Here is a 55,939-nt window from a genome sequence, read left to right on the forward strand (position 1 = left end):
CCACCACGAGCAGGAGCGCGTTGACGTGCTCCCCCGGGAAGAGCAGCGTCTCGGTGCGGATCATCGCGTACACGCCCACCTTGGTGAGCAGGCCCGCGAACACCGCGGTCACCGGGGCGGGCGCGGTGGGGTACGAGTCCGGCAGCCAGAAGGACAGCGGGAACACGGCCGCCTTGATGCCGAAGCCCACCAGGAGCAGCACGTGCAGGACCATCTGCACGTCGGTGGGCAGCTCGCCCAGCTTCACGGCCAGGTCCGCCATGTTCACGGTGCCGGTGGCCGCGTAGATCATCGCGATCGCGATCAGGAACACCACCGAGGAGAGCACGGAGACCACCACGTAGGTGATGCCCGCGCGGATGCGCTGGGCGGTGCCCCCCATGGTCAGCAGCACGTAGGAGGACGTCAGGAGGATCTCGAAGCCCACGTAGAGGTTGAACAGGTCGCCGGCGAGGAACGCGTTGGACACGCCCGCCACGAGGATCAGGAACGTGGGGTGGAAGATCGAGACCGGCCCACCCTCGTCCCGGTTGATCAGCCCCTGCGCCGAGGCGTACAGCAGCACCGCCAGGGTGATCAGCGCCGACACCACGAGCATGAGGGCCGAGAGCCGATCCACCACGAGGCTGATGCCCAGCGGGGCCGGCCAGCCGCCGAGGTGGACGGCCGCGACCCCGGTGTCCCAGACCGCGGCCAGCAGCAGCGCGTCCAGCACGAGGGTGAGCACGAGCGCGGAGACCGTGACGGTGATCTGCGCGCGGGGGCGGCGCACGAGCATGAAGGTCACGGCCGCGCCCAGCACGGGCAGCATGACGGCCAGCGGGGCCAGGTCGGTCAGGGGGACGGAACCGATGCTCATGCGCGCTCCCCGCCCTCGGGACGGCGGCCGCGGGACGCTGCCCCGGATCCGGTGGGCGCCTGGGGGGCGGGCGTGGCGTGCTGCACCTGGGGCCGTGCCTCCGTCGCGTGCTCGTAGTGGGCGTTGGGGTCCGCGGCGTCGTCCAGGAACTCGGAGGACTCCTCCACGAGCTCCGCGTCGTCCTCCGCGTCCCAGGCGGGCATCCGGGCGATCTTGACGTCCTCCGCGTCCACCTCGACCTCGTCCTCGCGGACGAGCAGCCACGAGCGGTAGATCATGGCGGTCAGGAACGCGACCACGGCGAAGCCGATCACGATCGCGGTGAGGATCAGCGCCTGCGGCAGCGTGTCCGCGTACTCGTGCGGGTCCCGTCCGCGCACGAACAGCGGGGCCAGGCCCGTGCCGCCCGAGGCGAGGAACAGCAGCATGATGGCGCCGTTGTTGATCAGCACGATGCCGAGCAGGATGCGCGTCAGGCTGCGCTCGAGCACCAGGTAGATCCCCCCGGCGAACATCACGCCCATCGCCAGGAGCAGGGCCAGGTCGACGGTCATCATCGGGCGGCCTCCGGGGCGTCGGGGGTGGACGGGGTGGGCATGCGCGGATGACGACGGCGGGCCGCGGCGCGCAGGCGGGCGCGGCGGGCCTCCTCGCCCCGGCGGTCCACCTCACCGCCGAGCGAGCGCAGCACGTCGATCACGAGCCCGACCACCACGAGGTACACGCCGATGTCGAACGCCGTGGCCGAGACCAGCTTGAGGGCGTCGCCGAACAGCGGCAGGTCGGTGAACTCCACCACATAGGACTGCAGGATCTGCCCGCCGAAGAAGAGCGGGGCGATCCCGGTGAGCGTGGCGATCGCCAGGCCCAGGCCGATCATGGGCCCGGCCGGGATCACGGAGGCCTCCTGCAGCTCGTACCGGCCGCCGGCGAGGAAGCGCAGCGTGAGGGCCAGGCCTGCGAGCAGGCCGCCGGCGAAGCCGCCGCCGGGGGTGTTGTGCCCGGCCAGCAGCAGGTAGACGGAGAGCAGCATCATGATCGGGAACATGAAGCGGGTGACGACCTCGAGGATGATCGAGCGCCGCTCGGGGGCCATCGTGTGGCCGGCCACGAGCCACTGGCCCTTGCGATCGTCCACAGCGAAGCTGCGCACGACGGACAGCTCGCGGGCCCCGAGCGAGGAGTCGGCGCCGAAGTCGCCGACGGAGCCGGGGGCGACGTCGTCGATGCTGCGGGTGCGCCCGTCGCGGTGCTGCAGGAAGATCAGGGAGGCCACGCCGGTGGCCGCGGCGGCCAGCACCGTGATCTCGCCCCACGTGTCCCACGCGCGGATGTCCACGAGGGTGACGTTCACGGCGTTCGTGCCGTAGCCGTCCGTGTAGGCGAGTTCCGGCATGGGCAGCGAGATCCGCTCCGCCGTGCGGGCGGCCAGCGCGGTGGCGGCGATCCACATCATGGTCAGGGCGAAGCCGCCGGCGACCGCCATACGGGCGATCCGCCGCGAGCCGGTGCGGCGGTCGTACCAGTCCGGCGGCAGCACGCGCAGGCCCAGGATGAGGGTGACCAGGATGATGGTCTCCACGAGCACCTGGGTGATCGCGAGGTCCGGGGCGCCGCGCATCGCGAACAGGGCGGCGGCGCCGTAGCCGGTCACGGACACCAGCATGATCGCCTTGAAGCGGCGGCGCGCGCGGACGGCGAACACGGTGGCGACGGCGATCATCAGCACCACGACCAGCTGCGCCGGGGTCTGGAACCAGGCGACGTCCGCGGAGAGGAACGAGGTGGCCAGCGTGCGCTCGCTGCGCCCCACGGGGAAGAGCAGGAACGCGGCCGGCAGCAGGAACGCGGTGGCCAGGATGATGCCCAGGTAGCGGCGCAGGGAGCCGGTCTGGGTGCGCCCCGTGACCCAGATGGCGACCTCGTCGAGGGCGCCGGTGATCTTCCGGTACGTGCGCAGGGCGTCGACCGGGAACTCGACGCGGCGCTGGAACGCCTCGACTCCCGGCCGGCCGAGGGCGAGCAGCGCGCCGAGCACCCAGACCCCCGCGGAGAGGGCGAGGATGGGCGTCCAGCCGTGCCACAGGGCCAGGTAGGCCGGCGCCTCCTCCGGGTCCAGCGGCGGCAGGGAGCCCGTGTGGGCGGTGATGATCCCCTCCACCGGGCCGGGCAGGAAGGCGAGCACCAGGCCGGCGAGCGCGAGCAGCGCGGCCGGGGCCAGCTCGAGGGTGGTGACGCGGGTGTGGAAGCGCGTGACGGGGACCGCGGCCCCCTCCTCGTCCCGCTTGGCGGCGAACGAGCCCCACAGGAACCGCCACGTGTAGGCGAAGGTGAGCACCGAGCCCACGGTCATGAGCACGAGCGGCGTCCAGCCCCACACGTCCGCGTGCGCCACGCCGTGGGCGGCCAGGCCCTCCAGGACGGACTCCTTGGCCACGAAGCCGAACAGCGGAGGCAGGCCGGCCATGGACAGGCCCGCCACCACGGCGACGGCGGCCAGGGCCGGGTGGCGGCGGCCGATCCCGGAGAGCTGGCGCAGATCGCGCGTGCCGGCCTCGTGGTCGATGATGCCGACCACCATGAACAGGGGGGCCTTGAACAGGGCGTGCGCCAGGAGCATGGCGAGGCCGGCCATGGCGGCGTCGCGGGTGCCCAGCCCGTTGGCCACCATGAGGAAGCCGAGCTGGGAGACCGTGCCGTACGCGAGGACGAGCTTGATGTCTGTCTGCCGCAGGGCGCGCCAGCCGCCGAGCAGCAGGGTCCACAGACCCACGCCGATCACGAGGACCTGCCACATGGCGAGGCCGTGGAACTCCGGGGCCAGGCGGGCCACGAGGAAGACGCCGGCCTTCACCATGGCCGCCGCGTGCAGGTACGCGGACACGGGGGTCGGCGCGGCCATCGCGCCCGGCAGCCAGAAGTGGAAGGGGGCCTGGGCGGACTTCGTGAGGGCGCCGATCAGCACCAGGGCGACGGCGACCTCGAGCAGCCCGCGCAGCCCGGCGTCGGCCATGAGGGCGGGGGCGGCCTCGAGGACCCCGGAGATCCGCCAGGACCCGGCGAAGTGGGCCAGCATGATCAGGCCCGCGAGCATGGCCAGGCCGCCGAACGTGGTGACGATCAGGGCGGTGATGGCGGAGCGGCGGGCGAAGATGCGGTGGCCCGAGTAGCCGATCAGCAGGAAGGACAGGACAGACGTGATCTCCCAGAAGGTGTAGAGCACCATCAGGTCGTCCGTGGTGACGAGCCCGAACATCGCGCCGGCGAACGCCAGCAGCTGCCCGCCGAACACCGCGTTGCGCGGCTCGTGCTCCCGGAAGTAGCGGGCGCAGTAGGCCAGGACCAGCGCGCCGACTCCCAGCACGATCAGGGACATGAACGCGGCCAGCACGTCCATGCGGAACGCGAGCTCGATCTCGAGGTACGGCACCCACGGCACGGCGCGGTCCAGGTGCGCCGCCGAGGCCGGGACCGGCCGGCCGGCGTCGAGCGCCTCCTGCAGCGCGAACACGTGCGGCAGCTGGGTGAGCAGCCAGACGAAGCCCGCCGCGGGGGCGGCGGCGAGCAGATAGAACCCCTGACGTCCCGTCCACCGGAAGATCACCGGGGCGGCGAGCGCGACGACGAAGAGCGCGGTCAGGATGACGAGCAAGCGGTCCCTTCGTCAGGCACGGGCGGGGGTACGGTCCAGCCTAGCGGAGGGATGCGCCCCACCCGGGGTCAGCGGACCGATTCCGCGCTCCGCGTGATCGGCTCCGTGACCCGGGCGAACAGCAGCCCACCGGCCACGAGCACGACGGCGATCACGGGGATGACCACCCGGTTGTCCGGGTGCAGGGCGAGCGCGAGCGTCACGAGCGCGGGCGTGATGAACCCGACCGCGCGGCCCGTGGTGGCATACAGCCCGAACACCTCGCCCGCCGTCCGCGGCGTGGTGAGCCGGCCCAGGAACGCGCGCGAGGCCGACTGCACCGGGCCCACGAACAGGCACAGCGCCAGCCCGCCGACCCAGAACGCGAGGGTGCCCGAGGCGAAGAACAGCGCCCCGGCCACGAGGACCATGGCGGCCAGCGAACCGAGGATCACCCGGCGCGGGCCGACTGCGTCGTCGAGCTGCCCGCCCACGAAGGCGCCCAGGGCGGCCACCACGTTGGCCGCGATCGCGAACAGGACCACGTCCGAGGCCGCCAGCCCGTAGACCGTGGTGCCCAGGATGGCGCCGTAGACGAACACCGCGCCCACGCCGTCGCGGAACACCGCCGAGGCCACGAGGAACCACAGCGTGTTCCGGTCCTCGCGCCACATCCGGGCCAGCGTGGCCCCGAGCTCGCGGTAGGAGCCCAGCACCGACTCACGGCGCGGCCCGCCGTCCGCCGCCGGGGCGGGGGCCGGGTCCGGCACGGCCACCAGCACGGGGATCGCGAACACGAGGAACCACGCCGCGGCCACCAGCGCGACCACCCGGATGTTCAGCCCCTCGTCCTCCGTGATCCCGAACCAGTGCGCGTCCCCCGAGACGAAGCCCACGAACACGATCAGCAGCAGCAGGATCCCGCCGAGGTAGCCCGCTCCCCAGCCGATCCCCGAGATCCGGCCGATCGTGGCCGGCGTCGAGATCTGCACGAGGATCGCGTTGACCTGCACCTCCGCGAACTCGAAGAACACGGTGCCCAGGGCGATCAGGGTGACGCCCAGCAGCAGGGAGGACTCCCGGGGCGTGACGAAGAAGCACGCCGCGGTGCACGCGATCACCGCCGCCGTCATCACCCCCAGCCAGAGGCGGCGCCGGCCCGCGCCGTCCGCCCGCCGCCCCAGCACGGGCGCGGTGACCGCGATGACGACGCCGGCCACCGCCATCGCCGTCGAGAGCCACGCCGTGCCCCGCTCGTCCGGCCCGAACGCGTCCGAGGCCAGGTAGGTGCCGAACACGAAGGTGACCATGACCGCGTTGAACGCGGCCGAGCCCCAGTCCCACAGCGCCCACGCGGCCACCTGGCGACGCGGGGCGGCGGAGGCGACCGGCGGGAGCGCGGCGCCGGTCATCGCTCGATGCGGGTGAGGTGGAAGTCGCGGTGCGCCCGGGAGGCCGTGGGCCCGCGCTGACCCTGGTACCGGTTCTGGTTGGCCCCGGTGCCGTACGGCGACTGGGCCGCCGAGGAGAGCCGGAAGAAGCACAGCTGGCCGATCTTCATCCCCGGCCACAGCGTGATGGGCAGCGTGGCCACGTTGGACAGCTCGAGCGTGACGTGCCCGGAGAACCCGGGGTCGATGAACCCGGCGGTCGAGTGCGTCAGCAGGCCCAGCCGCCCCAGCGAGGACTTGCCCTCGAGGCGGGCGGCGAGGTCGTCCGGCAGCGTGACCTGCTCATAGGTGGAGCCGAGCACGAACTCCCCCGGGTGCAGGATGAACGCCTCGTCCGGGTCCACCTCCACCAGCCGGGTCAGCTCGTCCTGCTCCTGGCGCGGGTCGATGTGCGCGTACCGGTGGTTGTCGAAGAGCCGGAAGAACCGGTCCAGGCGCACGTCCACGGACGCGGGCTGGACCATCGCCGGGTCGAGGGGGTCCAGGCCCACGCGGCCGGAGTCGAGCTCGGCGCGGATGTCGCGGTCGGAGAGCAGCACGGCTCAGTCCATTCGCACGACGACGGCCAGCGGGGTGCGCTCGCGGCCCTGGCCCAGCGGGTTGTCCGCGAAGGCGGCCTCGAGGACGGCGGCCGACGCGGCGGTGTCCTTGCCGAGGGCGTTGCGGCCGATGTCGTTGGCGTCCATCACGACGGTGCCGGCGAAGGAGGCCTTCGCCCAGGCCGGGATGTCCGCCGCCCGGATCATCGCCGAGACCTCGGCGGCCACCCGGTCCGGCTCGGCCGGGGGCAGCTTGGCCGAGACGTTGGCCGGGAACGTGGAGTAGGTGGTGGGCCCGTCGATCGCGCGGACGTTGCCGCCCACCACGTTGTAGAACACACCGCGCTTGCCGGCGACCTTGCCGGCGGCGCCGGCGGCCGCGGAGAGCACGATGCGCGGCAGTCCGGCCTCCTGGATGGCCAGCTGCATGGTGGTGGGGTCGCCCAGGCCGATGCCCGCGGGCGTGCGGGTGACCAGGCGGGAGAGGGCGCGGGCGGCCACGGAGGGGCGGACCTCCCAGGTGTAGTAGGAGCGGCCCTGGGTGATGGCCACGATCTTCTCGGACACGGAGAAGTGCCACGGGGCGTCCTGCGGCATCGCGTCCGCGGGCAGGTCGCGGAAGAAGTCCTCGATCTCGCCGCGCAGGTAGGCCTGCAGGTCCGTGTCCCGGTCCACCAGGCCGGTCTGCACCGGGAAGCGGCGGTAGCGGCGGCCGTCCTCGGCGGAGACCAGGTCGAGCTCCTTGCCCGGGTTCGGCTCGTGGTCCGGCTTGGCCGGTGCCGGGGCGGCGGGGGCCTCGTCGACCGCGGCGGCGGGGCCGGCCGGGGCGGCGTCCGCGTCCACCGCGTCGCGCAGCCAGAGCTCGAGGTTGAGCAGGCGCCAGAAGCGCTCGGGGTCGTGCCGGCGCGGGTGGGCGAGGAAGTCCTCGAACAGCGCGCGGACGGTGGGCGCGTCGGCGTACGGGCGGGCGGCGAACGAGTCGGAGGCGAACACCTCGCGGACCGGCTCGCGCAGGGCGAGCAGCAGGCCGGCCGCGGCGTCGTCGTCCGCGGGGCGGGCCGGCGGGAGGACGGCGTCCACCAGGCCGGCGAGCCGCCCGCGCGGCACGCCGCGGTCGGCGGGGCGCTCGTGCGCGCGGGCGTCGACGAACGCGGAGTTCAGCAGCGCCTCGACGGGCACGTCGGCGCGCTCGCGGGAGTCGGCCAGGCGGGCGGCGACGTCGCGGCGGGTCGCGGTCAGGGTGCGCGCGGCACCGCGCAGGCCACGGGACGCGTCGGCAGCCGGAGGCGTCGGGGCGGGGCGGCCGTGCAGGTGCGCGGTCGAGGCCAGGGGGCCGCCGTGGGCGCGGATCGCGGCGCGGACCGGCTCGAGGTCGGCGACCGGGGACGGTGTCGCGGCGGGGGCGGGCGGTGCGGGCCGGGGACCGCCGACGAGGAAGGGGCGGTCCGTCTCCCCGAACGCGAGGTAGCGGTACACCGCCGCGTCGTCGGGGCGGGCGGGGACCTGGGCCGCGTCGGCCGTGGTGTCGCGCATGGGACGTCCTTCCGGGACAGGGGCTGCCGGACGCGTCCGGCCGCGGCCGGGCGCGGTTCGGACTCTACCAGCGGCCCCCGGCGCGCTTTCGTTCGGGAAACGGCGGCCCCTGGTGCGCTTTCGTTCGGGAAACGGCGGCCCCTGGTGCGCTTTCGTTCGGGAAACGGCGTGGCCGGCCGCTGGCGCGCGGGTGCGGCCCTGACCATCCGCGGCGAGTTCTCCATCGTGATCGCCGGGCCGGTGCTCACGCGGTACGCGGACGCGTTCGGTCGCTCGCGCGCCCGGGCGGCGACGCGGCGGGTGCGGGCGCGCGAGGTCGCCGCAGCGGACCCGGTGCACTGACGTACGGGTCCGCGGGGCTCAATGACGACGCGGGGCCGGTCGCACGGCCGGGCTGGTGTATGGTGGTGCCCGCGCCGCAGGCGGAAGCTGAGCGGTTGCGCGGGCGTAGCTCAATGGTAGAGCGCTTGCTTCCCAAGCAAGATACGCGGGTTCGATTCCCGTCGCCCGCTCCACACCACGACGACGGCCCCGGGCCCCTCACGCGAGGGACCCGGGGCCGTATCGGTCCACGTCGCCCCGCCACGGCCGCACCGGGAACGCAAGACGTCGGAATGCGGCCACATTCCGGTGTCATGGCGACCGCTGGCGTTCCAGGTCGACGTGCGGGGTCCCGCTCCCCTCAACCGCCCGCGCGGATCTCGCGCAGCCGGCGTTCCAGGTCGACCGGCAGGTCTGCGGCGAAGCGCGGGTCGAGGTCGGGCCCGGCGTCCGCCAGTCGGTAGACGCCGTCGGCGCGGTCGAGGAACCCGTAGTCCACGAGTTCGCGACGCAGCGTGGCCACGTCCTCGTGGGCGGGGCGCAGCAGGTCGTTGACCTCGGCCTCCGCGTAGGCGCGGCCCGCTCCGAAGCGACGCAGCAGCTCGAGAAGGACGGCCACCCGCGGCTTGCGACGCGCAGGGATGGAGCGCAGCCGGTCCCCGTCGAAGAAGCGGGCGAGCACGGTCGCGTGGTAGCGCTCGGCGGACTGCCACTCGTCGGCGAGGGCCGCCGCCGCGGCGGTGTACCGCTCACCGGTGACGGCCATGCGGGCGCGGATCAGGGTCTTGAGGTCGGACTGACGGGTCATGGTGCATCCTCGCCGGCGCGCTCCCGGCCATGCCGCGCCGCGGGTCGGGGACGACGTCCGTCGCGTGCGGGCGGGCCCGAGGATCCGCTCCCCTTCGCGCCGGGCTGCAGGGCCCTGCCGCGCGGGGCCGGGCCGCGTGGCGCGCTCGGCGGTGGGCGCCGCCGTCGTGATCCAGGCTAGCCGAAGCCCGCGGCGTAGGATCGCGCCATGCCCCTGACCCCGCCGCGGACCGCCCCGCCCCGCCCCGTGGAGGCCCGTCCGTGACCCAGGTGCTCTCCGGCTTCGCGGTCGTGTGGGTGATCATCCTCGTGGGCGTCCTGGTGGGGCGCACGGGGGTGCTCGGCGAGCACGGCCGCACCGTGCTCTCCCGCGCGGCGTTCTTCATCGGCAACCCGGCGCTGCTGTTCGTCACGCTCTCCCGCGCGGACGTGGGCGCCGTGCTGGGCCCCCAGCTGTGGGTGGCCACGCTGTCCGCGTTCGCGGCGGCCGCACTGTACCTCGCGGTGACGGTCCCGCTGCTGAAGGGCAGGTCGGCCTCGGAGCGGATCATGTCCGCGCTCAGCGCCTCGCTCGTGAACTCGGCGAACCTCGGCATCCCCATCGCGGCCTACGTCCTCGGCGACGCCGCCCTGGCCGCCCCGGCGCTCATCTTCCAGCTGGCGATCTACACGCCGCTCTACGTGGCCGCGATGGACGCCGCCACCGCGCGCGAGGCCCGACGACGCACGACGGCGGGCCGGCGCCGGGCGGTGCGCCGCTCCCCCGGGCGCGCCGTGGCCGACCAGGTCCGCCACACGGCCACCAACCCCCTGATCCTGGGCTCGGTGGCCGGCCTGGTCTTCTCCCTCACCGGCTGGTCGTTGCCGGGCCCCCTCATGGAGTCCGTGGAGCTCATCGGCGGGCTGTCCATCCCGGCGATGCTCCTGGCGTTCGGCATGTCGCTGGTCGGCTCGCGGCCGCTCGAGCGGGCCGGCGGGCGACGCGCGGACGTGCTGCTCGCCTCGGCGGTGAAGCTGGTGGTGCATCCGCTGCTGGCCTGGCTGCTCGCGCAGTTCGTGTTCGGCCTGGATGCGCGGCACGTGTTCGTCGCCGTCGTCCTGGCCTCCCTGCCGACCGCGCAGAACGTGTTCGTCACCGCCGTGCGCTACGACACGGGCCTGCGCGTCTCGAAGGACACGATCCTGGTCACCACGATCGTCGCGATCCCGGCGATGATCGCCGTCGCCCTGCTGCTGGCCTGAGGCCGACGACGGCGGCGCCCGGCCCGGTGCCCCGCGCCGGACGCCTCGCCGCGGCTCAGACGTCCCGGCGGATCAGCTCGTCCAGCCCCGTGGGCGAGAGCAGGTACGGGGCGACCTCGAGCACGGTGCGCGCCCCCGTCTCCCCCTGGGCCTTCAGCCGCGCGGCGGCACGGCCGTAGGCGACCTGCGCGGCGGCGGTGAAGTCGGGGTTGGACTCCAGCTCCAGCACGAACTCGACAGCGCTGCGCGAGCCGCCGAGGTCGCCCGAGGTGACGACGTGGCCGCCGTGCGGCATGCCCTGGTGGTCGCGCTCGAACTCCTCCTCGGAGATGAAGTGCACGGTGGTCTCGTACGGGGCGAAGTAGTCGGGCATCGTGGTGATGGCCTCGGTGATGGCCGCGTGGTCGGCCTCGTCGGCCACCACGTAGCACTCACGCACGTGCGCGGAGGCGCCGGTGATCTCGGCGCCCCGTCCGGCGCGGGCCTCGGCGATCGCCTCCTCGCTGGGGATCGTGTACTGCACGCCGCGCCGCACGCCGGGGACCCGCCGGACGGCGTCGGAATGGCCCTGCGAGAGACCCTTGCCCCAGAACGTGTTCTGCTGCGGCTGCGGGAACAGCGCCGCGCCCAGCACCCGGTTCACCGAGAACAGGCCCGGGTCCCAGCCGGTGGAGATCATCGCCACGTGCCCGCCCTCCCGGGCCGCGGCGTCCATCTCGGAGCGGTGCCGCGGGATGAGCTGGTGGTTGTCGTAGGTGTCCACGGTGGTGAAGTGCCGCGCGTAGCCGGCCGCCTGCTCGGGGATGTCCGTGGCGCTGCCGAGGCAGAGGAACAGCACGTCGATCTCCCCGGCGTGCTCGGCGGCCCGCTCCGCCGGGAGCACGGGCGTGTCCGTGTCCAGGCCGGTGCGACGCGAGAAGATGCCCACCAGCTCCATGTCCGGCTGGAGCTTCACGAGCTTCTCCACACTGCGTCCGAGGTTCCCGTATCCGACGATGCCGGCGCGGATGGTCATGTGCGTCCTCCTGGTGGGGTCGTGGTCAGGTCGGTCCCGCCAGCCTAGGCCCGGCGCCGCGGGGCGCCGAGTCCGCCGGCCGGACCGCGCAGCAGGAGCACGACGACGGCGACCAGCCCCGCCAACGCCAGCACGCTGACCACGTAGATCGGCCAGGCCCACGGGCTGTGGTCGCCCCCGCCGACGCCGTAGGTGTCCGCGAGCGCCATGCCCGGCCCGAACGAGGCCATGAAGTAGGCCGGGGACGCGGCGACGAGCGAGGCGAGGCCCAGGGCGAGGACCGCCAGGGGGTCGACCTCCTCGCGACGCCACGTGAGGAACCACAGGATCGCGGCCACACCGAGCCCGGCCGCCAGGATCACGGCCGACAGGACGAAGGGGACGCCGAGCTGGCCCGCCGCGCTCAGGTCCGCGTAGATCCTCCCGAGGCCGCGGTCGCCGGGCGCGGCGGCCAACGGGTTGAGGACGAACACCTGCAGGGCCGCGAGCGCCGCGGCGGCGGCGATGACGCCCGGGACCACCGCGCCCGCGGCGAGCCGCACCCACCCGGGCCGGTCGGGCAGGGCGAGGGGCGCCGTCGTCGGGCGGGGCCGGGCGGGGCGGGAGGACGCGGCGGGGCGACGGGCGGAAGGGGACATGCGGCCAGGCTAACCGCTCGCCTCCGCCGCGGGCACGAGCGCCTCCGGCGCCGTTTCGTCAACGAAAGCGTCTGCGGAGGCTCCTCCGCCTCCACCGTCTCGTCGACGAGCGCGGTGGGTGAGGTCAGCGGACGCCGGCGCCGGAGAGGGTCTTGGCCCAGGCCTCGATGGCGTCCCAGTCGCGGTAGTCGCCGTAGTGCTCGTTGCGGGAGAGCTTGAGCTTGAGCTTCTCCAGCCGGCCCAGGCGCTCCTCGACGAGCGCCCCGCGGAAGTACGCCACCTCGCGCGGACCGTAGGACTCGAGCTTCTCCCGCACCGGCGGGGCCAGCTCGGGCGCGCCGCCGGAGGCCAGGATCACGAGCGGCAGGTCCGCCAGCTCGGCCCGACGGGTGTCGAGGAACGCCCGCGCGTCGGCGGCGAGCGAGCCCGTGTAGACCGGGGCCGCGACGATCACCGCGTCCGCCGTGGCCAGCCACGCGGCGGCGCCCTCGACGTCCTCCACCACGGTCGGGACGGCCTGCGACGTGCGCAGCACCTCCGCGACACGCTCGGCGATCTCTCGCGTGGATCCGTGGGCGGACGAGGTGACGATGAGCGTGGTCATGGTGGGGCGCAGCCTTCGGGGTCGGGGGCGGACGACGCGCTCAGTGTATCCCGCGCAGGTCCAGGTCCAGGCGGGTCTCGGCGCCCTTCGGGGCCCGGTCCGGGGTGTGCACCGTGACCGGGATGCCCCAGTCCTGCTGGTACAGGTGGCAGGCGGCGTGGTCCGGGATGGGCTGCCCCTTCTCCCCGTCGCACGCGGCGGCCCGGGCGGTGATGTGCAGGACGCCCTCCTCGACCTCGGGGTTCAGCCGCAGCGTCCGGTGCAGCCCCGTGGACGTGCCGGCGCCCTCGAGCAGCAGCTCCTCCGGGGACGAGGAGACCTTCAGCTGCGTGGGGTCGCCCCAGCGGTCGTCCAGCTTCTGCCCCGTGGGCGCGGCGAAGCCGATCGTCAGGTCCAGGTCGCCGGCCACCACCGGGGTGCGGGGACGCTGCGTCTGCCGCGCGCCCTCGTCCACGGTGAGGAACTCCTCCGGCACCGCCAGCCGCGTGAGCCGGTGGGCGTTGGACTCGACCACCACGATCGCAGTGTCGTTCCCGTCCGCGTCGTGCTCCACGAGCACGTCCGAGGGCTCGAGCAGTCCGCGCGCCACCGTGGTCACCGTGGCCGGGACCGCCCGGCCCGCGGCGTCCTCGCCGGCCGGGGCGTACCGGCGGATCGCGCCGTTGTACGTGTCGGCGATCAGCACGGAGCCGTCCGGCAGGGCTGTGACGCCCAGCGCGTGCTGCAGGCGCGCGCGGTCCGCCTCCCCGTCCACGTGGCCGAAGTCGAACAGGCCCGCCCCGACGGCGGTCCCGACCTCGCGGCGCCCGTCCTCCCCGGTCCGCACCCAGCGCACCGCGGAGGTCTCCGAGTCCGCGACCCACAGCGTGCCGTCCGCGCCCACGGACAGCCCCGAGGGCTGCGCGAACCAGGCCCGTCCGGCGTCGCCGTCCAGCAGGCCCTCGAGCGCCGTGCCCGCGTGCACCGCGAGCGCGCCCGTGACGGGGTCGAAGTCGAAGAGCTGGTGCGTGCCGGCCATCGCGATCACCACACGCCCCAGGGCGGGGTGCCACACGACGTCCCACGGGGAGGACAGCGAGATCGCGGTCGGCTCCCCGGGCAGGTCCGCGAGGTCGACGGCGACGTCCCCCTCGTCGTCGACGGCGGCGGCCTCCTTGGCGCGCTCGGAGTCGATGAGCTTCTGCACGCCGTTGCCGGCGAGGGTGCTGACGCGCCCGTCCGACAGGCGCAGGCCCCGCAGCCGGTGGTTGACGGAGTCCGCCACGACGACGTCGTAGCCGACGCGCTGGGCGACGTCCTCGGGCAGCAGCGCCAGGCCCTGGGGCTCGTTGAACAGCGCCTCGTCCGGCCCGCCGTCCGCGTGGCCCTTCTCCCCGGGCGTGGGGAATGCGAGCTCGGCCTGGCCCGCGTCCGCCGCGGCGGGGTCCCCGCCGCCGAACGCGCGGAGCACCGTGGTCAGGTCCTCGGCGACCTCCAGGAGGCGGTGGTGGCCGGTGTCCGAGACGAGGAACGAGCCCGGGCGGGAGCCGCGGCCGCCGAGCGACACGGCCTTGCCGGGGAACGACAGGTCCCGGGCCACGGGCGCGGGCGGGACGTAGGGGCCGGAGCCGCGGTGCAGCGTGCCCTTGGCCTCATGCTCGGCCACGAGCTCGCGCACGAGCCCGTAGAGCCCGGCCACGTGCCCCTCGCCGGACAGGTGCGCGGCGATGTAGCCCTCCGGGTCCACCACCACGAGGGTGGGCCACGCGCGCGCCGAGTACGCCTGCCACGTGGTCAGCTCGGGGTCGTCCAGCACGGGGTGCTCGATGGCGTAGCGCTCGACGGCGGCCGCGAGCGCGTCCGGGTCCGCCTCGTGCTCGAACTTGGGCGAGTGCACGCCCACCGTGACGAGCACGTCCGCGAACTCCTCCTCAAGCGGGCGCAGCTCGTCCAGGACGTGCAGGCAGTTGATGCAGCAGAACGTCCAGAAGTCGAGGAGCACGACCTTGCCGCGCAGGTCCTCGAGGGCCACCTGCTCGCCGCCGGTGTTCAGCCAGCCGCGGCCCACGAGCTCGGACGCGCGCACCCGGGTGGCCGCGCGCGGCACGGCGGCGGGGGCGTCAGCGGACGGGGCGGGGTTCGGGGTCTGCGGTGCGGTCATGCCCACCATCATGACGCACGCCCCGGACGCGTCAGCCGTGAGCGGACGCCGGCGGCGTCACAGGGGGAAAGACGACGCCGCCGGGCGGGTCCGGCTCAGTCGGCGGCCAGGGCGGCGGCCAGCATCTCCTCGGCGATGAGGGTGAACTCCTTGCGCCCGGCCTCGGGCCGGCCCACGAAGGAGACCATCACCACGGCGTCGGAGGTGACGGCGGTGAGCACCTGGGCCGTGAGCTGGGGCTCGGACTCCGAGGCCACGGTCCGCTCCCACACGAGGGCGGACTGCGCAGGCGTGCCGTCGGACAGCGGCGCGTCGGAGACCTCGAGGCGGTAGTCGACGGTCGCGTCCCCCTCCTGCACGGTCATGGTCATCTCGCGGCAGTCGGCGCGCAGGGCGTTGACGGTCTGGAGGTGCCGCTCGACGTCCTGGCGGCCCTGGCCCGTGAGCCGGGCGACCTCCACGGTGCCCGTGCCCGTGAAGGTGTCGGCGCCGACGTCCACGCGCGTGGCCTCGGCCTCGTCTAGGGCGATCGGGGAGAAGTCCAGGGCGGTCAGCGGCGCCTTGCACTGCGCCGGCTGCACGGTGGTCCGGTCCGCGTCCGCGCGCCGGTCCCGGGAGTCCTCGCGGGCCGCGTCGATCTCCTCCGCCGTGGCGGCCCGCTGCCGGACGAAGCCGAACGTGGCCGCACGCTCGGCCGCGGCCTGCGCCATGCGCTCGTCCTGACGGTCGCCCAGGCCGAGCCCCTCCGGGGCCGCCGACTCCGTGGGCGCCGCGGTGCCGGCGTCGCCGTGGACTCCGTCCGCGGGCGCGGACGCGGCGGCCGGATCGCCGTCCCCGGCCCTGCAGCCCGTCAGGGCCAGCAGGCCGGCGGCGACGGCGGCCGCGAGGCGCAGCCGACCACGCCGGGGCGCGGCCGGGCGGCCGAGGGGAGGGAGGAGGTCAGCGGACATCACGGGCCTCCTCGGGGCCGGTGGAGGAGTCACGGGCCACGGGCTCGGCGCCGCTCGGGGCGTCGGTGACCGGGGTGCCGTGCATGCGGGCGTACATCTCGTTCCAGCGGCGCAGCTCCGCGTCGCCGTCGCGGTCGGCCTGCCGGTCCAGCCGGACCGCGTTCTTGCGGTCGCTGCGATACCAGAGCACGGCCACCATCACCGCCATCATCACGGTGGGGAACTCGCCGATGCCCCACATCACCGCGCCGCCGATGCGCTGGTCCTCGAGGGCGGTGGGGCCCCAGTCGCGGCCCATGTTGCCGAACCAGGACGCCTGCATCAGGCCGGTGGAGGAGGTCATGGCGACGCCGATGAAGGCGTGGAAGATCATCGTGGCCATCAGCAGCACGAGCCGCAGGGCGTACGGGGGCCGGCGCGGCAGCGGATCCGAGCCGATCATGACCAGGGCGAACAGGAACCCGGTCAGCAGGAAGTGGACGTTCATGAACTCGTGGCCCACGTGGGTCTCCAGCGAGAACCGGAAGAAGTCCGTGTAGTAGAACACCAGGATCGAGCCGGCGAAGTTGACCCCCGCCACGATCGGGTTCGTGATGAACCGACCCCACGGGGAGTGCACGATCCACAGGATCCACTCGCGGGGGCCGCGCGTCCCGTCCGTGCGGGACGGCAGGGCCCGCAGCGCCAGGGTGATCGGCGCGCCCAGGACGAGGAAGACGGGGCTGAGCATCGTCAGCGTCATGTGGCCCACCATGTGCGCGCTGAACAGGACGCGGCCGTACACGGCCGGGGACCCGGAGGTCGCCCACAGCAGCACGGCCAGGCCCGCGAGCCACGCGACGGTGCGCAGCACGGGCCACCGGTCGCCGCGGCGGTGCAGCTGCCACACGGAGCGCAGGTACCACAGGGACAGGAACGCGATGATCGCGACCCACAGCCAGTCGAACCGCCACATCGTGATCCACCGGGCGCCCTCGAGGGCCGGCGGCAGCTCGTAGCCGGTGAGGATGCGGGCCGGGGAGGCGTCCGGCGCGAGCTCCTCCGGCACAGGCGGGGCGGTCCGGGAGAGCACGGAGGAGACGCCCATGACGGCGCCCATGATCACGGCCTCCACGGCGATGAGCTGCCACAGCAGGCGACGCGCGGGGGCGGGGCTGGGACGGTCCGGGCCGGCGTCGAGGCGGGGAATCACCCACCGGCGGTGCAGCAGGCCGATCAGGCCGAGGCCCAGGGCCGCCAGGAACTTGACCGAGACGAGGATGCCGTAGGGGCTCAGCAGCTGGGCCGGATCGTCCATGCGGATCGACGCGTTGACCACGCCGGACAGCGCCACCGTGACCAGGCCCAGCCCGGCGAGCACGGAGTACCGGGTCAGGACCGTGTGCAGCAGGGGCGCCGGGCCCTGCCGACGCAGGCTGCGGCCCCGCCCCTGCGCCCCGTTGGGCCCCACGAGGGTGTCCGAGATCGCGACGAGCACGAGCAGTCCGCCCACCCACACGACGACGCCGAGCAGGTGCAGGCCGATCGAGTTCACGGCGCCGTTGTGGTCGTCACCGCCCGCCGCGTGCCCGATCAGGGCCAGGGGCACGAGGGCGAGCATCGCCAGGATGCCGGTCCAGAACAGGCCGTTGTGGGAGCGGACGGCGATCGCCAACGTGGTCACGACGGCGGCGATCACGGTGACCCAGAACCACGCCTGGCCCACCGAGATGCCGACCACGTAGGCCGCCAGGCCGTCCGTGAAGCCCTGCCCCGCCGTGACGGGGATGCCGGCGAGGTCCGAGTAGGACAGCACGCCGACGGCCAGCGCGGCCACCGTCCACACGCCGGCGCTGACGGCGGCGATCCGCATCACGCGGGTGAACGCGGGGTGCTCGGGCAGCGGTGCGGCGTCCGCGTCCTCGCGCCGCTGCCGGGCGGAGCGGTGCCACCGTTCCGTGCCCGCCGCGTGCGGAGGCAGGACCCCGGCCGCGAAGATCAGCGCGGCGATGGTCAGGGACATCGCCACGTTGGAGACGAGCTCCCCCACGGGCACGCCCCAGCGGGTGACCCACCCCGGGTCGGAGAGCTGGCGCGCGGCGGTGACGCCGGTCAGCCAGCCGGCGGCGGCGAGGCCGGCCGCTCCCGCGGCGGCCACGAGCACCCAGATCCACCGGGGCACACCGACCGGCCCCGACGGACCGGGGCGGGCGGCGTCGTCGTTCTCGGCGGGATGGCTGCCCCGGGCGGGGGCGGTGGCGGCGGACATGGGGTCCATCCTCTCAAAGCATGCGGACGCCCGGCGACGACGGGAGCGGCCCCGCCGTCGTCGGGCCCCTGGGTCAGGCGAACAGGGCGTCGCCCACGAACCCGCCCTCGGCGCAGCCGGGCGGGATCGCGAAGACCGCCGAGCCGACGGGCACGGTCCACAGGTTCAGGTGGTCCGACTCTGCGAGCCGGGCCTGGACGGGGACGAACTGTCGGTCCACATCCGCCTGGTAGGCGGCGAAGATCAGGCCGGAGCCCGCCTCCAGAGCCCCGCGCGGGTCATCGTAGTTGTAGCCGCGACGCAGCATCCCGTACTCGGGCTCCTCCCCGCGGGCCCGCCGCAGGTGCGCGATGTCCGAGATGACCGGGAAGCCCGTGGGGCCGACGGCGTCGAAGTCCGGCTCGTCGTGCTCCTGCTCCCCCGTGAGGGGGGCGCCGGTGCCGAGGCGACGGCCGATGACCTTCTCCTTGGCCGGGCGGTCGAGCTCGTCCCACGTGTCCATGAGCATCTCGATGCGCCGGATCACCACGGACGTGCCGTCCGCGATCCACGGGGTGACGCCCACCTGCTCGGCGCCCACGCCCCACACCACGCGGTCGAGGTGCGGGGTGCCCGCCGCCGGGTTGCCGGTGCCGTCCACCTGCCCGAAGAGGTTGCGCATCGTGGTGCCGGTGGGGTGGGCGCCGCGGGCGGAGCGGAAGCCCTCCTGCACCCAGCGCTCGGTGGCGAACGGCCGGGCCGCCTTGAGGAGCATGCGCCGGGCGTGGGCCACGGACATCCGGTCGTCGCCGCAGATCTGCAGCAGCAGGTCGCCGTCGCTGAACGCGGGGTCCAGGCGGTCGATCTGCTCGAACGCCGGCAGCGGGCGCAGCCAGGCCGGGGCCCGGTCCGGGGCCACGCGGCGGACGAGCTCGGGGCCGAAGCCGAACGTCACGGTGAGCCGCGCGGGGGCGGCGGCGAGCTCCGGCTCGGTGTCGGCGATCGTGGCGCGGCCCTGGGTCAGGCGCGCCGCGTCGTCGGTGAGCAGGCGCAGCATCCGCTCGATGCGCACCCGGTCCGTGTCCTCGTGCAAGTCGAAGGCGAGGAAGACGGCGTGGGCCTGGGCGGGGGTGTCGACGCCGGCCTGGCGCGGCCCGTGGAACGGCACGGTGTCCGTGCCCACGGGCGAGCTGACGGCCACCCGGGCGGCCTGGCCGCCGGGCTCGGCCCAGCCGGACCGGCCGACGTCGCCCTCGATGCCGGTGTCGCCCATGACCTCGGAGGGCGAGGCCCCCGCCCCGGGCGCGGCGGACGGGCCCGGGGCGGTCGAGGCCGACGCGTGGCCGGCGCCGTAGCCGAGTGCCGTGCCCAGCAGGCCGCCGCCCACCGCGCCCGCCCCGAGGAGCAGGCCGCGGCGGGAGGGACCCCCCGGGGCCGGGCGGGCGTCCTCGCGCCCGTCCGGCCCGTGGTGGTCGTCCGGCCGGACGGCGGGGTCAGTGGTCGGCATGGTCCTCCGATTCGTGGGACTCGCCGCCGTGGTACGACTCGTTGGCGCCGGTGAAGGGCCGGACCACGGAGGTGACCTCGAGGGTGGAGCCGTCCTCGAGCTCGAGGTCGTAGGTCACGTCTTCACCCGGCTCGATCGGGTCGGTCAGGCCCATGAACATCACGTGGTTGCCGCCCGGGGCGAGCTCGAAACTCCCGCCCGCGGGCACGGTGAAGCCGTCGGGGCTCTGCTGCATCACCATCTGGCCGTCCTCACCGGAGACCATCTCGTGGAGCTCGACCGTCTCGCCCAGCTCCGAGCGGACGCCGACGATGTGCAGGTCCTGGTCCGAGGAGTTCTCGAGCATGCCGAAGGAGCCGGTCATGCCCTCCTCGGTGGCCTTCGTCCAGGGGTCGGTGATCGTGAGGCCGGCGGCCTGGCCGTCCGCGGTGGACGCGGCCGACGAGGCGCCCGTGGCCGGCGCGACGCTCGAGGCGTCCGACGCGCTCGGGGCGGAGCCGGCGTCGTCTCCGGCGCAGGCCGTCAGGCCGAGGGCGGCGACGGCGAGCACGGCGGCGGCGCCGAGGCGGCGAGGGGCGCGGGGGGAGGTGGTGGTCATGTCTGTGGGGTTCCTTGTCAGGCGGGCGCGCGACGACGCGCGGGGCGTGCGGGCGCGCGAGGGCGGGGCCGGCCCCTTCAGGGGGCCGGCCGGGGATCAGAGGTCAGCGGCCGTCGTCGAGGTGGCCGAGTGCGCGGGCGCGGCGGCCCATCAGGAGGAAGGCCACGACGAGCACGGCCAGGCCGGTGATGCCGGCGACCCACACCCAGGCGGGCAGCGCGTCGGTGTCCGCGGGCTGCGCGGCGTCGGAGGCGTCCGCCTGCGCGGTCGCCTCGGCCGAGGCGGCGTCGCCCTGACCTGCCGTGGCCTCCGGGGAGGCGGCGGTCGAGGCCCCGGCGACGGCGGTGCCGCAGCCCTGGGGCGCGGTGCCGGCGGCCGGTGCGGCCGGGTCGTCCACCGCGAAGTCGAACGAGCGCTCCTCGGAGTGCCCGTCCGAGTAGACGACGCGGTAGGCGACCTCGTAGTCGCCGTTGGGCAGCCCCTCGCACAGCGGCGCGGAGAAGGTGGGGCCGTCCACGGTGCCGGCAGCGGACTGCCACTGGTTGCCGTCGGCGTCGCGGACCTGCAGGAGGTTCTGGATGCCCTCGCCGTCGATCAGCTCTCCGCTGAAGGTCAGTGAGACCTCCGACGGCGCCGTCGTGACGGTCTCGTCGACGGCGGGGGCGGTGCGGATGAGCTCGTCGTGCGCGGCCGCGGGGGCAGCCCCGGCGACGACGAGGGCGGGCAGCAGGGCGAGTCCGGCGGCGGCGCGAGCAGCGCGGCGGACAGGGGTGGTCTGGTGATGCATGGTGGTGTCCTCACGGGTCTGCCGCGGTCCCGGACGGGAGTCGCGGGCGGACCGTTCCGAAGGGTCGTCGGGCGCGGTCGGGCCTCGAGACGCGGACGGAGCCGGCGTCCTCAGGCCGCGAGGGCGAACGGCGGGCCGCGCCGCCCCGGAGAGCTGAGGAGGGCGAGGGACGTCGCCGGACGGAGCGCCGGCGGGACGGGGACCCGGACGCGGGCCGGCGTCGGCAGGGGGCCGTGCGCGGCCGGCGGCGGGCAGACGGCGGCCACCACGCGTTCGGCGATGGTGAGCACGAGGGCCTCGCCGCGCCGCAGCACCAGCACGGTGAGGACCGCGGCGATCACATGGGCCGCGAGCATGCGCAGGTCGGTCAGGTGGCCGGTGGGGGCGCCGGACAGGGCCTCCCCCGACGCCAGGAGGGCCCCGGTGCCGGGACGGGCGTGGCCGAGGTGGGCCGGGTCGACGCCGGCGGCAGGCGCCACGGCGTGCCCGCCGGCGGCGAGCCCGTAGAGCACGTGGAACAGCCCCTGGGCGATCGCGACGGCCGCGGCGGTGCGCCACAGCGAGAGGGCGCGGCCCGCCAGGGCGGTGCAGAGCGGGGCGGCGAGGACGGCCGCGAAGGCGACCACGCCGACCTCGGGGAACCCGTGGCCGGGCTCGGCGGCGGTGTGGAACAGCGCGGCCAGGGCGGTCATCGCCAGGGACCCGGCCCAGCCCCGGGCCAGACGGGCCGGTCCACGCACGACGCGCGGACGGGGGTCCTCGAGGCCGGACGGGGCCCACGGAGCGGCGGCGACGGCGCTGCGCATGCCACGACTCCTCTCCTCACGGCCCCGGTCCACGTCGGCCGGACGATCGTCCGCCCATCCTACGCGGCCGGAGACGACGACGGGCGCCCCACCCGAGGGTGGGACGCCCGTCCTGCGGCGTGCGGCGTGGGTCCGGGGACGCGCACCGCGGCCGGGATCACTCGGAGGCGGCGGCCTTGAGCTTGGAGCCGGCGGTCACCTTCACGGAGTGGCCGGCCGGGATGGTGATCTCCTCGCCGGTGCGCGGGTTGCGGCCGGTGCGCTCCTTGCGCTCGGTGCGCTCCACGGCCAGCCAGCCCGGGATCGAGACCTTCTCGCCCTTCTTGACCTGGGCGGTGAACACCTCGAAGAGGGCGTCCAGCACATCGCTGACGGCGGCCTGGGTGTTGCCGGAGCGCTCGGCGACGGCGGCGACGAGTTCCTTGCGGTTCATGGCCATGGGTCCTCCCTATGGGACGTCGGTTACGGTTCCCGGGCCGTTCGGACCGGGCTGCCAGTTGTGAACGTACCACCTCTCCGCGGGCGAATCGCCCCCTGAACCGCGAGAATCCGCGATTTCCCGTGACCCGGGCGGCCCTGATCCCCGAGGCACGACGACGGCGGCGCCCCTCCTCAGGAGGGACGCCGCCGTCGCGGTGGTGCCGAGCGCCCGGAGACCGGGCCTCAGGTCACCAGGAGGACTTGGTCACGCCGGGCAGCTCGCCACGGTGCGCCATGTCGCGGAAGCGCACGCGGGAGATGCCGAAGCGCTGGAAGGTGCCGCGGGGGCGACCGTCGATGGCGTCGCGGTTGCGCACGCGGACCGGGGAGGCGTCGCGGGGCAGCTTCTGCAGGCCCAGGCGGGCGGCCTCGCGGGCCTCGTCCGACGCGTTCGGGTCCACGAGGGTCTTGCGCAGCTCGAGACGCTTCTCGGCGTAACGGGCCACGATGGCCTTGCGCTGCTCGTTCTTGGCGATCTTGGACTTCTTGGCCATCTCAGCGCTCCTCTCGGAAGTCGACGTGCTTGCGGACCACCGGGTCGTACTTCTTCAGGGTGATGCGGTCCGGGTTGTTCCGGCGGTTCTTGCGGGTCACGTAGGTGAACCCGGTGCCGGCGGTGGACTTCAGCTTGATGATCGGACGAACGTCCTTGTCCTTGGCCATGTCAGAGCTTCACTCCCTTCGCGATCAGGTCCGCCACGACGGCGTCGATCCCGCGCACGTCGATGGTCTTGATGCCCTTGGCGGACAGCGTCAGCGTGACGTTGCGGCGCAGGGAGGGGACCCAGTAGGTCTTCTTCTGGATGTTCGGGTCGAACCGGCGCTTGGTGCGACGGTGCGAGTGGGAGATGCTGTGGCCGAATCCCGGCCCAGCCCCGGTTACCTGGCAGTGAGCTGCCATGATCACTCCTCGTGGCAAGTAGTAGTAAAAGGACGGGCGGAACCCGCATGGCGGCGAGCCGCGGACCTGTCCGCGGACACCTGTTGTGAGCCCCGCCCCGGGTGTGGACACCGCACTCTTACTGCGACTTCTCGAAAAGGGGGACCAGGCTGGGTGAGAGCCAACCGAAGTTCCTTATGGGATCGCTGGTGTGGACGGTGAGCCCCGGTCCGTCCTGAGGACGTCCCGGGATCCGGTCTGCGGGAGCGCGTTGCTTTTCCGACCCGCCGTCCGCCCGGTCACCTGACCGATGGAACGACGAGAACAACGCGGCGTGCGCCGTCCCACCTTACGCGAACCGTGGGCGTCGCTTCAACTCGGCGGGGGGCACCTGTGGTATGCGCACGGTCCTCGGCCCCCAGGGCCGCTCCGCTCGTCACGGCTCGGCGCGGCCACGGGCGCTGGGCAGGCCCACCCCTCCGGCGTGGATCAGGCGACCGACGCCCCCAGCAGCGAGCCCACCGCGAAGGTCAGGCCGAGCGCCAGGGCGCCGCCGAGGACGACGCGCACGGCCGCCCGCAGCGCGGGCGCGTCGCCGAGCCGGGCCCCGACCCAGCCGGTGACGGCGAGGGCCAGGAGGGTGACGCCGAACGTGAACGGGACGCGGAGGCCCACCGGCGCCAGGACGACCGTCAGGAAGGGCAGCAGCGCGCCCACGAGGAACGCGAGGAAGGACGCTCCGGCGGCGGCCCACGGGCTGACGACGTCCTCCTCCGCCATGCCCAGCTCCATGCGCAGATGCGCGGCGAGCGCGTCCTTCTCGGGGAGCTCCCGCGCGGCGGCCTCGGCCGTGGCCCGGCTCAGGCCGTCCGCCTCGTAGAGCTGCACGAGCTCCTCCAGCTCGCCCTCGGGATCCTCCTCGAGCTCACGGCGCTCCTTGGCGATCAGCGACTTCTGCGAGTCGGAGGACGAGGAGACGGACACGTACTCGCCCAGCGCCATGGAGAAGGCGCCGCCGACCACGGCGGCGGCGCCGGCCAGCAGGATCGGGGTGAGCGCCGTCGTCGCGCCGGCGACACCGACGACGGTGGCGGCGACGGACACGATGCCGTCGTTGGCGCCGAGCACACCCGCGCGGAGCCAGTTGAGGCGGGCATGCACGCCGCCGGAGGCGTGCGGCTCGTCGGGACCGCCCGGCGGGAGCTGATCGGCCAGGGGCGAGGACTGTTCAGACGTGTGCGACATGTCTCCATGGTCGCGGCGCGGGGCGGGGCGCGCCAGGCAGGTGAGGCGTTCCTTCGGACGGGGTGCCACGACACTCGCTCTTCCTGTTGCCAGGATTGTTCAACAACAGCTACCGTCTCCCCAGCGCCTCGTGACGCCCGTCACCTCGCCTGGCGCCCTCGACGAAGGTGACCACCGTGTCCCACGCAGACATCCCCCACGCCGGACCGGACGGCTCGACCCCCTCGGGCACCGCACCGAAGACCGACTCCCGTGCCGCGAGCGCCACCCGGCGCACCGCCCTGCTCGGCGCCATGTTCCTCATGGCCACCTCGGCCATCGGCCCCGGCTTCATCACGCAGACCGCCACGTTCACCGTCCAGATGGGTGCCGCGTTCGCGTTCGCCATCCTGGTCTCGATCCTCATCGACATCGCCGTCCAGATGAACGTGTGGCGCGTCATCGGCGTCTCCGGCATGCGCGCCCAGGAGCTGGCGAACAGCGTCCTGCCCGGCCTCGGCTGGGTCCTCGCCGCGCTCGTGTTCCTCGGCGGCATGGTCTTCAACATCGGCAACATCGCCGGCACCGGCCTCGGCGCGAACGCCATGCTCGGCGTCGACCCCCTGATCGGCGGCGCCGTCTCCGCGCTCATCGCGCTGCTGATCTTCCTCTCCAAGCGCGCCGGTGTGGCCCTGGACCGGATCGTGGTGGCGCTCGGCGCCGTCATGATCCTGCTGATGCTGTACGTGGCCATCACCTCCGCCCCGCCCGTGGGCGAGGCCCTGCGCCAGTCCGTGATGCCGGAGGAGGTCGACTTCTTCGTGATCGTCACCCTCGTGGGCGGCACCATCGGCGGCTACATCACCTACGCGGGCGCCCACCGCATGATCGACTCCGGAGTGAAGGGCGTGGACGACGTCCAGGACATCACCCGCAGCTCCGTGGCCTCGATCCTCGTGACCGGCCTGATGCGCGCCCTCCTGTTCCTGGCGATCCTCGGCGTCGTCGCCTCGGGGGCGGTGCTGTCCAAGGACAACCTGGCCGCCTCCGCCTTCCAGGCCGCCGCCGGCGACATCGGCCTGCGCATGTTCGGCATCGTCCTGTGGGCCGCCGCCGTCACCTCCGTGATCGGTGCGTCGTACACCTCGATCAGCTTCGTCACCCGCTCCACCACCAGCGCCCGCACCCGCAACCTGCTGACGGTCGCCTTCATCGTGGTCTGCACCGCCCTCTACCTGGCGCTGCGCCAGGCACCGCAGACGCTGCTCGTGTTCGCCGGCGCGTTCAACGGCATGATCCTGCCGGTCGGCTTCGCCGCCCTCCTGTACGTGGCCTGGCGCCGCCGCGACCTGCTGCACGGCTACCGCTACCCCGGGTGGCTGCTCGTGATCGGCGCGCTCGCGTGGATCGTCTCCGTGTTCATCGCGGTGCGCGGGTTCATCCCCATGGTCGAGATGATCACCGGTGCCTGAGATGACCACGACGAAACCGCTGCCGCCGCTGGACGGCGCCACGACCCCCGCGCAGGCCCGCGAGCGCTTCCGCGCGGGGCTCGTGCGGCCGACCTCGGGGATCGCCGACGGCTACGCGCAGGCGAACCTCGTCTCGATCCCGCAGGACCACGCCTACGACGTCCTGCTCTTCGCCCAGCGCAACCCCCAGGCCGTGCCGCTGCTCGGCGTCTTCGAGGCCGGCGAGGTCAACGGCCCCGCGCTGGACGGCGACGTCCGCACGGACGTGCCGCAGTACGTGGTGTACCGCGACGGCGTCGAGACGGACCGCCCCACGGATCTGCTCGACGTGTGGCGGGACGACCTCGTGACGTTCGTGATCGGCTGCTCGTTCACCTTCGAGTCCGCCCTGGTGGCCGAGGGCATCCGGATGGCCCACCAGGACGCCGGCGTGAACGTGCCGATGTACCGCACCACGCGGCGTTGCGCCTCGGCGGGCCGCCTCTCGGGCCCGCTCGTGGTCTCGATGCGCCCCATCCCCGCCGACCGCGTGGCCGACGCCGTGCGCATCACCTCCCGCTACCCCGCGGTGCACGGCGCGCCCGTGCACGTGGGCGACCCGGCCGGCCTCGGGATCACGGACCTGGCGGCACCGGACTTCGGCGACGCCGTCGAGGTCCCGCAGGGCCACCTGCCCGTGTTCTGGGCGTGCGGGGTGACGCCGCAGGCGGCGATCATGGAGTCCCGCCCGCCGCTGGCCATCACGCACGCGCCCGGGCACATGCTCATCACGGACCTGCCGGACCGGATGTTCCAGGTCCCGTGACCGTCGGGGCCCGGGGAGGCGGTCAGTCCCCCACGGCGGCGAGGTGCGCCAGGACGAACTGCTCCGCCTCGTCCAGGTAGTCGCCGAACATGGCGTGCACCGCGGGGAGGTCGCCGGCCAGCAGCCGCTCCACGATCCACCGGTTGCGGTCCGCGAACTGCACGTGCAGGCGCGTCTGCTCGTCCATGGGATGGAACGCCAGGCGCACGCGGGCCTGCACCGACGCCATGAGCCGCGTGAGCTCGGGGGCGCCGGCCAGGTCCACGATGCCGACGTGGACGCGATGGTTGGCGTCACCCAGGACCCGCGCGGGGGTGTCCGGGCCGCCCGAGAGCAGGTCCTGGGCACAGCGCAGCTGGCGCGCCGCACCGGGGGTGAGCTCGCCGTGTTCGAGGGCGCCGAGCTGGATCACCCGACGCGTGCGGTACAGCCCACGCACGTCCTCCGGACCCGGCGCCGCCACGAACACCCCGCGGTGCGGCCGGCGCTCCACGAGGCCCTCCGAGGCCAGCATGGTGAACGCCTCGCGCAGGCTGTTGCGGCTGACCTGGAGCTCGGCGGCCAGCGCCACCTCTCCCAGTCGCTCCCCCGGCACGAGCCCGGCCGCCGCGATCCGCTGCCGCAGCTGTGCGGCCGCGGCCACGGGAGCCGGAGCCGGGGCGGACTCGCCGCCGCCGACGCCGGGCGCGAGGCCTTCCCCGGTGACACCGCCGCGCGCCGGCACCCTCACGCCCCCAGCCGGGCGATCGCCTGGCCGCGCGTCACCGAGGCCGGGGTCTCGGCCACGAGGAGCTGGATCCGGCCCGCACGCGGGGCACGGATCGGCGTCTCCATCTTCATCGCCTCGACGATCGCGACCGTGTCACCCTCGACCACCTCGGCGCCGTCCTCGACCTTCCACGAGGCCAGGGTGCCGGTGACCGGCGAGGCCACGGCGCCGTCGTCGTCGGGCTTCCCGGCGCCGGCAGCGCCGGCCGGGGCCGCGGCACCCGCGCCGCCGCCTCCGAGGAGGGCCGCGTAGAGATCGGCGGGCAGGCCCAGGCGCACGGCGCGGCCGTCCAGCTCGACGGTGACGGCGGTGCGGCCGCCGGCGGGCACCTCGGCGCTCAGGTAGGGGGACTCGGCCAGCGGCTCGGCGAACTCGGACTCGATCCACGTGGTGTAGACGCCGAGGCGGTCCCCCGAGGTGAAGGCGTCCTGCTCGAGCACGGCGCGGTGGAACGGCACCACGGTGGGCACGCCGTCGATGCGCAGCTCGGCCAGGGCGTCGCGGGCGCGGGCGACGGCCTGGGCGCGGTCCTCGCCCCACACGATGAGCTTGGCGAGCAGGGAGTCGTACTCGCCCGGCACCACGGAGCCGGTGCGGACGCCGGAGTCCATGCGGACCCCGGGGCCGGTGGGGGCCTCGAACGCGTCGATCGGGCCGGGCACGGGCAGGAAGCCGTACGCCGGGTCCTCGGCGTTGAGGCGGAACTCGAGGGCGTGGCCGCGCGGCGTCGGGTCCTCGGGGATGCTCAGCGGCTCGCCGGCGGCGACGCGGAACTGCTCGCGCACCAGGTCCACGCCGAAGACCTCCTCGGTGACCGGATGCTCCACCTGCAGGCGGGTGTTCACCTCCAGGAAGCTGATGAGGCCGTCCGGGGCCACGAGGTACTCGACCGTGCCGGCCCCGGTGTACCCGGCGGCGCGGCAGATCTCGCGGGCGGAGGTGTGGATGCGCTCGCGCTGCTTGTCCGTGAGGAACGGCGCCGGGGCCTCCTCCACGAGCTTCTGGTTGCGGCGCTGCAGGGAGCAGTCGCGGGTGCCGAGCACGGCCACGTGGCCGTGCTCGTCGGCGAGGACCTGGGCCTCCACGTGGCGGGGGCGGTCCAGGAAGCGCTCCACGAAGCACTCGCCGCGGCCGAACGCGGCGACGGCCTCGCGGACGGTCGCCTCGAACGCGTCCTCGACGTCGCCGAGCTCGCGCACCACGCGGATGCCGCGGCCGCCGCCGCCGAAGGCCGCCTTGATGGCGATCGGCAGGCCGTGCTCCTCGGCGAACGCGCGCGCGGCGGCGGCGTCCGGCACGGGGCCGTCCGAACCCGGCACGAGCGGGGCGCCCGCCTGCTGGGCGAGGGAGCGGGCGGTGATCTTGTCGCCGAGGGCGCGGATGGCGTCCGGCGACGGGCCGATCCAGGTCATCCCGGCGTCGATCACGGCCTGCGCGAAGTCGGCGTTCTCGGAGAGGAAGCCGTAGCCCGGGTGCACGGCGTCGGCGCCGGCGCGGCGGGCGACGTCGAGGACCGCGTCGATCTTCAGGTAGGTGTCCGCCGAGGACGCGCCCGGCAGGTGGAAGGCCTCGTCCGCGACGGCCACGTGCAGGGCGTCGGCGTCCGGATCCGAGTAGACGGCGATCGAGGCGATGCCGTGGTCGCGGGCGGCGCGGGCCACGCGCACGGCGATCTCGCCGCGGTTGGCGATGAGCACCCGCGTGACGGGGCGGGCGGCGGGGGTGGTGGTCATGCGGGGGTCTCCTCGGAGGGCGATGCGGAGTCGACGACGGTCTCGGCGCCGGGGCGGGGATGGGGGACGAAGCGGACGCGGGCGCCCGGCGGCAGCTGGGCCGCCAGGCTGAGGTCCGCGCGGGCCACGACGCCGATCACCGGGTAGCCGCCGGTGACCGGATGGTCGGAGAGGAACAGGACGGGCTCACCCGAGGGCGGCACCTGCAGCGCGCCGCGCACGGCGCCCTCGGACTTCAGCTCGCCCTCCCGCACGCGCTCGAGCGGCGCGCCGTCGTCGGGGGCCGTGAGGCGCACGCCGATCCGGTCGGTCTGCTGGCTCACGTCCCAGTCCTGCGTGAACAGGCGCTCCAGGCCCGCCTCGCCGAACCAGTCGTCGCGGGGGCCGGGGACCACGCGCAGCACGGCCACCTGGCCGGGCGCGGGCATGGGGCGCAGCGAGGTCTCCGGGTCCCCCACCGTCGCGACGCCGGCCTCCGCCGAGGCGGGGGCGCCGGCGGCGGTCGGGCTCGCGGCGGAGGCGCCGGCGGCGCCCCTCGCATCCGGGCCGACGCGGCGGGCGAGGCGGTCCCCCGCCGTCAGCGGGGCGGGGCCGAGCCCGGACAGGGTGTCGGTCGAGCGGCTGCCGAGCACGGGCGGCACGTCGATCCCGCCCCGGAGGCCCACGTACACGCGCAGGCCGCCGACCGGCTCGTCCACCGTCAGCGTCTGGCCGTCCAGCACGACGAACGGCGTGCGGGCGGGCACCCGGCGCGTGGCGCCGTCGGCCGCGGTGATCGTCCCGCCGGCCTCGGCGCCGGCCAGGGCCATCACCTGGTGGCCGTGCGCGGTGAGGGTGAGGCCGCCCAGGGCGGTCTCCAGCACCGCCTCGCGTGAGCGGTTGCCCACGAGCCGGTTCGCCTGGCGCGCCGCGTCCCGATCGGCCGCGCCGGACACGACGACGCCGAGGTCGCCCAGGCCCGGGCGGCCCAGGTCCTGGACCAGGGTCAGGAGCCCCGGGTCCACGACGGTGACGCCGCGGCGGCCGGCCACGGACGGGAGGCCGGCCGCGGCGTCGGCGGGCGGGGTGGCGTCGACCGCCGCGTCCGTGCCGGAGGTGACGGACGCCGTCGGGCGCACGGGGACGTAGCGGACACGGTCGCCGGGCTGCAGCAGGGCGGGCTGCTCGCGGCCGAGGTCCCACAGGGCCGCGGTGGTGTGCCCCAGCAGCTGCCAGCCGCCGGGCGAGGTGCGCGGGTAGACGGCAGAGAAGGCCCCGGCGACGGCGACGGCGCCCGCGGGGACGGCCGTGCGGGGCGAGCTGCGGCGGGGCGCCTCGAACGGGGCCGCCTCGGAGGCGCAGTACATGAACCCCGGCGCGAAGCCGCCGAACGCGGCGAACCAGTCGGCCTCGCTATGGGCCCGGATGACGCCGTCGACGCCGAGCCCGGTGAGCCGGCCGACCTCGGCGAGGTCCTCACCGTCGTAGACCACGGGGATCTCGACGACGCGGCCCCCCGTCAGCTCACCGGCGTCGGGGGTGAGAGTGCTGACCCGCGGTGCGGCGTGCTCGGCGGCGGCCTGCGAGGTGAAGGTCACCAGGACGGTCGCGGCGGCGGCCATGACCTGGCGCTGGCCGCGCTCCGGGTGGGCCGTGAGGTGGGCGTGGACGGCCATGACGTCCTCGAGCGAGGCGCACTCGACGAGGAAGCCCTGGGTGCCGACCCAGCGGATCGGGCGGGCCGGCGGCTCGGCGGCGGGGTGATGTGGGGCGCTCATGCGAAGGCCTTGATGGCCACGCCCGCGCCCTCGAGCGCGCGGCGCACGGCCGCGGCCATGGCCACGGCGCCGGGTGTGTCGCCGTGCAGGCAGATGCTCTCGGCGTCGACGCGCACGTCCGTGCCGTCCACCGCCGCGACGACGCCCTCGGTGGCCAGGCGCACCATGCGGGTGGCGACGTCGTCCTCGTCGTGGAGGACCGCACCGGGCTCGCGGCGGGAGACGAGCGTGCCGTCCGGGTTGTAGCCGCGGTCCGCGAAGGCCTCGGCGACGCCGCGCAGCCCCGCAGCGGCCGCCTTGTCCAGGGCGACGGAGCCGGGCAGGAGCAGCAGCGGGAGGTCGGAGCCGAACGCCTTGACGCCGTCGACGACGGCCTGGGCGTGCGCCTCGTGACGGACGATCGTGTTGTAGAGGGCGCCGTGCGGCTTCACGTAGCGGACCCGGCCGCCGGCCGCGCGGGCGAGCGCGTCGAGGGCGCCGATCTGGTAGAGGACGTCATCGGCCAGCTCGGTGGGCGTGCAGTCCAGGAAGCGGCGGCCGAATCCGGCGAGGTCGCGGTAGCCCACGTGCGCGCCGATCGTGACGCCGGCGGCGACCGCGTCACGGCAGGTCTGGGCGATCCCCGAGGGATCGCCCGCGTGGAAGCCGCACGCGACGTTGGCGGAGGAGACGGAGGGCATGATGGCGGCGTCGTCCCCCATCGTCCACGAGCCGAAGGACTCGCCGACGTCGGAGTTCAGGTCGATCTGCGGCGCGTGAGACACGGTGCAGTCCTCTCGGATCGGGCCCGGCTGAGGTGCCGGTCACACAATCTTGAGGCATGAAGGATGATTGTTCAACAATCCCCGGCGCGCCTCCCTGGCGCCCACCCGCACCGCATGCCAACGCGGGTTGAGTTGTCGCGGGTGTCCCAGCCCGGGACCCGCGACAACTCAACCCGCGTTGCGGACCGGGCCGAGCGGCCTCACCGCAGCGGCGTGTGCTCCGGGTCCACGCGCTCGCCCTCGCGCACGGGCCCGGGCGCGGTGCCGCCACCCCACGGGTCCCCGCCGAACGCCTCACGCCCGTGCTCGCTCAGCCAGCTCGCCAGCTCCGGGCCCGCGGGCACGATGCCCGTCGGGTTGATGTCCTCGTGCACCACGTAGTAGTGCTCCTTGATCTGCACGAAGTCGATCGTGTCGCCGAAGCCCGGGGTCTGGAACAGGTCGCGCGCGTAGCCCCACAGCGCCGGCATCTCGGTCAGCTTGTTCCGGTTGCACTTGAAGTGCCCGTGGTACACGGGGTCGAACCGCACCAGCGTGGTGAACAGCCGCACGTCGGCCTCGGTGATCCGCTCCCCCATCAGGAAGCGGCGCGTCGTCAGGCGCTCCTCGAGCCAGTCCATCGCGGTCCACAGCCGCTCGTACGCGGCGTCGTACGCCTCCTGCGAGCCCGCGAAGCCGCACCGGTACACGCCGTTGTTCACCTCGGTGAACACGCGCTCGATCACCTCGAACATCTCGTCCCGCTCCGGCCCGGCGTCGGGGATCAGCTGCGGGGCGCCGTCGCGGTGGAACGCGGTCCACTCCGTCGAGAGGTCGAGGGTGATCTGCGGGTAGTCGTTGGTCACGACGCCGCCCGTCGGCACGTCCACGATCGCCGGCACCGTGATGCCCCGCGGATAGTCGGGGAACCGCGTGAAGTAGTTCTCCTGGATCCGCTCGGTGCCGAGCACAGGGTCCTTCCCGCCCTCGTCGAGGTCGAAGGTCCAGGACCGCTCGTCGTGGGTCGGCCCCGGGGTGCCCAGCGAGATCGCGTCCTCCAGGCCGAGCAGGCGCCGCACGATGATCGTCCGGTTCGCCCACGGGCACGCCCGCGCCGCCACGAGCCGGTAGCGGCCCGCCTCGACGGGCCACGCCTCGGCCCCCTCGGTGAGCCCGCCGCCCACGCGGCCGACCGTGGACGGCTCGGCCACGGGCAGGGCCCGCACGGCCTCCGGATCCGCCACGATCCGGTCCGCGATGTAGTTCGTGTCCCGCGTGAACTCCGCCCCGGACTGCACGTAGTTGCCCGTGAACCCCTCGCGCGTGTCGATGGTGCCGCGGTCCGCGGCCTGGCCGGTCTGCTGGTTCTCCATACACTCGAGCCTATGACGACGACCACCGCCACGCCCGGCCCCACGCCCGCCCCGCTGGTGCGCTGCGTGACCGCCCAGAACCCCTCCCCGATGACCCTCGCCGGCACCAACACGTACGTGGTCGCCGCACCGGACTCGGACGCGGCCGTCGTGGTGGACCCGGGCCCGGAGGACGACGTCGCCGCCCACCTCGAGCGCGTGCGTGCGGCGGCCGAGGGGCGCCGGATCGCGCTCATCCTGGTGACGCACCGGCACGCCGACCACACCGGCGGGGTGGACGCGTTCCACTCGGCCACGGGCGCGCCCGTGCGCGCCGCGGACCCGGACTGGTGCCGCGGCGGGGCGGCCGTCCTGACGCCGGACGAGCGGATCGACGTCGCCGGCACCCCGGTGCTGGCCTGGCACACCCCGGGCCACACCTCGGACTCCTACTCGTTCGCCGTCCCGGACGCGGGCGCGCACGGCGCGGTCATCACGGGCGACACCATCCTCGGCTCGGGCACCACCATGCTCGACCACCCGGACGGCACCCTCACCGACTATCTGGCCAGCCTGCGCCGCCTCGAGGCGGCGGGCCCGCTCACGGTGCTGCCCGCGCACGGGCCCGTGCCGGAGCCGCTGGACGTCGTCGCCCGCGACTACCGGCACCACCGCGAGGGCCGCCTGGAGCAGATCCGCGCCGCCCTGGCCGCGTTGCCCGAGACCGAGGCGGCGACGATCACGCCCGAGGACCTGGCCCCGCGCATCTACCCCGGCCTCACCGGCACCGTGGCCCGCGTGGCCGTCCAGACGGTGGCCGCGCACCTGCGCCACCTGCGCGAGGGCTGAGCCCCTCCGCCGCGGGCCCGGCCCGCACTACGCTGACCTCAGATCCGTCCCCTCGACCCCGCGGAGGCACCCCATGACCATCCTCGTCGGCTACGCCCCCTCGAAGTCCGCGGACGCCGCTCTGGACACCGCCCTGGACATCGCCCGCTCCACCGGCGAGCACGTGGTGGTGGTCAATGCGGGCCCCGGCGGCGAGCACCGCACCAAGTCCCTCGTCACGGAGGAGCAGCAGCGCGGCGTGCAGGCCCGGTTGGACGCCTCCGGCGTGACGGCCGAGTTCCGCCAGTACGCACGCGGCCGGTCCACGGTGGAGGAGATGAAGGACGTGGCCGCGGAGCTGGACCCGTCCATCGTGGTCATCGGCGTGCGCCGCCGCGGCGGCTTCGGCCGGTTCGTCATGGGATCGGTCTCGGACGAGCTGCTGCAGGAGATCGATCAGCCCGTGCTGTGCGTGAAGGAGTACCGGCAGTACGGGGACCACACGCCCGAGGCCGTGAGCCACGTCGCCGAGACGGACCCGGCCACCCACGGCCTGCCCGCGTCCGAGCCGATGGCCGAGCGGCGTCGGCTCACGCCCGTCGATCCCGGGGACCCGACGCTCGAGCGCTGAGCGCTCCCGCCGGGCCTCAGTCCTCGTCGTCCTGACGGCGGCGCGTGACGGCGTCGTCGAGGGGGCCGGCCGCCTGGGAGCCGGTGCCGCTGCGCCGCCCGGCCTCGTCCGCCGCCGCGGCCTCCGCCGCCTGCTTGGCCTGCTGCGCGCGCCGCTCGGCGAACGCCTCCTCGCCCGGGCCGGCGAGTTCGCGGTTGCGCTGCACCGCCGTCATCGAGCCGGTGTACAGGCCGGAGTGGTCGCCCACGCGGGTCAGCGGTGTGGTGAGGGTGTCCGGGCGCGGATCGGCGCCGTCGACGCGCGGCAGCGGCGCGGTGCGCGGGCGCGGCTCGCGGGCCGCCACCCCGGAGCCGTCCGGGCCCGGCTCGCCCGTCCGGTCGCCACCGCGGGCCGCCGCGTCGGAGCCCTCGGAGGCGGGCGCCGCGTCGTCGTGGGCGGGGTGCCGGTCCACCATGCGCTGCACCACGATGCCCTCGGGGTGCTCGTGGCGCAGGAAGGCCACGAGGTCCTCGCGCACGAGGCAGCGCAGGTCCCAGAGGTCGCCGGAGTTGCGGGCGGAGACCACGGCGCGGATGCGCACGACGCCGCCGGTCGCGTCGGTCACCTGCAGCGCGTGCTCGCGCCCGTCCCACAGGTCCGTGGACTCGAGCAGCTGGGTGAGTCGTGCGCGCAGCGCATCCATGGGCACGCGCCAGTCCACGTCCAGCTCCACGACGCCGGAGACCTCGGCGCCCACCCGCGTCCAGTTCTCGAACGGCTGGGTGGTGAAGTGCGAGGACGGGTAGACCATGCGGCGGCCGTCCCAGAGCTTGAGCACCACGTTGGACAGGGTGATCTCCTCGACGGTGCCGAACACGCCCTCCATGTCCACCACGTCGCCCACCCGGATCGCGTCCGTGAAGGCGAGCTGGAAGCCGGCGAACACGTTGGTCAGCGTGGACTGCACGGCCAGGCCGGCGATCACCGAGATCACACCGGCGGAGGCGAGCAGGCCGGCCCCGAGCGAGCGCACCTCGGGCACCCCCAGCAGGACCACGGCGACGGCCACCACCACGATCACCGCGTTGAGGATGCGCCGGATCAGGATGGTCTGCGTCCGGATGCGTCGCTCGCGGCGGTGCTCGACGCTGGTCTCCTGGTAGCGGCCGAGGATCCCCTTCTCGATCACGCCGACCAGGCGCCACGCGGCCCACGCGCCCGCCGCGGCCACGGCGATGAGCAAGAGGAACGACGCCGGCCGGTACCAGGTCTGCTCCTCGGCCATGACCCCGAGCCAGATCCGGGAGGCCAGCAGGCCGGCGGCGACGGCGGCCGGCAGGCTCAGCCGGGCGGCGCCGTGCTGGAACGCGGGGCGGCGCACGAGCACGACGCGCGCCACCTGCAGGGCCAGGTACACGACCGCCGCGCCGATCGCGAACGCCATCAGCACGGTCAGCAGCGTCCCCCATTCCACGCCGAAGGCCCGGGTGGTGGCGGCCGCCCCGTCCTGGATGTCCCCCTCCACCCCGGACGGCACGGTCTCGCCCGCCAGGAGGCGGTCCAGGGCGGTCAGCAGGGGCGGGGTCGCGAGGGCGGGCAGGACGGGGAGGACCATGACGACAGTCTGACACCCGCCCCCGGACGCACCCCGGAGAAGAGCACAATGGAGCCTGACCGTCCGCGCGGTCCGGGCCCGGCCGTCGTCGTGCCCCGTCCCGCCGGCCCGCCACCGCCCCTCTGGAGGAATCCGTGCTCTCCGTCACCGACCTGCGCCCGCTCGACACCGCCACCGCGGACCTGTCCCGCATCATCCCGCGGGCGAACGTGGACGTGTCCTCCGTGGTGCCGGTGGTCGCCCCGATCCTCGAGCAGGTCCGCCACGGCGGCGAGCAGACCCTGCTGGAGCTGGCTGAGCGGTTCGACGGCGTCCGCCCGCCGGCCCTGCGCGTGCCCGCGGAGGCGCTCGAGGCCGCCCTGGCCGGGCTCGACCCGCGGGTGCGCGCCGCCCTGGAGGAGTCGATCCGCCGGGCCCGGCTCGTGCACGACGCCCAGCACCCCCAGGACTCCACGGTCGAGCTCGGCGAGGGCGCCGTCGTGGAGAACCACTGGATCCCCGTGGGCCGCGTGGGCCTGTACGTGCCCGGCGGCCGCGCCGTGTACCCCTCCTCGGTGGTGATGAACGTGGTGCCCGCGCAGGCCGCCGGCGTGGGGAGCCTCGCGGTGACCTCGCCCCCGCAGCGGGACCACGGCGGCCTGCCCCACCCCACCGTGCTCGCCGCGTGCGCGCTGCTGGGCGTGGACGAGGTCTACGCGGCCGGCGGCGCCCAGGCCGTGGCCATGCTGGCGCACGGCGTCCAGGACGACGACGGCGGGTGGCTCTGCGCGCCCGTCGACCTGGTGACGGGGCCCGGCAACGTGTACGTGGCCGCCGCGAAGCGCGCCCTGCAGGGCGTGATCGGCGTGGACGCCGAGGCCGGGCCGAGCGAGATCGCCGTGATCGCGGACGGCACCGCCCGCGCCGACTGGGTGGCCGCGGACCTGATCAGCCAGTCCGAGCACGACCCGCTGGCCGCCTCCGTGCTCATCACGGACTCCGAGGACCTGCTCCGGGACGTGCTGGCGGCGATCGAGGCGCAGGTGCCCGGGGCGTTCCACGAGGATCAGATCCGCGAGGCCCTCACCGGCCCCCAGTCCGGCGTGCTGCTGGTGCGGGACATGGACCAGGCCGTGGAGGTCTCCGACCGCTACGCCACCGAGCACCTCGAGATCCAGACGCGCGACCCCGAGGCCCTCGTGGGGCGCATCCGCAACGCTGGCGCCGTGTTCGTGGGCCCGTACGCCCCCGTGCCGCTGGGCGACTACTCGGCCGGGTCCAACCATGTGCTCCCCACCTCCGGGACGGCCCGGCACTCCTCAGGTCTGAACACGGTGACGTTCCTGCGCCTGCAGCAGCGCATCCGCTACACGGAGACCGGGCTCAAGGAGGTCGCGGACGGGATCGGCGTGCTGGCCGAGGACGAGCGCCTGCCCGCGCACGGCGCCGCGATCCGCGCCCGCTTTGCGTGAGGGGGCGGGCGTGAGCGGCGTCCGCATCGACGCGTGGCTGTGGGCCGTGCGGCTGTACAAGACCAGGTCGGCGGCCACGGCGGCCGTGCGCGCAGGCCACGTGCGCATCGACGGCGAGCCCGTGAAGGCGGCGACGCCCGTCGTCGTCGGGAACCGGGTGCGGGTGCGCCAGGACGGACGCGAGCGGATCCTGGAGGTCACGGGGCTGATCGCCAAGCGGGTGGGCGCCCCCGTGGCCCGGCAGCAGTACGTGGACCACTCCCCGCCGCCCGTGCCGCGTGAGCTGCTCGCGGTGCCGTACCGCGAGCGGGGCGCGGGCCGGCCCACCAAACGGGACCGCCGGCAGCTGGACGCGCTGCGCGGCCGCGACCGACGCTGAGCGTCTCAGTCCTCCCCGCGCCGTCATCCGCCGTCGTGATGGCGGCCTCATGCGGAGGGTGCGGTCAGCACCATCCGGAACGGCTTGTCGTTGTCCACCGTGACGGTGAACGTCATCGGCCCCGCCTCATCCACGGGGGGAGTCGCCGCCGACCAGCCGCCGCACAGCGCCTCCGATCCGGCCATCCAGGTCTTCGTTCCCCCGCCACCCCGTGAGGTCAGGATCTCCGTCTCACCGGTGGCATCCGAAGGACACAGCACGATGACCCGAAGGACTGCACCCTGTTGAGCGTCCACGGTGATCTGCTGTGTGCCCGTCCCGACCGCCTCCTCCAGGACGGACTCCTTCTCCGGGTCGAGATGGCCCGCATCCGGATGCCGGCGCGTGTACTCGACCAACGTCATCCCGTCCTCCTCGAACAGCGCGGCGGGGAGTGCTTCTTCACCGGCGGGTGACGACGCGGACGAACCGGTGGCGGAGGCCGACCGGGTTGCCGAGGGGGCCGCTGACGTCACGGTGACGGAGGACGCCGCAGCGGTGGATGCCTTCGCGGTGGAGGAGACGCTGCCCGGGGAAGCGGAGCATCCCGAGATGGCGAGACCGAGGAGAGCCGCGACGACCACGGCGGCCGACAATGCCGCACGCTTCTTCTCGATGTCCATCCGCATGATCCGATCCCTCTCAGAGAACCGATTGCGGGGCCGCGGGCTGCGGTCTCGAGCCCCCCTCTCGAGTGGCTTGATCCTGGCTGGCGATGCGCGGTGTGTCAAGCATCACATCGGGCAGCTCGGATGACGCCGCGCGACCGCCGCGCTTTGACCACCCCACGGACCCCTCCGTAGGCTGATCCCCAGAATCACGAGTTCCCGTCATTCACGGCCCTGGCCGGCGGGACGGCAACCCTCTCACGCAGTAGTGGGGTGCTCCAGGTGATGATTCGGCCCCTCGGACACCCCGACGGGCAAGTACCGCGCCTCCGCGGATCCGGGCGATCCGCGTTCCCGCCGTCTGCGGAGCCGCGTCAGTCATCGGAAGAGGACGCGCGCCATGACCCTGACCCACGAACCCCACACCGCCGCGTGGGACACCGACCTGTCCCTCGGCAACCTCCGCTCCGGCCTCTCGGCATTCCCCACTGGGGTCGTCGCGCTGGCGGGCCTCGCCGACGACGTCCCCGAGGTGATGGTGTCCTCGTCCTTCGGCGTGGGCATCTCCTGGGAGCCGGCCCTCGTGTCCTTCTCCGCACAGAACAGCTCCCGCACCTGGCCGCGCCTGCGCCGGGCCGGGGCGATCGGCGTCTCCCTGCTCGCGGCGGACCAGACGCCGCTGTGCCGTCAGCTGGCCTCCCGCGAGGGCGACCGCTTCGCCGGTCTGGACGTGCACCGCAGCCCGCATGACGCCCTGCTGATCGGGGGCTCCTCGCTCTGGCTCGAGACGCGGGTGCACGCCGAGGTCCCGGCGGGCGACCACACGGTGGTGCTGCTGGAGGTGACGGCCTTCGCGGATCACACGGACGCCGCTCCCCCGGCCGCCCTGCACCGCAACCTCTTCCACGGCCTGCGCGCGCTCTGAGCGAACTCCAGGTGAACAATCGGGCCCCTGGTTCCCGGTCGGCGTGATCCGTGCAATGATGGAGCCTGAAGTTGATCAAGCTGTATCCCGCCATCTTCACTGCTCGTCAGCCCGGCATCGCCGGCGTCGATGAGTGTTGGGCAAGCGGTTCAGTCTCGCCGCTTCACCCGCGTCCCACATCCGGGCCGCGGTCCAACACCGCCACCGCACCGCGGGGGCACATCGAAAGGACACCATCATGGCTGTCGGTACTGTCAAGTGGTTCAACGCTGAGAAGGGCTACGGCTTCATCGCCCCCGAGGACAACTCCGCGGACGTGTTCGTGCACTTCTCCGCCATCCAGGGCAACGGCTTCAAGGAGCTCCAGGAGAACGACCGCGTCGAGTTCGAGACCCAGGACGGCCCCAAGGGCCTCCAGGCCGCCAACGTGACGAAGCTCTGATCTTCGCCTGACGCACGTCTGACGACGCCCCCGGTCCGCACGGACCGGGGGCGTCGTCGTGTGTCAGGCGTCCACGCCCCGCCGCGCACTGCGCCGCACTCCGCCGTACGCCCGTTCGACCGCGGCGCTGCGACATCGCCGCGGGGCAGCACTGCGGTGATGTCGCTGAGGCGCGGTCCTCCGGGGTGGGCCTCGTCCTGGCCCTGCGCGTCAGGCCGCGCCCCGCCGACCCACGTGGCGACGCAACAGCAGCACCACGCCCAGGGCCAGCAGATACCCGAGCGCGACGACCGCGAAGCCGGCCCGGTAGTCGCCCGTGACGTCGCGCAGCACGCCCATCAGCAGTGGGCCTAGGGCGAAGCCGGCGTACATGCCCATCGAGTTCGCCCCGGTCGCACGGCCGAGCCGCTCGGCCGGCACCTCGCTCAGCAGGCCCGCGTTGGCCACCACGTTGGCGCCCAGCACCGTCAAGCCGTGCACCGCGGCGCCCACCCACAACAGGGCCGGCAGGTCCAGCAGGTCCGCGGCGAGGAACACCACGACGCCGGCCACGGCACCCAGGCAGATCACGGCCAGCAGGGTGGTGGGCCGGTCTCCGGAGCTCATCCGCCGACTCCACCCGATCCGGGAGAGCACCCCGATCACCCCGGACACGGCCGCCGCGGCGCCGCCGGCCACGAGCGTCATCCCCAGCGTCTCGACGGCGAACAGCGGCAGGTAGGTGTTCGTGGCCTGCATGCCCAGGCCGGTGAGGAACGCGATCGCCGCGAAGAACCAGACCGTGGCCGGCAGGGGCGAGGTGTCCCGCCGTCGTCGCCCGCCGACGGGGCCGGTGGCCGGCGGCGGCGCCCCGGGCAGCGGCGGGGCGGCGACCAGCGCGAGCACCCAGAGCGCCCCGATGAGCACCGCGGCCCCCAGCGCGGCGCCCGTCCAGCCGAGGGCGAGGGACGCGGCCGGGAAGAACAGGCCGCCGACCAGCTGGGCCGCCTGCACGCCGGACTGCTTCACCCCGACCCACCCGATGCGCCTCTCCGGCGGCACCACGGTCCGGATGATCCGGTTCGTGGTGGGGTTGGAGATGGCCTGCGTGACGCCCGCGACGGCGGCCGCCGCGTACAGCACGGGCAGGGACGGGGCGACGGCGCCGAGCACGAGCGCCGCGGCGGTGCCGCCGAAGATGATGCTCAGCTGTGCGCGGGCGGACAGGCGGTCGGCGGCCCGGCCGAGGCCGAGGGAGGTGACGGCGGCCGCGGCGAACACGACCGTCATCACGGTGCCGAGCTGGCCCGAGGTGACGTCGAGCCGCTCCATCACGACCGTGGAGGAGGCGGAGACGCCGTAGTTGAACAGGGGCCCGGCGCCCATGGCCGCCAGCAGCACCCACAGCAGGGCCGCGGAGGGGCGGCGAGCGGCGGGGGCGGGCAGGGTCACGGCCCCAGGCTACGACCCCTCACGCGACGAGGCGGGAAATCTCTCTCATGGGCGCCCGGGGGCGTCGTGTGAGGTGGATTTCCCGCCTCGAAAGCGGGGGTGACTGCGGGGACGGGTCAGCCGACGCGGCCCTCGCCGCGGTGCTCGCCCTCCACGCGGCCGGTGGTCCCCCGCTGGGTGACCTCCTCGCCGTCCTGGCGCTCGGGCCGCTCGCCGGCCTCCGCCGGCAGGCCCTCGTTCTCGTCGGTGGGCGTCTCGCCGGCGGTGGCGGCGGGTGCCGGGTCCTGCGGGGCCCGACGACGGCCGCCGTGCGGGGACAGCGACTCGCCCTCACCCAGGGAGCTGACGCGCGGCATCGGCGACGTCGTCAGCGGCACGGACTCGGTCCGCCGGGCGTCGACCAGCGTGGAGCCCGTCCCGGAGATGGGGGAGCCCTGCACGGGGGCGCCGGCCGCCTCGCGGCCCGGGATCAGCAGCTCGGAGCGCCACTCGGGGTCGCGCTCGGTGAGGTAGTCCACGCGGGCGTGCTCGCCGAAGTGGTCCGCGTCCGCCTCCTCCCAGTCCATGGCCCAGCCGGCAGGCGGGTCGTTGAGCAGCTCGTCCGTGCGCAGCCAGTGGTAGATGGACGCGTACGAGCGGGTGCTCAGGTGGTCCACGCGTCGGCGCAGCATGCGGGTGTTCAGCTGGGACGGATGCGTCAGACCCATGGACGCCATGATCTGCACGGCCTCGCGCACGGTCAGGCGGTGGTAGTTGAAGACGCGGTTGCCCTTGTCCTCCACGTCGAGGGCGCGCATCAGACGCGGGTCCTGCGTGGCCACCCCCACGGGGCACTCGTTCGTGTGGCACTTCTGCGCCTGGATGCACCCGGTGGCCATCATCATCGCGCGGGCGGACATGGTGAAGTCCGCGCCCTGGATCAGACGCCTGACGATGTCCGAACCGGTGGCGACCTTGCCGGCCGCGCCGAGCTTGATCATGTGGCGCAGGCCGGTGCCCACGAGCGCGTTGTGCACGAGCATGAGGCCCTCGGTCAGCGGGGTGCCCACGCGGTCCGAGTACTCGAGCGGGGCGGCGCCGGTGCCGCCCTCGGAGCCGTCCACGATGATGAAGTCGGGGGCGATCCGCTCCTCCCAGATGGCCTTGGTCATGGCCAGCACGTCCACGCGGGAGCCCACGCAGAACTTGATGCCGATCGGCTTGCCGTCCGAGAGCTCACGGAGCTGCTCGATGAACTTGACCATCTCGCGCGGGGTGCGGAACGCGGAGTGGGACGCCGGGGACAGGCAGTCCTTGTCCATCGGGATCTCGCGGGCCTCGGCGATCTCGGGGGAGATCTTCTCCTTGGGCAGCATGCCGCCCAGGCCAGGCTTCGCGCCCTGGGAGATCTTGATGGTGATGCCCTTGACCTCGGGCAGCACCGCCTTCTCGGCGAACTTCTCCGGGCTGAAGGTGCCGTCCTCGTTGCGGCAGCCGAAGTAGCCGGAGCCGATCTCCCAGAACAGGTCCGCGCCGTTGCCGCGGTGGTACTTGGTGAGGCCGCCCTCGCCGGTCTCGTGGATGAACCCCCCCAGGCCGGCGCCCTTGTTCATGGCGACCACGGCGTTGGCGGAGAGGGAGCCGAAGGACATGGACGAGATGTTCATCAGCGAGATGTCCACGGGCTGGCGGCAGTCCGGGCCGCCGATCCGCACCGTGGGGGGCTCCTCCGGCGGGTTGACCGGGGCGGTGGAGTGCAACAGGAACTCGTAGCCGATCTCCGAGGTGTCCCGCTCGGTGCCGAACGCCTTGTGGCTGTCCAGTCCCTTCGCACGGGCGTAGACGATCGAGCGGGTGTCCCGGTCGAACGGCTTGCCGTCGAAGTTGCGCTCGATGAAGTACTGCTGGATCTCGGGGCGGATCGACTCCAGCAGGTACCGCATGTGGCCGAGCACGGGGTAGTTGCGGAGGATCGCGTGCCGCTTCTGGGTCATGTCCCACACGGCGAGCACGAGCAGCGCCACCAGGAGCACCGCCAGCACCCACCACGCGCCGCCGCCGATGGCGGCCACCAGCACGACGACGAGCGCGGCCAGCGAGAGGGTCGCGACGATCAGGAGTCTGTTGTTCACCCGACCATCGTGCCCTATATCACTCGAACGTTCATCCTCGCCGCACTGTGTCGAGGTCCCACGTGTGGGGCAGGGGCGTCCGGGCCGACGGCAGGGCCACGCTGCGCCGCCACTCGTGCAGCCACTCCGGCAGCGTCGGCTCCCCCGCGAGGTCGTGGCCGGCCGCCGCCGCGATCGCCCGGACCTCGTCGTTCTCCACGGGGCGGCCGTCCTTCTTGCGCAGGCGCGTGCAGATGTACGCGCGCACCGCGACGTCGCCGTCGACCACCACGCGCTGCTCGAACCACACCGCGCGCTCATCCAGGCCGATCATCCGCGTCTCCACGTCGAACCGCTGCCCCAGGGTCACCGAGCGGCGGAACGCAATCTGCTCGGCCTGCACCACGGGCGTCCAGCCGCGACGGCGGATCTCGTCCCACAGGCCGGTGCGGACCATCGCGTCGAAGCGGCCGAGGTCGAACAGCCCGAAGTACTGGCCGTTGTTGACGTGCAGGGCCATGTCCACGTCCGTGGGCAGGGCGCGCATCGGCAGCGTCGTCGGCTCCCAGAGTCCGGCGCGCGGGCGGCGGCGGGCGCGGGCGACGACCCAGATCGTGCGGGGGATCAGATGCATCGGATGTTCCTCCTCGGGGTCACAGGACCCCCTCGGTCAGATGGTCCGGCGTGCCGAACCGGTGGGCGGTCACGGACACGGCCTGTTCGTGCAGGAACGGCAGCAGCTCCACCTCGCCGGCGCTCACCACGGGGCCAGCGTAGACCGCCACGTCGGGGGTGTCGCCGAGCGCCGCGTGGAGCGCGCTCCGCGCCGCCTCGGCCGCCTCCCGGTCGCCGGTCCAGTCGGCGACGAGCCGGATCCGTGCGTCGCCGCCGCCCTCCGCTGCGGGCGGGACCAGGGCCAGCCGCCGGGCGCGGTCGTGGAACGCGGCGTCATCCTCGACGACGACGTCCACCGGCGCGGCCGTGCCGGCACCCTCCGTGCGGGCGGACCGGACCAGCTCCTCCACCCGACCGCGCACGGCCTCGGCCGAGAGTCCGTCCGCATCGGGCCCCTCCGCGGTGGGGGTCGGGCGCAGGCTCACGGTCATGGGCGCCCCGGCGCGCAGGCCGGCGGAGACGATGCGCAGCAGGTGGTCGGCGGGCCCCGAGTGCCGGCGCACGAGGACCGGGGTGGGCACGTGACGCAGCACGTTCCGCTCGGCCTCGAGCGCGGAGACGTCCGTGGCCACCCCGAACACGGTGGTCCACGCCTGGGTGTCGAGGGCGCGGGCGGTCTCGAGCCAGGACGCGCCCGCACCGTCGGCCTCGGACCCGGGCCGCCCCTCTCCCCCGGCCCACGTGGGCGCGTCCTCCCAGTCCACGAGGCCGTGCAGGTAGTGCGGCCCGCCGGCCTTCGTGGTGGGGCCGACGACGGAACGCTTCCAGCCGCCGAAGGGCTGGCGGCGCACGATGGCCCCGGTGATGCCGCGGTTCACGTAGAGGTTGCCGGCGCGCACGCCGCGCAGCCACACGTCGATCTCCTCCCGGTCCAGCGAGTGCAGCCCGGAGGTGAGGCCGTAGTCCACGGCGTTCACGATCCCGATGGCCTCCTCGAGCGTCTCGGCCGTCATCACGGCCAGCACGGGGCCGAAGTACTCGGTGAGGTGGGCGTCGGCGCCGGGGCGTACGCCGGAGCGGATGCCCGGGCTCCACAGGCGACCCGTCTCGTCCAGCTGCCGCGGGCGCAGGGCCCACCGCTCCCCCGGGCCGAGCTCGGTGAGCCCGCGGCGCAGCTTCTCGCCGGGGGCCTCGATCACGGGGCCCATCTCGGCGCGCGGGTCCGCGGGGTGCGCCACGTGCAGGGACGAGGCGGCGTCCAGCAGCTGCCGGTGGAAGCGCTCGGAGGTGCCCACGGAGCCGACGAGCACCACGAGGGAGGACGCCGAGCACTTCTGGCCGGCGTGACCGAACGCGGACTGGACCACGTCCTTCGTGGCCAGGTCCAGATCCGCGGACGGGGTCACGATCACGGCGTTCTTGCCGGAGGTCTCGGCGAGCAGGTGCAGGTCGGGGCGCATCCCCTTGAACAGCCGTGCGGTGTCCCAGCTGCCGGTGAGGATGAGCCGCTCGACGGCCGGGTCGGTCACGAGCGCCGCGCCGACCTCCGCCTCGTCCTCGTCCGCCAGCGTCACCAGGCGCACGAGGTCCGCGGGGTCGTGCCCGGCGAGCGGGCCGCCGTCGTCGAACAGGCCCGAGTCCCGCAGCCCGGCCACGATCAGCTCCCACGCGACCGCGCCCGTCCGCTCGGACTGCGGGGCCGGCTTGAACACCACGGGCGAGCCGGCGCCGAGCGCGGCGAGGACGCCCCCGACCGGGATGGCCACGGGGAAGTTCCACGGCGGGATCACCAGGGTCAGGCGGACGGGCACGGCGCGAGCGCCCTCCACCGCGTCCAGGCCGCGGGCCAGGCGCGCGTAGTAGTGCGCGAAGTCCACGGCCTCGGAGACCTCGGGGTCGCCCTGGTCCAGGGTCTTGCCGGTCTCGGCGGCGGCCACCTCCAGCAGGCGGGCCCGGCCGGCGTGCAGGGCCCGTCCGACGGCGTCCAGCGCGTCGGCGCGCTCGTGGCCGGTGAGCGCGCCCCAGCGGGCGCCGGGGTCGGCGGTGGCGGCGATGGCGGCGCGGGCGTCGTCGGCCGTGGTGGCGCGGTGGGCGCGGACGGTGTCCGTCCCGAGGTCCGAGCCCGGGACGGCCGCGAGGATCCGGCGGGCCCACTCCCGGTTGCCGGGCAGCGCGGGGTCCGTGTCCGGGGTGTTGGCGAAGCCGTCCACGGGGGCGGGGGTCGGCCCGTCCTCCCCGCGGGACCGGTCCTGGAGGCGGTTCGGACGGGGCACGGCCGCGTCCAGGTGGCGCAGCGAGGCGCGGAAGCGCTCCTCCTCGCGGGCGAACAGGTCCGCGTCCGCGTCCAGGTCGAACACGGCGGACATGAAGTTCTCCGGGGAGGCGCCCTCCTCGAGGCGGCGCACGAGGTAGGAGATCGCCACGTCGAACTCCTCGGGCCGCACCACGGGCGTGTAGAGCAGCAGGGCGCCGACGTCGGCCCGGACGGCGGCGGCCTGGCCGGTGGCCATGCCGAGCAGCATCTCGAACTCCACCGCGGCCGGGTCGAGGCCGCGGTGCTCGATCAGCCGGTGGGCGAGGGCGACGTCGAAGAGGTTGTGCCCGGCCACGCCGATGCGCACGTGGGCCAGATGCTCCGGGGTGAGCGCGTAGTTGAGCACGCGCTTGTAGTTGGTGTCCGCCTCCTGCTTCGAGCCCACCGTGGCCAGCGGCCAGCCCGTGAGGGAGGCCTGCATCCGCTCCATGGGCAGGTTGGCGCCCTTGACCACGCGCACCTTGACCGGGGCGCCGCCGGCGGCGACGCGGCGCGCGGCCCACTCCTGCAGGCGCACCATGGCCGCGAGCGCGTCCGGCAGGTAGGCCTGCAGCACGATGCCGGCCTCGTAGTCGCGCAGGCCCGGCTGCTCGAGCAGGGCGGTGAACACGTTGAGCGTGAGGTCGAGGTCGCGGTACTCCTCCATGTCCAGGTTGATGAAGGTGTCCCGGTCCCGGGCGAGCTCGAACAGCGGGGTGAGCCGCTCGGTGATGTCCGCGACGGCCTCGTCGAACGCGTAGGGCGCGTGCGGGGCGGTGGCGGCGGAGACCTTGACGGACACGTAGTCGACGTCGTCGCGGCGGATCAGCGCGGCGATGCCCTCGAGTCGGCGGTCCGCCTCGCCCTGACCGAGGATCGCCTCGCCCAGCAGGTTGATGTTCAGCCGGGTGTGCTCGTCGCGCAGGGCCGCGATGGCCTTGCCGAGCTGCCGGTCCCGCGCGTCGGCGATCAGGTGGGAGACCATGCGCCGCAGCACGCGGCGGGCCGTGGGGACGGCGATGCGCGGCACGAGCGGGGCCGCGCGGCCGCCGACGCCGAGGACGGCGCGCAGTGCCGGGGGCAGGAAGCCGGGGGCGCGACCGGCGAGCTCCCGCAGCGCCCGGGCGGCGATCGCGGGGTCCTCGGGGCGGACCACGTGGTCCACGAAGCGCACGATGAAGTCGAGGCCGCCCGGCTCCTTCAGGGCGCCCGCCAGCTGGCGGGCCGCGAAGTCGGCCTCATGGTCGCGGGACTCGGCGAGCCAACGCCGCACCTGCGCGACGGCGTCGTCGGCGAGGGCGTGCAGGTCGGCGGGGTCGGGGATCCCGCCGGTCGCGCCGAGGACCCGGTCGAGATCGTCGTGGTCCTGGGCGGAGAACATCGCGGTCATGGCCGCACTCTGCACGTGTGCCGGGTCACAGGTCAAACCGCCGCGGCTTCCTGTCAGACGCCTATGCTCGATGGACATCCCCTCGCCGCGCGCCCGCGCGTCGCCGCCGTCTTCCCAGGAGCCCGTCCGCCATGGCCGCCGCCGACCCCGTCCCCACCGACGCGCGGGAGCGCCGGGACGTCGTCGTGCCCGTGCCCGGACCCGAGGATCCGCCCGAGCGGGCCTGGCTCGTCCTGCCCCACCGCCACCCGGTGCCGACGCTGCTGGACGAGACGCGGGACGCCGTCGTGGGCCTGGCCGAGACGCTCGCCGCCGTGCTGCCGGTCACCGTGCTCGCCCACCCGCGCGACGCCGGGGCGGCGCGGCTGGTGCCCCCGGAGGTGGACCTGCTGCGCGCGCCCGTGGGCTCACCGCTGCTGGGCCGCACCGGGCCGAGCTTCATCCGCCGCCCCGAGGGCCTGGCCGCCGTCGCCTGGCGCAGCGCCGCGGGACTGACCGGGACCGGACCGCTCGACGGCGTGGCCGCGACGGCCGTGGCGGAGGCGGCGGGACTGCCGCTGCTCACGCCCCTGCTGTGCGCCCCGCGCGGGGCCTGGGTGACCGACGGCGAGGGGACGGCCGTGGTGGCCGCGGACCCCGTGCTGGACGGGCGGATCAACGGCGCGTGGACCCCCGGCCAGGTGGCCGCCGAGTTCGCCGCCCTGCTGGGGATCACCCGGGTGCTGTGGGTGCCGCCGGCACCGCGGCCGGACACCGGGCCGTGGGGCGGGCCCGGTCACCTGGCCTCGTGGGTGCGCCTGCAGGGCGACGGCGAGGCCGCCGTGCACTGGCGCGGCGACCGGTTCCACCCCGAGCACCCGTACGCCGCGGCGGCGCTGCGCTTCCTGCAGGGCGCCGACGACGCCGCCGGCCGGCCCCTGCGCGTGCGCACGGTGACCGGGGCGGCGCAGCCCGCCGAGTACGACCCGGCCGAGCGGGGCCCCCGCTCCCTCCTGGACACGCTGCCGCTGGGCGCTGCGGTGCTGCGGCCGGCGTTCGAGGACGCCGCGGGCGAGGAGGCCGCGGCCGCCGCGTGCGCGGCACTGCACCCGGGGCTGCCCCAGCTGTCGTTCCCCGCCCCGCCGCTGCTGCGGCTGGCCGGCGCGCTCAACGACCTGGTGCTGCTCCAGCCCCGCCCGTGACCTCGTCGGTCGCGGGGCCGTCGTCGTCCCCGCCGTCCGTCGGGGCGCGGTCCTCGTCCTTCCCGTGCGCGTCCGAGCGCCAGGCCGCCGGGCGCAGCCGTTCCAGGAGCGAGGACTGACGGCGCTCCATCCCCTTCAGGTCCGAGGCGATGAGCGCGTTGATCCAGCGGGCGTTCGGGTCGGCGTCGATCAGCACGGCCTTGGCCAGCAGCGTGCAGGGCAGCGCGAGGATGGCGCCGAGCGGGCCGAGGACCCAGGCCCAGAAGAGCAGGGAGAGGAAGCTGACGGTGGGGATCACGCCGATCGCGTCGCCGGCCACCTTGGGCTGGATCACGGACTGCAGCACGAAGTTCAGCACCGAGTAGCTGACCACCACCCACAGGAAGTCGGACCAGCCGCCCGCCGCCAGGCCCAGGACGGCCGGCGGCAGCAGGCCGATGATGAAGCCGATGTTCGGGATGTAGTTGGTGAGGAAGCTGAGCACGCCCCACACGAGCGCGAGCGGCACGCCGATCAGCATGAGGGCAATCACGTCCAGCACCGCCACGATCAGGCCGAACACCGTGGTGACCACCCAGTAGCGGCGCACGCCCTGGGCGAACTCGACCAGGGCGTGGCCGAACTCGTGGCGGGCGGTGCTGAGCAGGCGGACGCGGCGTTCGACGTCCATCGAGTCCATGGCCAAGAAGAACATGCCCATGATCACGGTGACGAGCAGGCCGAAGACCGCGTAGACGTTCGTGGCGATCTTCGTGATGGCGCTGACGGCCGTCCCGGTGACGGCGCTCATGTCGATCGAGGCCAGCTGCTGGGACACCATGTCCGGGGTCACGCCGCGCTCGTTGAGCCAGTGCGAGACGTCCAGGACGATCTGCTGGAAGCGGTCCGCGTACTTGGGCAGCTCCGCCACCAGCTCGAGGCCGGACCACACCATCATGCCCCCGAACACGGCCATCACCGCGACGACCAGCAGGACGGTGGTGGCGGCCCCGAGCACGGGGTGCAGGCCCCGGCGGATGAGCCAGGCCTGCAGGGGGTAGGCCACGATCACGAGGTTCAGCCCCAGGAACACAGGCGCCGCGATGGAGGCGATCCCCTGGAAGAACTGCACCACCAGCACCAGGCCCGCGAGCGTCAGGACGATCACCAGCATGCGCGGCCACATGCGGTGGGGGCGGCGGATGTCCCAGTCGGAGGCGGGGCTGGACGAGGCGGGCGGCGGGGTCACCCCCGCGGGCTGTGCGGCGCTCACGCGGGCAGTCTATGCGCGGGCCGGACGGGGTAGGGTCGGGACCAGTCCACATCGACAGGGGAGCGCCCGCGCGGCGCTGAGAGTGCGGTCCGCCGCAGACCCTCGAACCTGCTCCGGTCCGCACCGGCGAAGGAAGTCGAGTCTCCCGGTCGACGTCGTCCCGGGATTCCGGTGGCGGCCTCGTCCCGGCCCCTCTGCCGTCCCAGAGGAGAACCGCCATGTCCCGCACCCCGCACCGCGCCCTCGCCGCCCTCTCAGTGGCCGCCCTCGCCCTCACCGGCTGTTCGGTGTCCGGCTCGTCCGGCGACGGGGCGTCGTCGTCCGCCTCCGGCGCCGGCGGCGGCGAGCCGACGACGGTGACGATCATGACGCACGACTCGTTCAACCTGCCCCAGGAGCTCGTCCAGAAGTTCGAGCAGGAGTCCGGCTACACCCTGAAGACCACGGCCCCCGGCGACGCCGGCAGCGTGGTGAACCAGCTCCTGCTGGCCAAGGACGAGCCCACCGTGGACGGCGTCTACGGCGTGGAGGACCACTCGGCGCACCGCCTCGTCCGCGAGGGCGTCGTCGCCGAATACACCCCGCAGGACCTGCCCGCCTCCGCACAGGACCGGATGGTGGAGGACCGCATGACCCCGGTGGACCAGGGCCAGGTGTGCTTCAACACGGATCCGGCATGGTTCGAGGCCCACGACGTCGAGGCCCCCACCTCGATCGACCAGCTCGACGACCCCGAGTACGCGAAGCTGACGGTCGCCACCTCCCCCGTGGCCTCCTCCCCCGGCCTGGCGCTGCTCGCGGCCACCACGGAGAAGTACGGCGACGACGGCTGGCAGGACTGGTGGCGGGGCCTGATGGAGAACGGGGGCAAGATCGCCGACAGCTGGTCCGACGCCTACAACTCGGACTTCTCCGGCGGCGAGGGCAAGGGTCGGTTCCCGGTGGTGCTCTCCTACTCCTCCTCCCCCGCGTTCGCCCCCGAGACCGAGGTGATCGAGGACTCCTGCACCCCGCAGGTCGAGTACGCCGGCGTGCTCGAGGGCGCGAAGAACCCCGAGGGCGCGCAGGCGTTCGTGGACTTCATGCTCACCGAGGAGGTCCAGTCCGCCCTGCCCGAGTCGATGTACATGTACCCGATCGACGAGTCGGTGCAGCTGCCCGAGGAGTGGGCGCAGAACGCGCCGCTCGTCGAGGACGCCATCACCCCGGACCCCGCCCGCATCGACGAGCGCCGCGAGGACCTGCTGAAGGAGTGGACCGCCCTGGCCGAGGCCTCCCGGCGCTGATGTCCGCGCTCACCGAGGTCGCGGCCCCCGGCACGGACCTGCCGCGCCGGCGGGCCCGCGGCCGGGGGGACGGGCTCGGCCCGTGGTGGCTGGTGGCCGCCGTCCTGCCGGTCGCCTTCCTGCTCGTCTTCTTCGCGTGGCCCGTGGCGGCCATGCTCTGGCGCGGGATCGGCGGCGACGCCGACGCGTTCACCGGCGCCGTGGACCTCACCGCCTTCGGGGAGACCCTCGCCCGCGAGCGCACGTGGCGCATCCTCGGCCAGACGCTCGGCATGGCCGCCGCCGGCACGGTGGTCTCGGTGGCGCTCGGCCTGCCGACCGCGTTCGTGCTGCACCGGCGTCGCATCCCGGGGCGGGCCGTGCTCCGCGCCCTCGTGCTCGTGCCGTTCGTGCTGCCCACGGTGGTGGTCGGCGTCGCGTTCCGCGCCCTGCTCGCCCCCGGCGGACCGCTCGGCTTCACCGGGCTGGACCAGACGACCACCGCCGTCGTGCTGGCCATGGTCTTCTTCAACGTGTCCGTGGTGGTGCGCCAGGTGGGCGCGCTGTGGAACGCGCTGGACCCGCGCCAGACCGAGGCCGCCCGCACCCTGGGCGCCTCGCCGTGGCGGGCGTTCCGCACCGTGACGCTGCCCCAGCTCGCCCCGGCGATCGCCGCGAGCGCGGCGCTGGTGTTCCTGTTCTGCGCGTCCGCGTTCGGCATCGTCCAGACGCTCGGCCGGCCCGGCTACGGCACGCTCGAGTCGGAGATCTGGGTGCAGACCTCCGTCTACCTGGACCTGCGGACCGCGGCGGTGTTCTCCGTGCTGCAGTTCGCGGTGGTGCTGGCCGCCGTCGTGGTCTCCGGCGTGACGGCGGCGCGCACCCAGCGGGCGCTGCGCCTGCGGGAGACGCCGCCGGCCCGGCTCACGCGCGCGGACGCGGTCCCGGTGGCCGTGATGCTCGCGGTGGTGGCGCTCGTGGTGGCGCCGATCCTGACGCTCGTGGTGCGCTCCTTCCACACCCGCCACGGCTGGGGGCTGGGCAACTACCGGCTGCTGGCGACGAGCGCGGGCAGCGGGTTCGTGGGCGGGTCGACGCCGGCCCAGGCGCTCGAACAGTCCCTGCGGGTGGCCGTGGACGCCACGCTCGTGACGCTCGTGGTGGCCGTGCCGCTGGCCCTGCTGCTGACCCGGCCCTTCCGCTCACGCGCGGCGCTGGCGGCCCAGCGGGCCCTCGACGGCGCCCTGCTCCTGCCGCTCGGGGTGTCCGCGGTGACCGTGGGCTTCGGCTTCGTCGTGTCCCTGCGGGCCACGTTCCCGGAGCTGGCGGCCTCGGGCGTGCTCGTGCCGCTGGCCCAGGCGGTGGTGGCGCTGCCGCTCGCGGTGCGGGCGCTCGTGCCCGTGCTCGCGGCGGTGGACCCGCGGCTGCGGGAGGCCGCACGCACCCTCGGGGCGGGCCCGTGGCGGGTGCTGGCCACGGTGGACGGCCCGTTCCTCGCCCGCGGCGTGGGCGTGGCCGCGGGCTTCGCGTTCGCGGTGTCCCTGGGCGAGTTCGGGGCCACGAGCTTCCTGGCGAGCCCGTCCGCGCCCACCCTGCCGGTGCTGATCGCCCGGCTGCTGGGCCGGCCGGGCGCGGACAACTACGGGATGGCGCTCGCGGCGGCCACGGTGCTGGCCGTGCTGAGCGCCGGGATCATGCTGGTGTGCGAGCGGCTGCGCCCCCGGGGCCCGGCCGGGGCGGGAGGTCTGTGATGACGCCGACGACGACGGGGGCCTCCCTCCGGCTGCGGGACGTGGCGATCCGCTACCCGGACGGCTCCACCCCCGTGCGGGGGACGGACCTGGACGTGGCCGCCGGGGAGATCGTGGCGCTCGTGGGCGCCTCCGGCTCGGGCAAGTCCACCATCCTGCGCGGGATCGCCGGGCTCGAGGACGTGGTGGCGGGCACAGTGGAGCTCGACGGGCGGGACGTGGCGGCGGTGCCGACGCACCGCCGGGGCGTGGGGATGGTGTTCCAGGACGGGCAGCTGTTCCCGCACCGGACCGTGGGCCGGAACGTGGCGTACGGCCTCGAGTCCGCCGGCTGGGACCGGGCCCGGCGGCGGGCACGTGTGGCCGAGCTGCTGGACCTGGTGGGCCTGACCGAGCTCACGGACCGGCCCGTGCAGCGGCTTTCCGGCGGGCAAGCCCAGCGCGTGGCGCTCGCCCGGTCGCTGGCCCCGGCCCCGCGGGTGCTCCTGCTGGACGAGCCGCTGTCCGCGCTCGACGCGGACCTGCGCCGGCGCCTGGCCGAGGACATCCGGGCGGTGCTGCGGGCGGCGGGGACGACCGGCGTCGTCGTCACCCACGATCTCGCGGAGGCCGCCGTGATGGCCGACCGCACCGTGCGCCTCGGTGCGGGGGGACGCATCGCGGCGGAGGAGGACGGCCCGGCGGTAGCCTCTCAGGCATGACCCCGCCCGCACCCCGCCCCCGGCTGACCGCCCAGGACGTGGTGGACGCCGCCGTCGGGATCCTGCAGGACTTCGGCATGGGCGACCTGTCCATGCGGCGCGTGGCCGGGGTGCTGGGCGTGCAGGCCTCCGCGCTGTACTGGCACGTGCCGGACAAGCAGTCGCTGCTGGCGCGGGTGGCGGACCGGATCGTCGCCGAGGCGGAGGAGACCGTGCGCGCCCGCCGCGTCACGGACCTGGCGGGCCGCGCCGAGGCCGCGGAGGCCGCCCTGCTGCGGCACCGGGACGGGGCGGACGTGGTGCTCTCCGCCCTCGCGCTCGGGCTGGGCGGCCTCGGCCTGCACCGTCTGCTCACCGAGGCGGCGGACACCCCGGAGGACGGGGAGCGGGCCCTGGCGCTGCTGCTGGGCACCGTGTCCCTGCGGCAGCAGCGCGCGCAGGCGCAGGCGCTCGGCGTGCCGACCGGCCCGGACGTGCAGCGGCACCGCACGGACCCGCTCTGACGCCTCGTCCGACGCGGCCGCGCGGGAGGCCGAGGAGAGGAGACCTGCCTCCTCACAGGTGCGCTCGGTAAGGTCGCCCAGAGCAGAACAGGTCGGGACGGGTCGTCCCCTTCGTCCACGGCGATCCCGCCCGACCGCCGCAGGACCAGCATGGCCCGCCGGACCCGGCTCACAGTTCCGGCGCGGTCCCCTTCGACACAGCCGGCGAAGCCATGGGAGCACGGATCAACCACCCGCGGACGGTCGTGGACCGGACGCTGCATCACGACGTCGAGCCCGCACACCCCGCGGCGCTCGTCGACGTGGGCTGGGACTTCCGTGGCCCGGGCGCCAAGGCGGAGGAGCAGCACCGCCCGCTGCGCGTGGTCCGTGCCCGCCGGCCTCGGGGCACCCCGCGGGACCGGAACGGCGTCGACCTCACGCGCACCGGCCCCGTCGTCCCCCGCCCCTCCCCGCCGCGCACCCGGATCCGCCGGGACGGCGTCCGCGTGGTGGCCAGCCCGCTGGCCATGCTGCCCGGCGTGGACCACGGCCCCGCCCTCCGCCTGGACCTGCACCCGACGACGGGGGGCATCGTCTACGTGGCCCGCGAGCTCGAGCTGCGCGAGCTCGGCGACGACGTCCGCGGCCACGTCTACACCGGGATGGTCGGCACGGCGCATCTGAGCGCCTTCTGGTCCACCGTCACCGTCGACCTGCCACCGGAGCGCCCGGTGATCGTGCGGCTGCGCTCGGACCGGGACGCCGAGCTGCTCTCCCTGCTCGAGGTCCTCGCCCCCGTGGACACGCGCGTGGTCTCCTACCGGCTCGACGAGTCCCCCGTGGGCACGCAGCGCTCCAGCTACCTGCTGCCGGACGTGGACCCGGAGACGGTCGCCCAGACGGGCGCGGCCCGGATCCCGCTCGAGGCCATCGAGGCCGCCCAGGAGGAGGAGGACGCGCTGCGCCGCTCCTCCGGCGTCTTCCTCTCCCGCCGCCGCACGGACCGCTTCCTGCGCCGCAACCTGCCCGGGGTGACCCACAGCCTCACGTTCGCGGACGAGGCTGACGTGACGGACGTGTACGTGGACGGCTCCGTGCTGCGCGGCTCCCGCATCGGCGGGGCGGCCGCCGTCGCCGGGCCGAGCATGTGGGCCGTGCAGGCCGTGGCCGGGGCCACGATGCCGCTCGAGGTGGAACTCGAGGCGCTCGTGCTGGGGCACGTGATCTGCGCGTGGGCGGGCACCCCCGGCGGCCGGGTCACCATCCACTCGGACTCGCGCGCCGCGCTGGCCCTGCTCAACGCCGCCCGCCGCGAGCGGCTCACCCTCGGCGGCGCCCGGGGCGAGCGCATCCGCCGCACCCTGCGGCGCCTGCTGGCCGCCGTCGACCTGGCGCAGGCCGCGGACGTCCAGGTGGACACCACGTGGGTCAAGGGCCACGTGGGGGTGCACGGCAACGAACTCGCCGACGACCTCGCCCGGGCCGCCGCCCGCCATGCCAGCGTCGGCACCCCCGAGGGGGACCTGCCCGAGCGGATGGGGCAGCTGATCCAGCTCCGCGTCGAGGACGACGCCGCCGGCTGACCCCGGCCCCCGATTCCCCGTCCTCCGCCCCAGCCTCTAGGGTGGGGCTGTGGAAGCGACAGTGGAACAGATCACAGCGGCCATCACGGCCCTCAACGACAAGTACTGGTACGTCGTGATGGCGCTGCTCTTCGT

The 55,939-nt window shown here is 74.4% G+C and carries 50 protein-coding genes, 1 tRNA gene, 1 pseudogene and 2 riboswitches (2 of these 54 cut by a window edge); of the genes and pseudogenes, 18 read left to right on the top strand and 34 right to left on the bottom strand.

Features of this window, described 5'->3' with window-relative positions:
- From ACZ1IK_RS01415 to ACZ1IK_RS01440, 6 genes and pseudogenes are all read right to left on the bottom strand, one after another.
- A protein-coding gene (locus ACZ1IK_RS01415) for a Na+/H+ antiporter subunit D (protein WP_465098233.1) crosses the window boundary here: on the bottom strand, positions 1-859 show its 5' portion. The gene continues 773 nt to the left of window position 1, outside the view; the window shows 859 of its 1,632 coding nt (coding positions 1-859); its start codon is at positions 857-859; its stop codon lies beyond the left edge, outside the window.
- Entirely contained in the window at positions 856-1,416 is a 561-nt protein-coding gene (locus ACZ1IK_RS01420) for an NADH-quinone oxidoreductase subunit K (RefSeq protein WP_052001218.1), read from the bottom strand. The genes ACZ1IK_RS01415 and ACZ1IK_RS01420 overlap by 4 nt, the downstream gene beginning before the upstream one ends.
- A complete protein-coding gene (locus ACZ1IK_RS01425) occupies positions 1,413-4,511 on the bottom strand; it encodes a Na+/H+ antiporter subunit A (protein ID WP_465098234.1) in 3,099 nt (1,032 codons plus the stop codon). The genes ACZ1IK_RS01420 and ACZ1IK_RS01425 overlap by 4 nt, the downstream gene beginning before the upstream one ends.
- A gap of 68 nt (positions 4,512-4,579) precedes the next feature.
- Positions 4,580-5,980 (bottom strand): annotated as a pseudogene (locus ACZ1IK_RS01430) (MFS transporter); the annotation flags it as partial.
- Entirely contained in the window at positions 5,899-6,480 is a 582-nt protein-coding gene (gene dcd / locus ACZ1IK_RS01435; protein ID WP_036317147.1) for a dCTP deaminase, read from the bottom strand. The gene dcd and the pseudogene ACZ1IK_RS01430, both read right to left, overlap by 82 nt.
- A gap of 3 nt (positions 6,481-6,483) precedes the next feature.
- Positions 6,484-8,013: a hypothetical protein gene (locus ACZ1IK_RS01440; RefSeq protein WP_465098235.1), complete on the bottom strand. Its 1,530-nt coding sequence runs from the start codon at positions 8,011-8,013 to the stop codon at positions 6,484-6,486.
- A 144-nt stretch (positions 8,014-8,157) separates the two neighbouring features.
- Between ACZ1IK_RS01440 and ACZ1IK_RS01445 the strand changes: the two genes are divergently transcribed.
- A complete protein-coding gene (locus tag ACZ1IK_RS01445) occupies positions 8,158-8,355 on the top strand; it encodes a hypothetical protein (protein ID WP_230956193.1) in 198 nt (65 codons plus the stop codon).
- 99 nt (positions 8,356-8,454) lie between these two features.
- Positions 8,455-8,528, top strand: a tRNA-Gly gene (locus ACZ1IK_RS01450).
- A gap of 167 nt (positions 8,529-8,695) precedes the next feature.
- Here the strand turns inward: ACZ1IK_RS01450 and ACZ1IK_RS01455 are convergent.
- Positions 8,696-9,142 (bottom strand): DUF2087 domain-containing protein, encoded by a 447-nt coding sequence (locus tag ACZ1IK_RS01455; RefSeq protein ID WP_095353956.1) that lies wholly within the window; start codon positions 9,140-9,142, stop codon positions 8,696-8,698.
- A 260-nt stretch (positions 9,143-9,402) separates the two neighbouring features.
- Between ACZ1IK_RS01455 and ACZ1IK_RS01460 the strand changes: the two genes are divergently transcribed.
- Positions 9,403-10,383, top strand: coding sequence for an AEC family transporter (locus ACZ1IK_RS01460; RefSeq protein WP_465098236.1), 981 nt, complete (start codon positions 9,403-9,405; stop codon positions 10,381-10,383).
- Positions 10,384-10,438: 55 nt separating this feature from the next.
- On the opposite strand, the gene ACZ1IK_RS01465 is transcribed toward ACZ1IK_RS01460, so the two are convergent.
- From ACZ1IK_RS01465 to ACZ1IK_RS01535, 15 genes are all read right to left on the bottom strand, one after another.
- Positions 10,439-11,398 carry a diaminopimelate dehydrogenase gene (locus ACZ1IK_RS01465; RefSeq protein ID WP_020626110.1) on the bottom strand — a complete coding sequence of 320 codons (960 nt, stop codon included), beginning with the start codon at positions 11,396-11,398 and terminating at the stop codon, positions 10,439-10,441.
- A 44-nt stretch (positions 11,399-11,442) separates the two neighbouring features.
- Positions 11,443-12,036 carry a hypothetical protein gene (locus ACZ1IK_RS01470; protein ID WP_134377242.1) on the bottom strand — a complete coding sequence of 198 codons (594 nt, stop codon included), beginning with the start codon at positions 12,034-12,036 and terminating at the stop codon, positions 11,443-11,445.
- 124 nt (positions 12,037-12,160) lie between these two features.
- On the bottom strand, positions 12,161-12,640 hold the full coding sequence (locus ACZ1IK_RS01475; protein ID WP_069941971.1) for a flavodoxin domain-containing protein: 480 nt from the start codon (positions 12,638-12,640) through the stop codon (positions 12,161-12,163).
- A gap of 40 nt (positions 12,641-12,680) precedes the next feature.
- Complete coding sequence (locus ACZ1IK_RS01480) at positions 12,681-14,780, bottom strand: NHL domain-containing thioredoxin family protein (protein WP_256836831.1); 2,100 nt, start codon at positions 14,778-14,780, stop codon at positions 12,681-12,683.
- A gap of 95 nt (positions 14,781-14,875) precedes the next feature.
- The gene (locus ACZ1IK_RS01485; protein ID WP_206450381.1) at positions 14,876-15,730 is read right to left on the bottom strand and encodes a hypothetical protein; all 855 of its coding nucleotides are present in this window, start codon (positions 15,728-15,730) and stop codon (positions 14,876-14,878) included.
- Positions 15,720-17,978 (bottom strand): bifunctional copper resistance protein CopD/cytochrome c oxidase assembly protein, encoded by a 2,259-nt coding sequence (locus ACZ1IK_RS01490; RefSeq protein ID WP_465098237.1) that lies wholly within the window; start codon positions 17,976-17,978, stop codon positions 15,720-15,722. The genes ACZ1IK_RS01485 and ACZ1IK_RS01490 overlap by 11 nt, the downstream gene beginning before the upstream one ends.
- Positions 17,979-18,051: 73 nt before the next feature.
- Positions 18,052-19,464, bottom strand: a complete 1,413-nt coding sequence (locus ACZ1IK_RS01495; RefSeq protein WP_144918905.1) for a Dyp-type peroxidase — start codon at positions 19,462-19,464, stop codon at positions 18,052-18,054.
- The gene (locus ACZ1IK_RS01500) at positions 19,451-20,062 is read right to left on the bottom strand and encodes a copper chaperone PCu(A)C (protein WP_095694943.1); all 612 of its coding nucleotides are present in this window, start codon (positions 20,060-20,062) and stop codon (positions 19,451-19,453) included. Before ACZ1IK_RS01500 ends, ACZ1IK_RS01495 begins: the two co-directional genes overlap by 14 nt.
- Positions 20,063-20,165: 103 nt before the next feature.
- Complete coding sequence (locus tag ACZ1IK_RS01505; RefSeq protein WP_336643970.1) at positions 20,166-20,849, bottom strand: copper resistance CopC family protein; 684 nt, start codon at positions 20,847-20,849, stop codon at positions 20,166-20,168.
- A 110-nt stretch (positions 20,850-20,959) separates the two neighbouring features.
- On the bottom strand, positions 20,960-21,655 hold the full coding sequence (locus ACZ1IK_RS01510) for a hypothetical protein (RefSeq protein ID WP_465098238.1): 696 nt from the start codon (positions 21,653-21,655) through the stop codon (positions 20,960-20,962).
- 157 nt (positions 21,656-21,812) lie between these two features.
- Entirely contained in the window at positions 21,813-22,094 is a 282-nt protein-coding gene (locus ACZ1IK_RS01515; RefSeq protein WP_002858339.1) for an HU family DNA-binding protein, read from the bottom strand.
- Between the two features lie 229 nt (positions 22,095-22,323).
- Positions 22,324-22,629 (bottom strand): 30S ribosomal protein S14, encoded by a 306-nt coding sequence (gene rpsN / locus ACZ1IK_RS01520; protein ID WP_002858338.1) that lies wholly within the window; start codon positions 22,627-22,629, stop codon positions 22,324-22,326.
- A 1-nt stretch (position 22,630) separates the two neighbouring features.
- Positions 22,631-22,798: a 50S ribosomal protein L33 gene (gene rpmG, locus ACZ1IK_RS01525; RefSeq protein ID WP_002858336.1), complete on the bottom strand. Its 168-nt coding sequence runs from the start codon at positions 22,796-22,798 to the stop codon at positions 22,631-22,633.
- A gap of 1 nt (position 22,799) precedes the next feature.
- Positions 22,800-23,036: a 50S ribosomal protein L28 gene (gene rpmB, locus ACZ1IK_RS01530; protein ID WP_002858335.1), complete on the bottom strand. Its 237-nt coding sequence runs from the start codon at positions 23,034-23,036 to the stop codon at positions 22,800-22,802.
- Positions 23,037-23,504: 468 nt separating this feature from the next.
- On the bottom strand, positions 23,505-24,260 hold the full coding sequence (locus ACZ1IK_RS01535) for a VIT1/CCC1 transporter family protein (RefSeq protein ID WP_465098239.1): 756 nt from the start codon (positions 24,258-24,260) through the stop codon (positions 23,505-23,507).
- A 167-nt stretch (positions 24,261-24,427) separates the two neighbouring features.
- On the opposite strand from ACZ1IK_RS01535, the gene ACZ1IK_RS01540 reads away from it, so the two are divergent.
- On the top strand, positions 24,428-25,711 hold the full coding sequence (locus ACZ1IK_RS01540; RefSeq protein ID WP_036335319.1) for an NRAMP family divalent metal transporter: 1,284 nt from the start codon (positions 24,428-24,430) through the stop codon (positions 25,709-25,711).
- Positions 25,704-26,516 (top strand): putative hydro-lyase, encoded by an 813-nt coding sequence (locus ACZ1IK_RS01545; RefSeq protein WP_100058596.1) that lies wholly within the window; start codon positions 25,704-25,706, stop codon positions 26,514-26,516. Before ACZ1IK_RS01540 ends, ACZ1IK_RS01545 begins: the two co-directional genes overlap by 8 nt.
- A 22-nt stretch (positions 26,517-26,538) precedes the next feature.
- Here ACZ1IK_RS01545 and ACZ1IK_RS01550 read toward each other — a convergent pair whose 3' ends face one another.
- The 5 genes from ACZ1IK_RS01550 to ACZ1IK_RS01570 all read right to left on the bottom strand — a co-directional run bounded on the left by ACZ1IK_RS01550 (position 26,539) and on the right by ACZ1IK_RS01570 (position 32,891).
- Complete coding sequence (locus tag ACZ1IK_RS01550) at positions 26,539-27,246, bottom strand: GntR family transcriptional regulator (protein ID WP_036339766.1); 708 nt, start codon at positions 27,244-27,246, stop codon at positions 26,539-26,541.
- The gene (locus ACZ1IK_RS01555) at positions 27,243-29,018 is read right to left on the bottom strand and encodes an acetyl/propionyl/methylcrotonyl-CoA carboxylase subunit alpha (RefSeq protein WP_102708536.1); all 1,776 of its coding nucleotides are present in this window, start codon (positions 29,016-29,018) and stop codon (positions 27,243-27,245) included. Before ACZ1IK_RS01555 ends, ACZ1IK_RS01550 begins: the two co-directional genes overlap by 4 nt.
- Positions 29,015-30,775: a 5-oxoprolinase subunit B/C family protein gene (locus ACZ1IK_RS01560; RefSeq protein WP_101967506.1), complete on the bottom strand. Its 1,761-nt coding sequence runs from the start codon at positions 30,773-30,775 to the stop codon at positions 29,015-29,017. Before ACZ1IK_RS01560 ends, ACZ1IK_RS01555 begins: the two co-directional genes overlap by 4 nt.
- Positions 30,772-31,539, bottom strand: a complete 768-nt coding sequence (locus tag ACZ1IK_RS01565) for a LamB/YcsF family protein (protein WP_101967505.1) — start codon at positions 31,537-31,539, stop codon at positions 30,772-30,774. The genes ACZ1IK_RS01560 and ACZ1IK_RS01565 overlap by 4 nt, the downstream gene beginning before the upstream one ends.
- Positions 31,540-31,739: 200 nt before the next feature.
- Positions 31,740-32,891 (bottom strand): glutathione S-transferase family protein, encoded by a 1,152-nt coding sequence (locus ACZ1IK_RS01570; protein WP_465098240.1) that lies wholly within the window; start codon positions 32,889-32,891, stop codon positions 31,740-31,742.
- A 12-nt stretch (positions 32,892-32,903) separates the two neighbouring features.
- Between ACZ1IK_RS01570 and ACZ1IK_RS01575 the strand changes: the two genes are divergently transcribed.
- Together ACZ1IK_RS01575 and ACZ1IK_RS01580 are read left to right on the top strand one after the other, a co-directional pair.
- A complete protein-coding gene (locus ACZ1IK_RS01575) occupies positions 32,904-33,719 on the top strand; it encodes an MBL fold metallo-hydrolase (RefSeq protein WP_465098241.1) in 816 nt (271 codons plus the stop codon).
- 73 nt (positions 33,720-33,792) lie between these two features.
- Positions 33,793-34,329: a universal stress protein gene (locus tag ACZ1IK_RS01580; protein WP_036338766.1), complete on the top strand. Its 537-nt coding sequence runs from the start codon at positions 33,793-33,795 to the stop codon at positions 34,327-34,329.
- Between the two features lie 16 nt (positions 34,330-34,345).
- Here ACZ1IK_RS01580 and ACZ1IK_RS01585 read toward each other — a convergent pair whose 3' ends face one another.
- A complete protein-coding gene (locus ACZ1IK_RS01585) occupies positions 34,346-35,923 on the bottom strand; it encodes a mechanosensitive ion channel family protein (RefSeq protein WP_465098242.1) in 1,578 nt (525 codons plus the stop codon).
- Between the two features lie 134 nt (positions 35,924-36,057).
- On the opposite strand from ACZ1IK_RS01585, the gene hisD reads away from it, so the two are divergent.
- Both hisD and ACZ1IK_RS01595 read left to right on the top strand, forming a co-directional pair.
- Positions 36,058-37,374 carry a histidinol dehydrogenase gene (hisD, locus tag ACZ1IK_RS01590; RefSeq protein ID WP_465098243.1) on the top strand — a complete coding sequence of 439 codons (1,317 nt, stop codon included), beginning with the start codon at positions 36,058-36,060 and terminating at the stop codon, positions 37,372-37,374.
- A gap of 10 nt (positions 37,375-37,384) precedes the next feature.
- Positions 37,385-37,753: an RNA-binding S4 domain-containing protein gene (locus ACZ1IK_RS01595; protein ID WP_002855797.1), complete on the top strand. Its 369-nt coding sequence runs from the start codon at positions 37,385-37,387 to the stop codon at positions 37,751-37,753.
- 47 nt (positions 37,754-37,800) lie between these two features.
- Here the strand turns inward: ACZ1IK_RS01595 and ACZ1IK_RS01600 are convergent, their stop codons facing one another.
- Positions 37,801-38,415: a hypothetical protein gene (locus ACZ1IK_RS01600; RefSeq protein ID WP_230259746.1), complete on the bottom strand. Its 615-nt coding sequence runs from the start codon at positions 38,413-38,415 to the stop codon at positions 37,801-37,803.
- A 192-nt stretch (positions 38,416-38,607) separates the two neighbouring features.
- Positions 38,608-38,727: riboswitch (SAM riboswitch) on the top strand.
- 73 nt (positions 38,728-38,800) lie between these two features.
- Between ACZ1IK_RS01600 and ACZ1IK_RS01605 the strand changes: the two genes are divergently transcribed.
- Complete coding sequence (locus ACZ1IK_RS01605) at positions 38,801-39,325, top strand: flavin reductase family protein (RefSeq protein WP_078025502.1); 525 nt, start codon at positions 38,801-38,803, stop codon at positions 39,323-39,325.
- 238 nt (positions 39,326-39,563) lie between these two features.
- Positions 39,564-39,767, top strand: a complete 204-nt coding sequence (locus ACZ1IK_RS01610) for a cold-shock protein (protein WP_010080175.1) — start codon at positions 39,564-39,566, stop codon at positions 39,765-39,767.
- A 210-nt stretch (positions 39,768-39,977) separates the two neighbouring features.
- On the opposite strand, the gene ACZ1IK_RS01615 is transcribed toward ACZ1IK_RS01610, so the two are convergent.
- The 4 genes from ACZ1IK_RS01615 to ACZ1IK_RS01630 form a co-directional block, all read right to left on the bottom strand.
- Complete coding sequence (locus ACZ1IK_RS01615; protein WP_465098244.1) at positions 39,978-41,198, bottom strand: MFS transporter; 1,221 nt, start codon at positions 41,196-41,198, stop codon at positions 39,978-39,980.
- A gap of 116 nt (positions 41,199-41,314) precedes the next feature.
- Positions 41,315-43,309, bottom strand: coding sequence for an FMN-binding glutamate synthase family protein (locus ACZ1IK_RS01620; RefSeq protein WP_465098245.1), 1,995 nt, complete (start codon positions 43,307-43,309; stop codon positions 41,315-41,317).
- Positions 43,310-43,340: 31 nt separating this feature from the next.
- Positions 43,341-43,922, bottom strand: coding sequence for an acyl-CoA thioesterase (locus ACZ1IK_RS01625; protein WP_036316171.1), 582 nt, complete (start codon positions 43,920-43,922; stop codon positions 43,341-43,343).
- Between the two features lie 19 nt (positions 43,923-43,941).
- Positions 43,942-47,586 carry a bifunctional proline dehydrogenase/L-glutamate gamma-semialdehyde dehydrogenase gene (locus ACZ1IK_RS01630; RefSeq protein WP_465098246.1) on the bottom strand — a complete coding sequence of 1,215 codons (3,645 nt, stop codon included), beginning with the start codon at positions 47,584-47,586 and terminating at the stop codon, positions 43,942-43,944.
- A 131-nt stretch (positions 47,587-47,717) separates the two neighbouring features.
- On the opposite strand from ACZ1IK_RS01630, the gene ACZ1IK_RS01635 reads away from it, so the two are divergent.
- A complete protein-coding gene (locus tag ACZ1IK_RS01635) occupies positions 47,718-48,767 on the top strand; it encodes an agmatine deiminase family protein (RefSeq protein WP_465098247.1) in 1,050 nt (349 codons plus the stop codon).
- Here ACZ1IK_RS01635 and ACZ1IK_RS01640 read toward each other — a convergent pair.
- The gene (locus tag ACZ1IK_RS01640) at positions 48,733-50,019 is read right to left on the bottom strand and encodes an AI-2E family transporter (RefSeq protein ID WP_078025500.1); all 1,287 of its coding nucleotides are present in this window, start codon (positions 50,017-50,019) and stop codon (positions 48,733-48,735) included. The genes ACZ1IK_RS01635 and ACZ1IK_RS01640 overlap by 35 nt on opposite strands.
- Before the next feature lie 46 nt (positions 50,020-50,065).
- Positions 50,066-50,171, top strand: a riboswitch (TPP riboswitch).
- A 66-nt stretch (positions 50,172-50,237) separates the two neighbouring features.
- On the opposite strand from ACZ1IK_RS01640, the gene ACZ1IK_RS01645 reads away from it, so the two are divergent.
- The 6 genes from ACZ1IK_RS01645 to ACZ1IK_RS01670 all read left to right on the top strand — a co-directional run.
- Complete coding sequence (locus ACZ1IK_RS01645; protein WP_041102657.1) at positions 50,238-51,305, top strand: thiamine ABC transporter substrate-binding protein; 1,068 nt, start codon at positions 50,238-50,240, stop codon at positions 51,303-51,305.
- Positions 51,305-53,035 carry an ABC transporter permease gene (locus tag ACZ1IK_RS01650; RefSeq protein ID WP_113913858.1) on the top strand — a complete coding sequence of 577 codons (1,731 nt, stop codon included), beginning with the start codon at positions 51,305-51,307 and terminating at the stop codon, positions 53,033-53,035. Before ACZ1IK_RS01645 ends, ACZ1IK_RS01650 begins: the two co-directional genes overlap by 1 nt.
- Positions 53,035-53,736 (top strand): ABC transporter ATP-binding protein, encoded by a 702-nt coding sequence (locus tag ACZ1IK_RS01655; protein ID WP_036316162.1) that lies wholly within the window; start codon positions 53,035-53,037, stop codon positions 53,734-53,736. Before ACZ1IK_RS01650 ends, ACZ1IK_RS01655 begins: the two co-directional genes overlap by 1 nt.
- Entirely contained in the window at positions 53,733-54,239 is a 507-nt protein-coding gene (locus ACZ1IK_RS01660; RefSeq protein ID WP_002857997.1) for a TetR family transcriptional regulator, read from the top strand. The genes ACZ1IK_RS01655 and ACZ1IK_RS01660 overlap by 4 nt, the downstream gene beginning before the upstream one ends.
- 212 nt (positions 54,240-54,451) lie before the next feature.
- A complete protein-coding gene (locus tag ACZ1IK_RS01665; protein WP_113913859.1) occupies positions 54,452-55,804 on the top strand; it encodes an RNase H family protein in 1,353 nt (450 codons plus the stop codon).
- Positions 55,805-55,865: 61 nt separating this feature from the next.
- Positions 55,866-55,939 carry the beginning of an alanine/glycine:cation symporter family protein gene (locus ACZ1IK_RS01670; RefSeq protein WP_036317627.1) on the top strand. 1,369 nt of this gene lie beyond the right edge of the window, so 74 of the gene's 1,443 nt are visible here — the first part of the coding sequence; it begins with the start codon at positions 55,866-55,868; its stop codon lies beyond the right edge, outside the window.

Source organism: Micrococcus sp. CS26 (genome assembly GCF_055522295.1).

Coding starts and splice junctions, on each gene's coding strand:
- ACZ1IK_RS01575 (WP_465098241.1), top strand. CDS start 32,904: ATGACGACGACCACCGCCACGCCCGGCCCCACGCCCGCCCCGCTGGTG.
- ACZ1IK_RS01535 (WP_465098239.1), bottom strand. CDS start 24,260: ATGTCGCACACGTCTGAACAGTCCTCGCCCCTGGCCGATCAGCTCCCG.
- ACZ1IK_RS01440 (WP_465098235.1), bottom strand. CDS start 8,013: ATGCGCGACACCACGGCCGACGCGGCCCAGGTCCCCGCCCGCCCCGAC.
- ACZ1IK_RS01655 (WP_036316162.1), top strand. CDS start 53,035: ATGACGCCGACGACGACGGGGGCCTCCCTCCGGCTGCGGGACGTGGCG.
- ACZ1IK_RS01630 (WP_465098246.1), bottom strand. CDS start 47,586: ATGACCGCGATGTTCTCCGCCCAGGACCACGACGATCTCGACCGGGTC.
- ACZ1IK_RS01635 (WP_465098247.1), top strand. CDS start 47,718: ATGGCCGCCGCCGACCCCGTCCCCACCGACGCGCGGGAGCGCCGGGAC.
- ACZ1IK_RS01510 (WP_465098238.1), bottom strand. CDS start 21,655: ATGCGCAGCGCCGTCGCCGCCGCTCCGTGGGCCCCGTCCGGCCTCGAG.
- ACZ1IK_RS01480 (WP_256836831.1), bottom strand. CDS start 14,780: ATGACCGCACCGCAGACCCCGAACCCCGCCCCGTCCGCTGACGCCCCC.
- ACZ1IK_RS01500 (WP_095694943.1), bottom strand. CDS start 20,062: ATGACCACCACCTCCCCCCGCGCCCCTCGCCGCCTCGGCGCCGCCGCC.
- ACZ1IK_RS01605 (WP_078025502.1), top strand. CDS start 38,801: ATGACCCTGACCCACGAACCCCACACCGCCGCGTGGGACACCGACCTG.
- ACZ1IK_RS01490 (WP_465098237.1), bottom strand. CDS start 17,978: ATGTCCGCCGCCACCGCCCCCGCCCGGGGCAGCCATCCCGCCGAGAAC.
- ACZ1IK_RS01485 (WP_206450381.1), bottom strand. CDS start 15,730: ATGTCCGCTGACCTCCTCCCTCCCCTCGGCCGCCCGGCCGCGCCCCGG.
- ACZ1IK_RS01495 (WP_144918905.1), bottom strand. CDS start 19,464: ATGCCGACCACTGACCCCGCCGTCCGGCCGGACGACCACCACGGGCCG.
- ACZ1IK_RS01420 (WP_052001218.1), bottom strand. CDS start 1,416: ATGATGACCGTCGACCTGGCCCTGCTCCTGGCGATGGGCGTGATGTTC.
- ACZ1IK_RS01625 (WP_036316171.1), bottom strand. CDS start 43,922: ATGCATCTGATCCCCCGCACGATCTGGGTCGTCGCCCGCGCCCGCCGC.
- ACZ1IK_RS01665 (WP_113913859.1), top strand. CDS start 54,452: ATGGGAGCACGGATCAACCACCCGCGGACGGTCGTGGACCGGACGCTG.
- ACZ1IK_RS01610 (WP_010080175.1), top strand. CDS start 39,564: ATGGCTGTCGGTACTGTCAAGTGGTTCAACGCTGAGAAGGGCTACGGC.
- ACZ1IK_RS01660 (WP_002857997.1), top strand. CDS start 53,733: ATGACCCCGCCCGCACCCCGCCCCCGGCTGACCGCCCAGGACGTGGTG.
- ACZ1IK_RS01650 (WP_113913858.1), top strand. CDS start 51,305: ATGTCCGCGCTCACCGAGGTCGCGGCCCCCGGCACGGACCTGCCGCGC.
- ACZ1IK_RS01515 (WP_002858339.1), bottom strand. CDS start 22,094: ATGGCCATGAACCGCAAGGAACTCGTCGCCGCCGTCGCCGAGCGCTCC.
- ACZ1IK_RS01580 (WP_036338766.1), top strand. CDS start 33,793: ATGACCATCCTCGTCGGCTACGCCCCCTCGAAGTCCGCGGACGCCGCT.
- ACZ1IK_RS01465 (WP_020626110.1), bottom strand. CDS start 11,398: ATGACCATCCGCGCCGGCATCGTCGGATACGGGAACCTCGGACGCAGT.
- ACZ1IK_RS01475 (WP_069941971.1), bottom strand. CDS start 12,640: ATGACCACGCTCATCGTCACCTCGTCCGCCCACGGATCCACGCGAGAG.
- rpmG (WP_002858336.1), bottom strand. CDS start 22,798: ATGGCCAAGGACAAGGACGTTCGTCCGATCATCAAGCTGAAGTCCACC.
- ACZ1IK_RS01505 (WP_336643970.1), bottom strand. CDS start 20,849: ATGCATCACCAGACCACCCCTGTCCGCCGCGCTGCTCGCGCCGCCGCC.
- ACZ1IK_RS01455 (WP_095353956.1), bottom strand. CDS start 9,142: ATGACCCGTCAGTCCGACCTCAAGACCCTGATCCGCGCCCGCATGGCC.
- ACZ1IK_RS01645 (WP_041102657.1), top strand. CDS start 50,238: ATGTCCCGCACCCCGCACCGCGCCCTCGCCGCCCTCTCAGTGGCCGCC.
- rpmB (WP_002858335.1), bottom strand. CDS start 23,036: ATGGCAGCTCACTGCCAGGTAACCGGGGCTGGGCCGGGATTCGGCCAC.
- ACZ1IK_RS01560 (WP_101967506.1), bottom strand. CDS start 30,775: ATGAGCGCCCCACATCACCCCGCCGCCGAGCCGCCGGCCCGCCCGATC.
- ACZ1IK_RS01585 (WP_465098242.1), bottom strand. CDS start 35,923: ATGGTCCTCCCCGTCCTGCCCGCCCTCGCGACCCCGCCCCTGCTGACC.
- rpsN (WP_002858338.1), bottom strand. CDS start 22,629: ATGGCCAAGAAGTCCAAGATCGCCAAGAACGAGCAGCGCAAGGCCATC.
- ACZ1IK_RS01470 (WP_134377242.1), bottom strand. CDS start 12,036: ATGTCCCCTTCCGCCCGTCGCCCCGCCGCGTCCTCCCGCCCCGCCCGG.
- ACZ1IK_RS01600 (WP_230259746.1), bottom strand. CDS start 38,415: ATGGACATCGAGAAGAAGCGTGCGGCATTGTCGGCCGCCGTGGTCGTC.
- ACZ1IK_RS01555 (WP_102708536.1), bottom strand. CDS start 29,018: ATGACCACCACCCCCGCCGCCCGCCCCGTCACGCGGGTGCTCATCGCC.
- ACZ1IK_RS01570 (WP_465098240.1), bottom strand. CDS start 32,891: ATGGAGAACCAGCAGACCGGCCAGGCCGCGGACCGCGGCACCATCGAC.